55 protein-coding genes and 1 pseudogene (2 of these 56 running past the window's edge) are annotated in these 57,671 nt (G+C 68.8%); 50 read left to right on the top strand and 6 right to left on the bottom strand.

Features of this window, described 5'->3' with window-relative positions; all coding sequences use genetic code 11:
- The 3 genes from aspS to V4U86_RS15435 form a co-directional block, all read left to right on the top strand.
- A protein-coding gene (aspS, locus tag V4U86_RS15445) for an aspartate--tRNA ligase (protein ID WP_395306849.1) crosses the window boundary here: on the top strand, positions 1-694 show its 3' end. Its footprint begins 1,082 nt before the window's first position; 694 of the gene's 1,776 nt are visible here — the last part of the coding sequence; its start codon lies beyond the left edge, outside the window; it ends in the stop codon at positions 692-694.
- Between the two features lie 61 nt (positions 695-755).
- A complete protein-coding gene (locus V4U86_RS15440) occupies positions 756-1,208 on the top strand; it encodes a nitroreductase family deazaflavin-dependent oxidoreductase (RefSeq protein ID WP_395306848.1) in 453 nt (150 codons plus the stop codon).
- Between the two features lie 147 nt (positions 1,209-1,355).
- The gene (locus V4U86_RS15435; RefSeq protein WP_395306847.1) at positions 1,356-2,672 is read left to right on the top strand and encodes a hypothetical protein; all 1,317 of its coding nucleotides are present in this window, start codon (positions 1,356-1,358) and stop codon (positions 2,670-2,672) included.
- A gap of 2 nt (positions 2,673-2,674) precedes the next feature.
- On the opposite strand, the gene V4U86_RS15430 is transcribed toward V4U86_RS15435, so the two are convergent.
- The gene (locus V4U86_RS15430; RefSeq protein ID WP_395306846.1) at positions 2,675-3,859 is read right to left on the bottom strand and encodes a thiolase family protein; all 1,185 of its coding nucleotides are present in this window, start codon (positions 3,857-3,859) and stop codon (positions 2,675-2,677) included.
- Positions 3,860-3,954: 95 nt separating this feature from the next.
- Here V4U86_RS15430 and V4U86_RS15425 point away from each other — a divergent pair, with 95 nt between their 5' ends.
- From V4U86_RS15425 to V4U86_RS15320, 22 genes are all read left to right on the top strand, one after another.
- The gene (locus V4U86_RS15425; protein WP_395306845.1) at positions 3,955-4,452 is read left to right on the top strand and encodes a winged helix-turn-helix transcriptional regulator; all 498 of its coding nucleotides are present in this window, start codon (positions 3,955-3,957) and stop codon (positions 4,450-4,452) included.
- Positions 4,453-4,650: 198 nt separating this feature from the next.
- Complete coding sequence (locus V4U86_RS15420; RefSeq protein ID WP_395306844.1) at positions 4,651-5,994, top strand: hypothetical protein; 1,344 nt, start codon at positions 4,651-4,653, stop codon at positions 5,992-5,994.
- A 57-nt stretch (positions 5,995-6,051) separates the two neighbouring features.
- On the top strand, positions 6,052-9,399 hold the full coding sequence (locus V4U86_RS15415) for a DUF2126 domain-containing protein (RefSeq protein WP_395312064.1): 3,348 nt from the start codon (positions 6,052-6,054) through the stop codon (positions 9,397-9,399).
- A complete protein-coding gene (locus V4U86_RS15410; protein WP_395306843.1) occupies positions 9,399-12,053 on the top strand; it encodes a circularly permuted type 2 ATP-grasp protein in 2,655 nt (884 codons plus the stop codon). Before V4U86_RS15415 ends, V4U86_RS15410 begins: the two co-directional genes overlap by 1 nt.
- On the top strand, positions 12,050-12,937 hold the full coding sequence (locus tag V4U86_RS15405) for a transglutaminase family protein (protein WP_395306842.1): 888 nt from the start codon (positions 12,050-12,052) through the stop codon (positions 12,935-12,937). Before V4U86_RS15410 ends, V4U86_RS15405 begins: the two co-directional genes overlap by 4 nt.
- A gap of 80 nt (positions 12,938-13,017) precedes the next feature.
- On the top strand, positions 13,018-14,043 hold the full coding sequence (locus V4U86_RS15400; RefSeq protein ID WP_395306841.1) for a zinc-binding metallopeptidase family protein: 1,026 nt from the start codon (positions 13,018-13,020) through the stop codon (positions 14,041-14,043).
- A gap of 58 nt (positions 14,044-14,101) precedes the next feature.
- Positions 14,102-15,796 (top strand): metallophosphoesterase family protein, encoded by a 1,695-nt coding sequence (locus V4U86_RS15395; RefSeq protein WP_395306840.1) that lies wholly within the window; start codon positions 14,102-14,104, stop codon positions 15,794-15,796.
- Positions 15,797-15,931: 135 nt separating this feature from the next.
- Positions 15,932-16,780: a PhnD/SsuA/transferrin family substrate-binding protein gene (locus V4U86_RS15390; protein WP_395306839.1), complete on the top strand. Its 849-nt coding sequence runs from the start codon at positions 15,932-15,934 to the stop codon at positions 16,778-16,780.
- Positions 16,781-16,839: 59 nt separating this feature from the next.
- Entirely contained in the window at positions 16,840-17,583 is a 744-nt protein-coding gene (phnC, locus tag V4U86_RS15385) for a phosphonate ABC transporter ATP-binding protein (protein ID WP_395306838.1), read from the top strand.
- Positions 17,580-18,404: a phosphonate ABC transporter, permease protein PhnE gene (phnE, locus tag V4U86_RS15380; RefSeq protein WP_395306837.1), complete on the top strand. Its 825-nt coding sequence runs from the start codon at positions 17,580-17,582 to the stop codon at positions 18,402-18,404. The genes phnC and phnE overlap by 4 nt, the downstream gene beginning before the upstream one ends.
- Entirely contained in the window at positions 18,401-19,144 is a 744-nt protein-coding gene (locus V4U86_RS15375; protein WP_395306836.1) for a GntR family transcriptional regulator, read from the top strand. Before phnE ends, V4U86_RS15375 begins: the two co-directional genes overlap by 4 nt.
- Positions 19,141-19,557 carry a phosphonate C-P lyase system protein PhnG gene (locus V4U86_RS15370; protein WP_395306835.1) on the top strand — a complete coding sequence of 139 codons (417 nt, stop codon included), beginning with the start codon at positions 19,141-19,143 and terminating at the stop codon, positions 19,555-19,557. Before V4U86_RS15375 ends, V4U86_RS15370 begins: the two co-directional genes overlap by 4 nt.
- Complete coding sequence (locus V4U86_RS15365) at positions 19,554-20,117, top strand: phosphonate C-P lyase system protein PhnH (protein ID WP_395306834.1); 564 nt, start codon at positions 19,554-19,556, stop codon at positions 20,115-20,117. Before V4U86_RS15370 ends, V4U86_RS15365 begins: the two co-directional genes overlap by 4 nt.
- Entirely contained in the window at positions 20,117-21,124 is a 1,008-nt protein-coding gene (locus V4U86_RS15360) for a carbon-phosphorus lyase complex subunit PhnI (RefSeq protein WP_395306833.1), read from the top strand. The genes V4U86_RS15365 and V4U86_RS15360 overlap by 1 nt, the downstream gene beginning before the upstream one ends.
- Positions 21,121-22,005, top strand: coding sequence for an alpha-D-ribose 1-methylphosphonate 5-phosphate C-P-lyase PhnJ (locus V4U86_RS15355; RefSeq protein WP_395306832.1), 885 nt, complete (start codon positions 21,121-21,123; stop codon positions 22,003-22,005). Before V4U86_RS15360 ends, V4U86_RS15355 begins: the two co-directional genes overlap by 4 nt.
- On the top strand, positions 22,002-22,868 hold the full coding sequence (locus V4U86_RS15350; RefSeq protein WP_395306831.1) for an ATP-binding cassette domain-containing protein: 867 nt from the start codon (positions 22,002-22,004) through the stop codon (positions 22,866-22,868). The genes V4U86_RS15355 and V4U86_RS15350 overlap by 4 nt, the downstream gene beginning before the upstream one ends.
- The gene (locus V4U86_RS15345) at positions 22,865-23,524 is read left to right on the top strand and encodes an ATP-binding cassette domain-containing protein (protein ID WP_395306830.1); all 660 of its coding nucleotides are present in this window, start codon (positions 22,865-22,867) and stop codon (positions 23,522-23,524) included. The genes V4U86_RS15350 and V4U86_RS15345 overlap by 4 nt, the downstream gene beginning before the upstream one ends.
- Positions 23,509-24,696 (top strand): alpha-D-ribose 1-methylphosphonate 5-triphosphate diphosphatase, encoded by a 1,188-nt coding sequence (locus V4U86_RS15340; RefSeq protein ID WP_395306829.1) that lies wholly within the window; start codon positions 23,509-23,511, stop codon positions 24,694-24,696. The genes V4U86_RS15345 and V4U86_RS15340 overlap by 16 nt, the downstream gene beginning before the upstream one ends.
- A gap of 52 nt (positions 24,697-24,748) precedes the next feature.
- Positions 24,749-25,585, top strand: coding sequence for a DUF3097 domain-containing protein (locus V4U86_RS15335; protein WP_395306828.1), 837 nt, complete (start codon positions 24,749-24,751; stop codon positions 25,583-25,585).
- 78 nt (positions 25,586-25,663) lie between these two features.
- On the top strand, positions 25,664-26,980 hold the full coding sequence (locus V4U86_RS15330) for a replication-associated recombination protein A (RefSeq protein WP_395312063.1): 1,317 nt from the start codon (positions 25,664-25,666) through the stop codon (positions 26,978-26,980).
- An 88-nt stretch (positions 26,981-27,068) separates the two neighbouring features.
- Positions 27,069-27,443: an ArsR/SmtB family transcription factor gene (locus V4U86_RS15325; RefSeq protein WP_395306827.1), complete on the top strand. Its 375-nt coding sequence runs from the start codon at positions 27,069-27,071 to the stop codon at positions 27,441-27,443.
- Positions 27,440-27,913 carry an SRPBCC family protein gene (locus V4U86_RS15320; RefSeq protein WP_395306826.1) on the top strand — a complete coding sequence of 158 codons (474 nt, stop codon included), beginning with the start codon at positions 27,440-27,442 and terminating at the stop codon, positions 27,911-27,913. Before V4U86_RS15325 ends, V4U86_RS15320 begins: the two co-directional genes overlap by 4 nt.
- On the opposite strand, the gene V4U86_RS15315 is transcribed toward V4U86_RS15320, so the two are convergent.
- Positions 27,914-28,534, bottom strand: coding sequence for a hypothetical protein (locus V4U86_RS15315; protein ID WP_395306825.1), 621 nt, complete (start codon positions 28,532-28,534; stop codon positions 27,914-27,916).
- A gap of 92 nt (positions 28,535-28,626) precedes the next feature.
- Between V4U86_RS15315 and V4U86_RS15310 the strand changes: the two genes are divergently transcribed.
- From V4U86_RS15310 to V4U86_RS15285, 6 genes are all read left to right on the top strand, one after another.
- Complete coding sequence (locus V4U86_RS15310) at positions 28,627-29,028, top strand: secondary thiamine-phosphate synthase enzyme YjbQ (protein WP_395306824.1); 402 nt, start codon at positions 28,627-28,629, stop codon at positions 29,026-29,028.
- Between the two features lie 70 nt (positions 29,029-29,098).
- Positions 29,099-31,789 carry an alanine--tRNA ligase gene (alaS, locus tag V4U86_RS15305; RefSeq protein WP_395306823.1) on the top strand — a complete coding sequence of 897 codons (2,691 nt, stop codon included), beginning with the start codon at positions 29,099-29,101 and terminating at the stop codon, positions 31,787-31,789.
- A gap of 3 nt (positions 31,790-31,792) precedes the next feature.
- Positions 31,793-32,287 carry a Holliday junction resolvase RuvX gene (gene ruvX, locus V4U86_RS15300; protein WP_395306822.1) on the top strand — a complete coding sequence of 165 codons (495 nt, stop codon included), beginning with the start codon at positions 31,793-31,795 and terminating at the stop codon, positions 32,285-32,287.
- Entirely contained in the window at positions 32,280-33,524 is a 1,245-nt protein-coding gene (gene mltG / locus V4U86_RS15295; RefSeq protein WP_395306821.1) for an endolytic transglycosylase MltG, read from the top strand. The genes ruvX and mltG overlap by 8 nt, the downstream gene beginning before the upstream one ends.
- Positions 33,502-34,320 (top strand): shikimate dehydrogenase, encoded by an 819-nt coding sequence (locus V4U86_RS15290; protein WP_395306820.1) that lies wholly within the window; start codon positions 33,502-33,504, stop codon positions 34,318-34,320. Before mltG ends, V4U86_RS15290 begins: the two co-directional genes overlap by 23 nt.
- Positions 34,321-34,329: 9 nt before the next feature.
- Positions 34,330-34,755 carry a prepilin peptidase gene (locus V4U86_RS15285; RefSeq protein WP_395306819.1) on the top strand — a complete coding sequence of 142 codons (426 nt, stop codon included), beginning with the start codon at positions 34,330-34,332 and terminating at the stop codon, positions 34,753-34,755.
- Here the strand turns inward: V4U86_RS15285 and V4U86_RS15280 are convergent.
- Positions 34,746-35,909: a glycerate kinase gene (locus tag V4U86_RS15280; RefSeq protein ID WP_395312062.1), complete on the bottom strand. Its 1,164-nt coding sequence runs from the start codon at positions 35,907-35,909 to the stop codon at positions 34,746-34,748. The two genes, V4U86_RS15285 and V4U86_RS15280, sit on opposite strands and share 10 nt — an antisense overlap.
- Positions 35,910-36,071: 162 nt before the next feature.
- Between V4U86_RS15280 and V4U86_RS15275 the strand changes: the two genes are divergently transcribed.
- From V4U86_RS15275 to V4U86_RS15265, 3 genes are read left to right on the top strand one after another with little or no spacing between them, the layout of a single operon-like run.
- Positions 36,072-37,130: a LacI family DNA-binding transcriptional regulator gene (locus V4U86_RS15275; RefSeq protein WP_395306818.1), complete on the top strand. Its 1,059-nt coding sequence runs from the start codon at positions 36,072-36,074 to the stop codon at positions 37,128-37,130.
- Between the two features lie 23 nt (positions 37,131-37,153).
- On the top strand, positions 37,154-37,978 hold the full coding sequence (locus V4U86_RS15270; protein WP_395306817.1) for an SDR family oxidoreductase: 825 nt from the start codon (positions 37,154-37,156) through the stop codon (positions 37,976-37,978).
- A 24-nt stretch (positions 37,979-38,002) separates the two neighbouring features.
- The gene (locus tag V4U86_RS15265; RefSeq protein WP_395306816.1) at positions 38,003-38,935 is read left to right on the top strand and encodes a 3-keto-5-aminohexanoate cleavage protein; all 933 of its coding nucleotides are present in this window, start codon (positions 38,003-38,005) and stop codon (positions 38,933-38,935) included.
- A gap of 70 nt (positions 38,936-39,005) precedes the next feature.
- On the opposite strand, the gene V4U86_RS15260 is transcribed toward V4U86_RS15265, so the two are convergent.
- Both V4U86_RS15260 and V4U86_RS15255 read right to left on the bottom strand, forming a co-directional pair.
- Entirely contained in the window at positions 39,006-40,355 is a 1,350-nt protein-coding gene (locus tag V4U86_RS15260) for an MFS transporter (RefSeq protein ID WP_395306815.1), read from the bottom strand.
- Positions 40,356-40,388: 33 nt separating this feature from the next.
- Complete coding sequence (locus tag V4U86_RS15255; protein ID WP_395306814.1) at positions 40,389-41,297, bottom strand: SMP-30/gluconolactonase/LRE family protein; 909 nt, start codon at positions 41,295-41,297, stop codon at positions 40,389-40,391.
- Between the two features lie 153 nt (positions 41,298-41,450).
- Here V4U86_RS15255 and aroC point away from each other — a divergent pair, with 153 nt between their 5' ends.
- The 3 genes and pseudogenes from aroC (at position 41,451) to aroB (ending at position 44,364) form a co-directional block, all read left to right on the top strand.
- Positions 41,451-42,653, top strand: a complete 1,203-nt coding sequence (gene aroC / locus V4U86_RS15250) for a chorismate synthase (protein ID WP_395312061.1) — start codon at positions 41,451-41,453, stop codon at positions 42,651-42,653.
- Positions 42,654-42,656: 3 nt separating this feature from the next.
- A pseudogene (locus V4U86_RS15245) lies at positions 42,657-43,166 on the top strand (shikimate kinase); the annotation flags it as partial.
- Between the two features lie 118 nt (positions 43,167-43,284).
- Positions 43,285-44,364 carry a 3-dehydroquinate synthase gene (gene aroB / locus V4U86_RS15240; protein WP_395306813.1) on the top strand — a complete coding sequence of 360 codons (1,080 nt, stop codon included), beginning with the start codon at positions 43,285-43,287 and terminating at the stop codon, positions 44,362-44,364.
- Between the two features lie 4 nt (positions 44,365-44,368).
- On the opposite strand, the gene V4U86_RS15235 is transcribed toward aroB, so the two are convergent.
- A complete protein-coding gene (locus tag V4U86_RS15235; RefSeq protein WP_395306812.1) occupies positions 44,369-44,893 on the bottom strand; it encodes a B-4DMT family transporter in 525 nt (174 codons plus the stop codon).
- Positions 44,894-44,926: 33 nt separating this feature from the next.
- Between V4U86_RS15235 and V4U86_RS15230 the strand changes: the two genes are divergently transcribed.
- The 13 genes from V4U86_RS15230 to V4U86_RS15170 all read left to right on the top strand — a co-directional run.
- Entirely contained in the window at positions 44,927-46,021 is a 1,095-nt protein-coding gene (locus V4U86_RS15230) for a M24 family metallopeptidase (RefSeq protein WP_395306811.1), read from the top strand.
- Positions 46,022-46,040: 19 nt separating this feature from the next.
- Positions 46,041-46,604, top strand: a complete 564-nt coding sequence (gene efp / locus V4U86_RS15225; protein ID WP_073854603.1) for an elongation factor P — start codon at positions 46,041-46,043, stop codon at positions 46,602-46,604.
- Positions 46,605-46,689: 85 nt separating this feature from the next.
- Entirely contained in the window at positions 46,690-47,184 is a 495-nt protein-coding gene (gene nusB, locus V4U86_RS15220) for a transcription antitermination factor NusB (protein WP_395306810.1), read from the top strand.
- 82 nt (positions 47,185-47,266) lie between these two features.
- Positions 47,267-47,782, top strand: coding sequence for a hypothetical protein (locus tag V4U86_RS15215; RefSeq protein WP_395306809.1), 516 nt, complete (start codon positions 47,267-47,269; stop codon positions 47,780-47,782).
- A gap of 10 nt (positions 47,783-47,792) precedes the next feature.
- Positions 47,793-48,968, top strand: coding sequence for an ESX-1 secretion-associated protein (locus tag V4U86_RS15210; protein ID WP_395306808.1), 1,176 nt, complete (start codon positions 47,793-47,795; stop codon positions 48,966-48,968).
- Between the two features lie 23 nt (positions 48,969-48,991).
- Positions 48,992-49,492: a hypothetical protein gene (locus V4U86_RS15205; RefSeq protein ID WP_395306807.1), complete on the top strand. Its 501-nt coding sequence runs from the start codon at positions 48,992-48,994 to the stop codon at positions 49,490-49,492.
- Between the two features lie 152 nt (positions 49,493-49,644).
- Positions 49,645-51,129 carry an HNH endonuclease signature motif containing protein gene (locus V4U86_RS15200; protein ID WP_395306806.1) on the top strand — a complete coding sequence of 495 codons (1,485 nt, stop codon included), beginning with the start codon at positions 49,645-49,647 and terminating at the stop codon, positions 51,127-51,129.
- Positions 51,130-51,297: 168 nt separating this feature from the next.
- On the top strand, positions 51,298-52,035 hold the full coding sequence (locus tag V4U86_RS15195; protein WP_395306805.1) for a GntR family transcriptional regulator: 738 nt from the start codon (positions 51,298-51,300) through the stop codon (positions 52,033-52,035).
- 17 nt (positions 52,036-52,052) lie between these two features.
- On the top strand, positions 52,053-52,280 hold the full coding sequence (locus V4U86_RS15190; RefSeq protein WP_087022863.1) for a 4Fe-4S dicluster domain-containing protein: 228 nt from the start codon (positions 52,053-52,055) through the stop codon (positions 52,278-52,280).
- Between the two features lie 21 nt (positions 52,281-52,301).
- Positions 52,302-53,666: an ABC transporter substrate-binding protein gene (locus tag V4U86_RS15185; protein WP_395306804.1), complete on the top strand. Its 1,365-nt coding sequence runs from the start codon at positions 52,302-52,304 to the stop codon at positions 53,664-53,666.
- Positions 53,663-54,508 (top strand): ABC transporter permease, encoded by an 846-nt coding sequence (locus tag V4U86_RS15180; protein ID WP_395306803.1) that lies wholly within the window; start codon positions 53,663-53,665, stop codon positions 54,506-54,508. The genes V4U86_RS15185 and V4U86_RS15180 overlap by 4 nt, the downstream gene beginning before the upstream one ends.
- The gene (locus V4U86_RS15175) at positions 54,505-55,257 is read left to right on the top strand and encodes an ABC transporter ATP-binding protein (RefSeq protein WP_395306802.1); all 753 of its coding nucleotides are present in this window, start codon (positions 54,505-54,507) and stop codon (positions 55,255-55,257) included. The genes V4U86_RS15180 and V4U86_RS15175 overlap by 4 nt, the downstream gene beginning before the upstream one ends.
- A protein-coding gene (locus tag V4U86_RS15170; RefSeq protein WP_395306801.1) for a fumarate reductase/succinate dehydrogenase flavoprotein subunit crosses the window boundary here: on the top strand, positions 55,254-57,671 show its 5' portion. Its footprint extends 291 nt past the window's final position; the window shows 2,418 of its 2,709 coding nt (coding positions 1-2,418); its start codon is at positions 55,254-55,256; the stop codon falls past the right edge of the window. Before V4U86_RS15175 ends, V4U86_RS15170 begins: the two co-directional genes overlap by 4 nt.

Raw genomic sequence — 57,671 nt, 5'->3', positions numbered from 1 at the left:
CACCGACGCCGAGCGCGCGGGTCTGGCGGCGCACGTCGGCGCCAAGCCCGGGGACTGCATCTTCTTCGCCGCGGGCACCGCCAAGGCCGGGCGTGCGCTGCTCGGCGCGACCCGCATCGAGATCGCCAAGCGCCTGGACCTCATCGATCCCACCGCGTGGGCGTTCACCTGGGTGGTGGACTGGCCGATGTTCGAGTCCGCCGAGGACGCGACCGCCTCCGGCGACGTGGCGGTGGGCTCCGGCGCCTGGACCGCGATGCACCACGCGTTCACCTCGCCCAAGCCCGAGTCCGAGTCGACCTTCGACAGCGATCCGGGCAGCGCGCTGTCCAACGCCTACGACATCGTCTGCAACGGCAACGAGATCGGCGGCGGTTCGATCCGTATCCATCGCGGCGACGTGCAGGAGCGAGTTTTCGCGATGATGGGCATCGATCACGACGAGGCCCGAGACAAGTTCGGCTTCCTGCTCGACGCATTCAGTTACGGTGCGCCGCCGCACGGCGGAATCGCCTTCGGCTGGGACCGAATCACCGCGCTGCTGGCCGGCGTCGACTCGATCCGTGAGGTCATTGCGTTCCCGAAGTCCGGTGGCGGCGTCGACCCGTTGACCGATGCGCCCGCGCCGATCACCGCGCAGCAGCGCAAGGAGTCGGGAATAGACGCCAAGCCGGAGAAGCTGGAGAAGGCATGAGCGAAGCTTGCGAGCGAATCATGGGACCTGAATGCGGCAGCCGAGCCTGCGAGGCAGTCGCATGACCGAAGAACCGGACAAGGACAAGCTCATCGCTGACGCCGCGGCGCTGGACGACTTCAACCGGGCCATCGTCGAGGAGTTCCGGGCCAACGATGGCAAGGTCGGCGGTCCTTTCGAGGGCGCGACGCTGGTGCTGCTGCACACGACCGGCGCCAAGTCCGGCCAGCCGCGCCTGTCGCCGCTGGCCTACCTGGAGATCGACGGCAAGGTGCTGGTCGTCGGCTCCTACGCGGGAGCGCCGTCCAACCCGGCCTGGGTCTACAACCTGCGGGCGAACCCGAAGGCACGCGTCGAGGTCGGCACCGACAGCTACGAGGTCGTCGCCCGGGAGCTGCCCGCCGATGAGCGCGACACGACGTATCCGAAGATCGTCGCGTTGGCGCCGGTGTTCGCCGAATACCAGGCCAAGACGTCCCGGGCGATCCCGCTGTTCGAATTGACGCGCGCGTAGCAAACGCCGCTGCGTGCGGACCGGGCTTCGCCTTATGCTGTGCGCTGGCTCAGCGTTTCGTATGCTCACCCCGACTGTCTGTGTACGGGGGGAATTTCAGTGGGCACACCTGTCGCGCGCGATCCGGCGCCGAACACCGTGGACTACATGGATCACGCATCCTATGTCGCGCTGCGGGCGCTGCGCCGCGGCCCGGTGGGGCAGTCGGTATGGATCTACGAGCGGGGCGTCGATCTCGACGGCCTGCGCCGGTTCCAGCGCAATCTGGAACACACGTTGCTGGGCCGGCGCATCGAGCGCTCGCCCCTTCCGTTCGGCCGGCACCGCTGGGTGGCCTGCGCCGGGCCGGACAGCATCGCCGTCACCGCCGGTGAACGCGCCCGCTCTCAGGTGTGGGAGTGGGCCAACGAGCGGGCCAAGATCCCGGTCGACCCGGAGAACGGTCCGCCCTGGCATCTGGCCGTGCAACCGCTGACCGGCGGCGGATCGGCGGTGTCGCTGGTGTTCTCGCACACCATCGCCGACGGTGCCGCGTCCACTCTGTCGATCGTGTCCGCGGTCGAGGGGCACCGGTGGGAACTGGGGTACCCGCCGCCGGGGTCGCGGCCGTTCGGCACGGCGCTGCGCGAGGATCTGGCCGGCGCCGCCCGCGCACTGCGCACGATCCCGTCCTCGCTGCTGGGCACCGTGCGGCTGCAGCGCCAACAGGCCGCGGCCAAACCGAAGACCGACAAGGCCGACAAGCCCGCACCGGCGGCACCGTCCGGGTCGAAGGAACCGGTCACCGTGCCGATGGTGGCCGCGAGCGTGGACGTGGCGAGCTTCGACGCCAAGGTCGCCGAACTGGGCGGCACCCGCAATGCGTTCGTCGCCGCGCTGGCCGCCCGCCTCGGCCACGCCCTCGACCGGGTCGACGAAGACGGGAACGTGATGCTGACGTTCCCGGTCAGTGAACGCACCGAGGGCGATACCCGGGGCAACGCGCTGAACGTCATCACCGTGACGGTGGACCCCGAGACGGTGCTCACCGATCTGGGCGATCTGCGCAAGGCGGTCAAGGACGCCCTGGTCCAGATGCAGGCCACCCGGGACGCCATGATGGCACCGCTGCCGTTGATCCCGTTCGTACCGAAAGTCCTGATGGCCACCGTGGAGAAGGCCGTGCTGCAGGAGGGCCGGCCGATCGGGTGCTCGAACGCCGGTGACATGCCGCCCGCTCTGAGCCGGATCGACGGGACCGAAGCGGACTTCTTCATCGGGCGGATGATCGAGAACGGTGTCACCGAAGACGCCTTCGCCCGCCGGGGTGGGCATCTGGCACTCGGCGTCACCATCTCGGGCGGCACCGTCGCCATCAGCATCGCGTCCTGGAAGGTCGGCGGCCCGAACTCGGCGCCGGCCCTGGCCGAGGCCGTCGGAAAGGCCTTCGCGGACTTCGGGCTGACGCCGACGATCGAGTGGTGAGGCTATAACCGCTCGATGATGGTGGCGTTGGCCATGCCGCCGCCCTCACACATGGTCTGCAGCCCGTACCGGGCACCACGCTGGTGCAGCGCATTGACCAGGGTGGTCATGATCCGGGCCCCGCTGGCGCCCAACGGGTGCCCGATCGCGATCGCGCCCCCGTTCACGTTCACCTTCGCAAGATCGGCTCCGGTGTCAGCCGCCCAACTCAGCACCACCGGGGCGAAGGCCTCGTTGACCTCGAACAGGTCGATGTCCGACAGTTGGAGCCCCGCTTTGCGCAGCACCTTCTCGGTGGCCGGGATGACACCGGTCAGCATGTATAGCGGATCGGATCCGACCACCGTGGTGGTGTGGATGCGCGCCAGCGGCCGCAACCCCAGCCGGTTCGCGGTCTCGCCGCTGGTGATCATCACGGCGGCGCTGCCGTCGGACAACGGCGACGAGTTGCCCGGGGTGATCTCCCAGCCGATCTGCGGGAACCGTGCCGCATAGGCCTCGTTGTAGAACGCCGGCCGCAGCCCGGCCAGGGTGTCGACGGAGGTGCCCGGCCGGATGATCTCGTCGGTGCTCAGTCCGGCGATGGGGGCCAGTTCGGTGTCGAACAGGCCGTCCTTGGTGGCCGCGGCCGCCTTCTCGTGGCTGCTCGCCGAGAACTCGTCGAGTTGGGCCCGCGACAGCTTCCACTCGGCCGCGATCAGTTCGGCGCTGATGCCCTGGGGGACAAGGCCTTCGGAGTAGCGGGCGGCCATGTCGCGGCCGAACGGGTCGCTGCCGGGCAGTACCGAGGAGCCCATCGGCACCCGCGACATCGACTCGACGCCGGCGGCGATCACGATGTCGTAGGCGCCGGCCAGCACGCCCTGGGCGGCGAAGCTGATGGCCTGCTGGCTGCTGCCGCACTGGCGGTCCACCGTGGTGCCGGGGACCGATTCCGGGAACCCGGCGCCCAGCAGTGCGTTGCGGGCGATGTTCACCGCCTGGTCGCCGACCTGTGTGACGGCACCGGCGATGACGTCGTCGACCTGCACCGGGTCGACGCCGGTGCGGGCGACGAGCTCGCGGAGGCTGTGCGCCAGCAGGTCGGCGGGTAACACGTCGTGCAGGCCGCCACCGGGCTTGCCCTTGCCGACCGGGGTGCGTACGGCGCCGACGATGACCGCGTCGCGATCCGAGAATCCTGACATTTTGTCTCCTGAACCTCACCGCTGAGTATGCTCTTGTGTACCCAGATATAGCACCTGGGTATAGCTAAAACAACCCAGCTGTCGAAAGGATTCCGATGCCGGTGCTGCAGGGCCCGTTGGCCGACCGGGACGCGTGGTCGGCGATCGGTGAGTGCCCGATAGAGAAGACGATGGCCGTCGTCGGCCAGAAATCGGCGATGCTCATCATGCGCGAGGCGTACTACGGGACCACCCGGTTCGACGACTTCGCCCGGCGGGTGGGCCTGACCAAGGCGGCGACGTCGGCGCGGCTGGCCGAACTGGTCGATTCGGGTTTGCTGACCAAACGGCCGTACCGGGCGCCCGGGCAGCGGGAGCGGTCCGAATATGTGCTCACCCAGGCGGGGGTCGACTTCATGCCGGTGGTCTGGTCGATGTTCGAATGGGGGCGCAGGCACCTGCCCTACAACGGCCGCCTCAAGCTCACCCACCTGACCTGCGGGTCCGACGCGCATGTGGAAATCGTCTGTGCCGAAGGGCATTCCGTACCCCTCGACGAGCTCGGCATGCGATTGGTCGGCAGGGGCGGGGCGGCCGCGGGAGAGTCGGGGTAGCCGCCCGCGAACGGCTCATCCACGGTACGGTCAGAGCACCCGCGGGCTTTTCGCCCGAAGATATTGACTAGTCTGTTAAAATCTGCTGTCGGGTATGCTGGCCGCCGTATTTCAGTAGACCCGTAGCAAAGTCGACTGCGTGCAGGGGGGCCCGTACGCGCCGGCCGAGTCATCGCGGCACGAAAGGGCCCCCGATCTATGAGCGACGCCGCCAACAACACGCTGGCCTATATGGACCAAGGTTCCTACCTGGGGCTGCGTGCCCTGGGCCGCGGGCCGGTGATCCAATACGTGTGGATCTATGAGCGTGGTGTCGACATGGAGGGGCTGCGGCGCTTCCACCGCAACCTGTCCGGCGGGCTGCTCGGCAGACTCGTCGAACGCTCCGCCATCCCGTTCGGCCGGCACCACTGGGTGCGCTCCGGTGAATCGACCGGAATCGACATCTCCGCCGTCGAGCGTCGCCGCGACGAGATGTGGGACTTCGTCGACGAGCGCGCCAACGTGCCCGTCGATCCCGAGTTCGGGCCGCCGTGGCACATCGGGGTGCAGCCCCTCGTGGAGGGCGGCGCGGTGGTCACCCTGGTGGTGTCGCACACCGTCGCCGATGCCGGTGCCCTGATCGAATCCATCGTCGGAGCCGTCGACGGCACCAGCCGGAACCTCAACTATCCGGCCCGCGGATCGCGCACCCGTCGACAGGCGCTGCGCGAGGACGCCCGCACCACGCTGCGCGCACTCGGTGAGGTTCCCGCCGCCGTCATCGGCGCGGCCCGCATCGCGCGCGAGCAGTCCGAGGATCTGTCCGAGTCGGCGAAGGCGGCCGCACCCGCCTCGGCCGTCCGGCACCCGCAGCAACCGGTCAACCTGCCCACCGTGGCGGTGCGGGTCGACGAGGCCGAATGGGACGCCCGGGCGAAAGCTCTCGGCGGCTCCAGCAATGCCCTGCTCGCCGGGCTCGCCGCCCGCATCGGCGTCATCGTCGGCAGGGTCGACGCCGACGGCAAGGCGATGCTGTCGCTGCCGGTCAGCGAGCGGGTCGCCGACGACACCCGGGGCAACGCGCTCAACACCATCACGGTCATGGCGGACGGGCACACCGCGCCGACCGATCTGAGCCCCATCCGGGCGGACATCAAGTCGGCGCTCATCGAGTGCGCCGACAAACGGGAACAGCTGCTGGCTCCATTGCCGCTGGCGCCGTACACACCGAAATTCCTGCTGCGCCGCCTGGAGAAACTGGTTCTCAAGGTCGGCAAGCCGATCGGCTCGTCCAACTCCGGTGCACTGCCCGATCAGGTGAACCGCCCCGACGGCACACCCGCGGACCTCTTCTTCGCCACCTCCCCGGAGCCCGGACTCACCGCCGGAGACCTGGAGCGGATGGGTGGCCGCATGCTGCTGGCCGCCGGTTCCGTCGGTGGCGCCGTCTGCATCTCCGTCGCCTCCTGGGAGCCCGGCGCGCCGAATACCAAAGAGGCGCTGATGCAATCGGTCAAGGAAGCTTTCTACGATTTCGAACTCACCGCCGTGCTGGAGTAGTGCCCGCCGAGTCGTGCGCGATGCGGCCGGAAGCGACCTGTGATGGGATCGGACGCTATGGGCATCAAAGTGGCGCTGGAGCACCGCACCACCTACACCTTCGACCGGCTGGTCGACGTGCACCCGCACGTCGTACGGTTGCGTCCGGCCCCGCATTCGCGAACCCCGATCGAGGCCTACGCGCTGCACGTCGAGCCGTCCGAGCATTTCGTCAACTGGCAACAGGATGCCTTCGGTAACTTCGTGGCGCGCCTGGTGTTCCCGAACCGCGCACGCAGTGTGTCGATCACCGTCGGGCTGATCGCCGACCTGAAGGTGATCAACCCGTTCGACTTCTTCATCGAGGAATGGGCGGAGACCTTCCCGTTCAGCTACCCGGCGGCCCTGCTCGCCGATCTCGAGCCGTTCCTGCGACCGGTCGACGAGGACGGCCCCGGATCCGGCCCGGGCCCGCTGGTCACCGAATGGGTGCGCGACTTCCACATCGCCGAGGGCACCCCCACCATCGACTTCCTGGTCAAGCTCAACGCCGCGGTACGGGCCGATGTCGGGTACAGCGTGCGGATGGAACCCGGTGTGCAGACACCGGATTACACGCTGCGCACCGGTGTCGGGTCATGCCGGGACTCGGCCTGGCTGCTCGTCTCCATCCTGCGCCGGCTCGGGCTGGCCGCCCGATTCGTCTCCGGCTATCTGGTCCAGCTGACCTCCGACATCCCCGCGCTCGACGGTCCGTCCGGCCCGGCGGCTGATTTCACCGACCTGCACGCCTGGACCGAGGTGTACATCCCTGGTGCCGGCTGGATCGGGATGGACCCGACGTCGGCGCTGTTCGCCGGGGAAGGGCACATCCCGTTGTCGGCCACGCCGCACCCGACCTCCGCGGCGCCCATCACCGGCGCCACCGGCCCCTGCGAGTCCACGCTGGACTTCAGCAACATCGTCACCCGCATCCACGAGGACCCGCGGGTCACGCTGCCCTACACCGGCCAGGCATGGACGGCGATCACCGCGCTCGGCGAGCAGATCGACCAGCGGCTCGCGGCGGCCGATGTGCGCCTGACGGTGGGCGGGGAACCCACCTTCGTCTCGATCGACAACCAGACCGATCCGGAATGGACCACCGCGGCCGACGGTCCGCACAAACGCGAGCGCGCCTCCGCGCTGGCCGAGCGACTCCGCGCGCGGTGGGCGCCGACCGGCCTGGTGCAGCGCAGTCAGGGCAAGTGGTATCCGGGAGAACCGTTGCCGCGCTGGCAGATCGGGCTGCACTGGCGTACCGACGGCAAACCGCTGTGGAACGATCCGGCGCTGCTGGCCGATCCGTGGGCGGAAACCGGGCCCGCCGCCGTACCCGCCGGCGCGGGAGCCGACCTGCTCGCCGCGATCGCCGACGGGATGGGACTGCCCCGCACCCAGGTGCGCCCGGCCTACGAGGACCCGCTGGCCCGGCTGGCCGCCGCGGTGCGACGCCCGGCCGGGGAACCGGTCGACCCGGACGACGACCTGGCCGAGGATGATCCGGTCCGGCGCGCCCGCCTGCTCGACCGGCTGGACGCCTCCGTCGCCGAACCGGCGGCCCACGTACTGCCGCTGCACCGGCGTGCGGACGACAGCGGCTGGGCCAGTGCGGACTGGAGGATGCGGCGCGGCCGAATCGTGTTGTTGCCCGGTGATTCCCCGGCGGGCCTGCGGCTCCCGCTGGATTCGATCAGCTGGACCCCACCCCGCCCGGAGGTCGAGGCCGACCCGACCGCACCCCGGGCCGAGTTGGGGCCCGGGCCGGCCGAGGCCGAGCAGGCCGTGGTCGAGAAGGGGGAGGCCACACCCACCACGGCGCTGGTGGCCGAGGTGCGCGCCGGGCTGCTCCACGTGTACCTGCCACCCACCACCGATCTGGAGCACTTCGTCGACCTGGTGTCACGTCTCGAACGGGCTGCCGCCGCGATCGAGGTGCCGGTGGTCATCGAGGGCTACGGGCCCCCGCGCGATGCCCGTATCACCTCGATGAGCGTCACCCCCGATCCCGGTGTCATCGAGGTGAACGTCGCGCCCACAGCGAGTTTCGGTGAGCAGAAGGCTCAACTGGAGGCGCTCTACGAGGAGGCGCGGCTGGCCCGGCTGTCCACCGAGTCGTTCGACGTGGACGGCACGCACAGCGGTACCGGCGGCGGCAACCACATCACCCTGGGCGGTGTGACACCGGCGGATTCGCCGCTGCTGCGGCGCCCGGATCTCCTGGTGTCCATGTTGACCTACTGGCAGCGTCACCCGGCGCTGTCCTATCTGTTCGCCGGCCGGTTCATCGGCACCACGTCGCAGGCGCCGCGGGTGGACGAGGGCCGTGCGGAGTCGTTGTACGAGTTGGAGATCGCGTTCGCCGAGATCGCGCGGCTGTCGGAGGAGGACGCCCCACCCGCAGGTCTGGATGGTCGCTCCGCAAGCGTCGCTCCGTGGGTCACCGACCGGGCCCTGCGCCACCTGCTCACCGACATCACCGGCAACACCCACCGCGCCGAGTTCTGCATCGACAAGCTCTACAGCCCGGACAGTCCCACCGGCCGGCTCGGCCTGCTGGAACTGCGCGGATTCGAGATGCCTCCGCATCATCAGATGGCGATGGTGCAGTCACTGCTGGTGCGCGCGCTGATCTGCTGGTTCTGGGACCGTCCGCTGCGTGCCCCGTTGATACGGCACGGCGCCAACCTGCACGGCCGATACCTGCTGCCGCACTTCCTGATTCAGGACATCGCCGATGTGGCCGCGGATCTGCGGGCGCACGGGATACCGTTCGAGACCAGCTGGCTGGATCCGTTCACCGAGTTCCGGTTCCCACGCATCGGCACCGCCGTGTTCGACGGTGTCGAGATCGAACTGCGCGGGGCCATCGAGCCATGGAATGTGCTCGGGGAGGAATCCACCGGCAGCGGCACCGCGCGGTACGTCGATTCCTCGGTGGAAAGGGTCCAGGTGCGCCTCGTGGGCGCTGACCGTCAGCGCCACGTCGTCACCGTCAACGGACACCCGATCCCGTTGCTGGCCACCGACAAGGAGGACGTCCAGGTCGGCGGAGTCCGGTACCGGGCCTGGCAGCCGCCGAGCGCGCTGCACCCCACGATCACGGTCGACGGGCCGCTGCGGTTCGAACTCATCGACACCTCGACCGGTGTGTCGCGCGGAGGGTGCACATATCACGTGGCCCATCCCGGCGGCCGGTCCTACGACACCCCGCCGGTCAATGCGGTCGAGGCCGAGTCGCGTCGTGGCCGCCGGTTCGAGGCCACCGGATTCACCCCGGGACGTGTGGATATGTCCGATCTCCGGGAGAAGCAGGCGCGGCAGTACACCGATACCGGTGCGCCGGGCATCCTGGACCTACGCCGGGTGCGTACCGTTCTGCGTTGATGGTCCTTCGTACGCACTCCACACCTGAGCCCGGCACCGGGACCTCGGGCGCTGCGGCGCGCACGTCCGACGTGCTCACCGCATACCGGGCCCGGCGTGCCCAGCAACCACTGTTCGACGTCCGCGGCACGCTCGACTCCGGATACGACGAGTTCATCGATGCCGCCGGGGACATCCGGCCGGGATGGCAGGAACTTGCCGAGTGCATCGCCGAACGGGGCCGCGGCGGACTGGACCGACTGCGCACCACGGTGCGCGACCTGGTCGACGATGGCGGCATCACCTACGTGCGGGTCGACCAGAACTCACCGAGTGACGATGCGGTGGCCGAACCCTGGCGCCTCGACGCGCTGCCGCTGCTGATCTCGACCACCGACTGGGACACCCTGGAAGCCGGGTTGGTGCAGCGGTCCCGGCTGCTGGACGCGGTGCTGACCGATCTCTACGGGGAACGCAGGTCGATCACCAGCGGCGTGTTGCCCCCGCAGCTGCTGTTCGCCCACCCGGCCTATGTGCGGGCCGCACACGGTATCCAGGTGCCCGGCCGGCACCAGCTGTTCCTGCACGGCTGCGATGTGAGCAGGAACGCCGCCGGGGCCTTCGTCGTCAATGCGGACTGGACGCAGGCACCGTCGGGCGCCGGCTATGCGCTGGCCGGCCGCCGGGTCATCGCGCACGCCGCCTCCGACATGTACGAGCGGATCGCTCCGCGCCCGGCATCCCCGTGGGCGCAGGCGTTGCGGCTGGCGCTCATCGACGCCGCACCCGAGTCCGCGGCCGAACCGATGGTGGTGGTGCTCAGCCCGGGCACCCAGTCCGAGACCGCCTTCGACCAGGCCTATCTGGCGAACGTCCTCGGCTTCCCACTGGTGGAGAGCGCCGATCTGGTGGTGCGTGACGGCAGGCTGTGGATGCGCTCGCTGGGCACCCTCAAGCGCGTCGACGTGGTGCTGCGCCGGGTGGACGCCGGTTACGTCGACCCACTGGATCTGCGGCCGGACTCCCGGCTCGGGGTGGTCGGCCTGGTCGAGGTGATGCGCCGCGGTGCGGTCACCGTGGTGAACACCCTGGGCAGCGGAATCCTGGAAAGTCCTGGGCTGCTGCACTTCCTGCCCCAACTCGCGCAGATGCTGGTGGGTGAGACCCCGATGCTCGCCTCCCCGCAGACCTATTGGGGCGGCGTCGACGTGGAACGCTCGCACCTGCTGTCGCACCTGTCCGCGCTGCTGATCAAACCGACCACCGGTGGCGACACCATCGTCGGGCCCGCGTTGACGGCGGCCCAACGCGACGAACTGGCCGCCCGGATCGCGGCCGAACCGTGGCGCTGGATCGGCCAGGAGCCTCCGCAATTCTCCTCGGCGCCCACGGATTACCATCCCGGCGGGGTCTCGGCCGCGGAGGTCGGGATGCGCCTGTTCACCGTCGCGCAGCGCGGCGGGTACGCACCGATGAGCGGCGGTCTGGGCTTCCTGCCGGCGCCTGGCATCAGCGCCTACACCATGGATACCGTTGCGGCCAAGGATGTCTGGGTCCGTACCCCGGACCGGGCCAGGGCGGTGCCCAGCCCGGCGGTGGACCTGCCGGTCATGACGCCGAGCCCGACCCGGTCGGTCACCTCGCCGCGGGTGCTGTCGGATCTGTTCTGGCTGGGCCGGTACGCCGAACGCGCCGAGCAGACGGCGCGGCTGCTCACCGTCACCCGTGAGCGGTACCACGAATACCGCTATCGCCAGCACACGGCGGAGAGCCAGTGCGTGCCGGTGCTGCTCGGCGCCCTCGGAGCCCTCACCGGAACCGACACCGCCGCAGCCGATGACGATCATGAGGCGATCGCGGTGGCGCCCAGCACGTTGTGGTCGCTGACCGCCGACCGGCGCCGCCCCGGGTCGCTGGCCCAGTCGGTCGAACGGTTGGGGCAGGCGGCCCGGGGTGTGCGCGACCAGATGTCCAACGACACCTGGATGGTGCTGGCCGCGGTGGAGCGCGCGGTGTCGCTGAACAAGGCCGGCTCACCCCCCGATACGCATGCGGCCGCGGACGCCTACCTGTTGACCGCGCACACCCAGACCCTGGCCGGCATGCTGGCGCTGTCGGGGATGGCCGCCGAGTCGATGGTGCAGGACATCGGCTGGACCATGATGGACATCGGCAAGCGCATCGAACGCGGGCTCGGCCTGACCGCGTTGCTGCGCGCCACGCTGGCCGCCGTGCGGCCGCCGGCCGCCGAACAGGCCGTCATCGATTCGATGCTGGTGGCCTGTGAATCGTCGGTGATCTACCGGCGCCGGACGCTGGGCAGGATCAGCGTGTCGGCGGTGGCCGACCTGGTGCTCTTCGACAGTGAGAACCCGAGATCGCTGGTGTTCCAGTTCGACCGGTTGCGCGCCGGGCTCAAACGGCTGCCCTCCGCCTCGGGCACCTCCCGGCCGGAACGGCTGGCCGACGAGATCGCCGCGACACTGCGCCGGGCCGACCCCGATGACCTGGAGACCGTCGCGGCCGACGGCACCCGGGCCGAACTCGTGGACCTGCTCGACGGTCTGCACACGGAGTTGCGCGAGCTGTCGAACCGGATCGTCGCAGCGCATCTCTCACTGCCGACCGGCATCCAGCCGCTGTGGGGTCCGGATGAGCGGAGGCAACTGCCGTGACCCTGCCCGGAACACGAAGCTACGAGATCACCCACCGCACCACCTACCGGTATTCCGACGATGTCACCAGTTCCTACGGCCGGGGGTTTTTGACCCCGCGGGACACCGGCGGACAGCGCTGCCTGTCCCACGAACTGGTCATCGAGCCGGACACCGCGGACAGCACCACCAGCGGTGACGTGTTCGGAAACCTCAGCTCCTACTTCCATGTCACCGAACCGCACCGGGTGCTGTCGGTGACCAGCCACTCCATCGTCGAGGTGGATCCGCCCGCACCGGACCTGTACAGCGGCGGCTCGGCCCGCGCCCCCTGGGAGATCGCCCGGCCGGTCGGCCCGGACGGCGCGCTGGCCTGCGAGTTCACCCTGGACCTGGTGTCCGCGGAGATCACCGACGAGGTACGTGCCTATGCCGCACCGAGTTTCACCCCGGGCCGGCCGCTGATCGAGGTGCTGCGTGATCTGAACTCCCGCATCTACACCGATTTCACCTACCGCTCCGGGTCGACGACGGTGTCCACCCGGGTGGCCGAGGTACTGGCCGCCCGTGAGGGTGTCTGCCAGGACTTCGCCCGGCTGGCGATCGCCTGCCTGCGGGCCAACGGCCTGGCGGCCAGCTATGTGTCGGGTTATCTGGCCACCGATCCGCCCCCGGGCCGGGAGCGGATGGTCGGGGTGGATGCCACCCACGCCTGGGCCTCGGTGTGGACCCCGCAGAATCAGTGGCTGGGCCTGGACCCGACCAACGACCAGATGGTCGACGAACGCTATGTGGTGGTCGGTTTCGGACGGGATTACGCCGACGTCCCGCCGCTGCGCGGCATCATCTATACCGAATCGGAGCGTAGCGTGATCGAAGTCTCGGTCGATGTGGCGCCGCGTTGAGGTAGTACCGGTTTACGGGCGGGCTCGACGGGGCACGTTCTAGCGGGCGCGGACCGGCCGCGCTCCGGGGAGGGGCGGGCATGCGGGATTTCAATTGCCCCAATTGCGGCCAGCGATTGGCGTTCGAGAATTCGAAGTGCCTGTCGTGCGGAGCCAGATTGGGGTTCTCGCTCGACGATATGGCGTTGTTGGTGATCGCCCCGGAAGAGGAGAGCGAGCACGCCGGCGCGGTCGACGAGAGCAAGTACCGCCTGTGTGCGAATCTGCATCTGGCAGAGTGCAACTGGTTGGTGGAGAAGGGGCCGGTCGTCAAACTGTGCCAGTCCTGCGCGCTGACCCGGACCCGCCCCAACGATGCGGACGTCCGAGCACTCGCGGCGTTCGCCACCGCGGAGCGGGCCAAACGCCGGATGATCGCCGAACTGCACGAGCTCAAGTTGCCGATCGTCGGCCGCGATGAGGACCCGGAGTTCGGGTTGGCCTTCGACCTGCTCAGCAGCGAGCAGGAGAAGGTGTTCACCGGGCACGCCAACGGTGTCATCACCCTCGATCTCGCCGAGGGTGACGATGTGCACCGCGAGCAGCTGCGGGTGGCCATGGACGAGCCCTACCGCACGCTGCTCGGGCATTTCCGGCACGAGATCGGGCACTACTACTTCTACCGGCTGGTCAGCGGGTCGCCGGCCTACCTGCAGCAGTTCAACGACCTGTTCGGGGACCCGGACCTCGACTATCAGGCGGCGCTGGACCGGCACTACAGCGAGGGTGCACCGGCGGGGTGGGAGCGCACCTTCGTATCGTCCTATGCCACCATGCATCCGGCCGAGGACTGGGCCGAGACCTTCGCTCACTATCTGCACATTCGCGACACCCTGGACACCGCGGCAGCCTTCGGCTTCGCCCCTGCGGGCGCCACCTTCGACCGGCCGGTACTGGGGCCCAGCGGATTCGACACCATCATCGATCTGTGGCTGCCGCTGGCCTGGTCGCTGAACATGGTCAACCGGTCGATGGGGCATCCCGACCTGTATCCGTTCGTGCTGCCCGCGGCGGTGCTGGAGAAGATGCGTTTCGTGCACACCGTGATCGAAGAGGTCACCAGCTGAACCCGGGGAGTAACCCGGCGTTGTCCCGCCGGCTACTTCGGTGCCACACAGTGGCGCCGTGCTGCTCACCGATCCGTTCCTCCAGCGACCTCACCAGGACACCATCCAGGTGGCCTGGTTCACCGAATTCCGCGGCGACCGTCATCTGGTCCTGACCGGCGATCCGGTCGAGGTGTTGTCGGAGGCCGATGTGCGGCGCACCGTGGCGGCGTACGGGTCACCCGGCGTCACGGTGGTGGACGCCGGGACCGTTCAGCTGTCCCGGGTGGCCGAGGACGCCGATTCACGGCTGCCCGGGGATCGTCGACCGGTGTCGGGCATCGTTGCCCGTGACGTCTACCGCCACCATGGCGAGGTGGCGGCACCCGCCGGCCGCACGCCATACCGGGTGGTCAGCATCCGGGGAGACGAACTCACGGTGTCTGACACGTTCACGTTGCCCGGGGCACTCGGACCGGAAGAGTCCGCGGTCATCATGCTGACCTCCGATCACCAGCTCACGGTGAACACGCCCGCGAACCTGGAGTTCGCCGCCCGGACCATCACCGAGCACCTCGGCCGCCCCGATGCGGTCTTCCTGGCCGGTGACATGGTCAACATCCCCGATCGGGCCTCGGAATGGTTCGACGATGCCCGGGGAGCGGCGTTCTTCCCGGCGATGCAGGGGCGCGGGACGGGGACCGGTTCGGACGGCAGGGTGTACCGCGGCGGTCAGATCCTGCAGCATGCGGTGCTCTACGCGGCCGTCGGCAATCATGAGGTCCAGGGCCGGCGCGACGGGCACGCCGCACTGGCATCGTCGTTCGAGAACGCGGTCCCACGTGCGGTGGCCGAGGCCGTCTACGCCGGTGACCCGGCCGGGAAAGCCCAATGGGTCGAAGACAACTCGTTCTCGATCGCCACCTTTCAGGAGATCTTCGCGTTGCCCGGGCCGGATCCCTTCTACGCGGTCACGGTCGGCGGAGTGCGGCTCATCGTCCTGTTCGCCACCCGAGTTTGGCGGGGCTGGAACGCCGACCCGGAACCGGCCGCGCGGGTGAAGTCCCGCTACCAGGAGTCCCATGGGAACCCCGACCCGCTGAGCCGGGGATACGGTGCGTTCCTCTTCGAGGACCTTGGCGCGGGCTCTCCGCAGTACGAATGGCTCCGGCGTGAGTTGCGTTCAGCGGAATCCACCGCCGCCCGGTACCGGGTGGTGATGCTGCACGAGGGGCCGCACGGTCTCGGGGAGAACGTGGTGCCGCGCTTCGCGCACCCGGTTCCCACCGCCGAACACAACGCTGCCGGTGAGCCGGCCGGAATCCGCTACGACTACCCGGCCTCGGCAGACATCCTGTGCCGGGACGTGGTACCGCTGATGGAGGAAGCCGGCGTCAACCTGGTGTACAGCGGACACAGTCACCTGTGGAACCGGTTCGTATCCGCGGCCGGCGTCAACTACCTCGAGGCATCCAACACGGGGAACAGCTTCGGGGCGTTTCATCGGCTGACAGGTCGCAGCAGACCGGTTCCACCGCTGCCCTGGTCGGCCGATAGTGCTGTGCCGCAGGGTGACCCGGGAGGGCTCCAGCCCGTCGTGCCGACCGTTGCGCCGAGGCGGGACGGCGCCGGGAGACCTTTGCCCTATATCGCCGACGGCAACCTCGTCGTCTTTCAGGCCTTGCACACCGGTACCGGAACGCTCACCAGTTGGTATGTCGACATGTCCGACACCGGATCCGGCGCAGTGCGTTTCGACGAGTTCACCCTCTAGCGCAGCCACCCGTCGAGCGTCGTTCACCCGCAGTTCGCAATGGCTGTCTAGACATGTAGACACCAACCGCCATGAGGCCGAGAGATGGGAAATCCGATGTCCGGACGCAAGATTGTCACGGGTGCAGTCGCGTTATTGTCCGCCGCCGTGCTGGCCGGCTGCAGTGACCAGTCATCCGACGAGAGCAAGGCCGGCACGATCCGGTTGGCGGTTACCGACCTGCAGGGGCTGGAGGAGTTGCAGCGGGAGTACGGGGCCTTCGAGACCGCGTTCGAAGAGAATTCCGGACTGAACGTGGAGTTCTTCGCGGTCACCGACCGCACCGCGGCCGCCGCTGCGCTGGCCGCCGACCGGCTCGATGTCGTCTTCACCGGCCCGGCCGAGTACGTGGTGATCCACGAACGCACCGGCGCAGAGCCTATCGTGGCCATCGAACGCGACGGTTACCGGTCCTGTATCTACGCCACCGCCGACAGCGGTGTCACCGGGCTCGACCAGTTACGCGGCGAGAAGATCGCGATGTCCGACATCGGTTCCACCAGTGGCCATCTCGGGCCCTCTCAGATGCTCAAGGATGCCGGCGTCGATCCCGCAACCGAGGTCGAGGTGCTCACCGTGGGCGATGCCGTGCACGAGGCACTCAAGCGCGGCGACGTCGCTGCGGTAGGGATCGGCTGCCACGACTACGAGGAGTTCATGGCCGCCGACGACCCGGCAGCCTATCGATTGCTGGAAGAGGGTGCCATCCTGCCGCCGGACCTGCTGGTCGGCCGGGAAGGCCTGGATCCCGACACCGTCGGCACCATTCAGACCACCTTCCGGGAGCACTTCGACCTGCTGCTCGCCGCGATGCTGGAGGGCAAGGACAACGCCAAGTTCGCCAACGCCAAGCTGGTCGACGTCACCGATCGAGACTACGACCGGGTCCGTTCGATGTACGAGGCCGTCGGTGTCAACGACTTCTCCCAGTTCCTGGGCCAGTGATGGCAACCCCCACCCGGCTCGCCCGACCGGGCCGGCCGATAGCCGGAACCCCCGCGGCAGTGTCGGTTGACGAACTACGGGTGCAATACGCGCGCAACGGATCCCGTGCGCTGGACGGGGTGACGTTGCACATCCGCCCCGGCGAGAAGGTGGCACTCATCGGTACGAATGGGGCAGGCAAGTCGACGCTGTTGCGCTGCCTGGTCCGGCTGGTCGAACCAACGTCGGGCACCGTGACGATCAACGGCACCGAGGTGACCTCCGCCTCCCGGCGTAACCTGCGCCGGATCCGGCGCGACGTGGGATTCGTATTCCAGCGGTTTCATCTGATCCCTCGGTTGACGGTGTTCCACAACGTCGTTCACGGCGCCATGGGCCGGCACGGAACGCGATGCGCCTGGCCGCTCACCAGCCCGGCCACCGTGCGCAGCGAGGCGATGGCCAATCTGGACCGAGTCGGTCTGGCGGCATTCGCCACCAGGCGGGTGGACACCCTCTCGGGCGGGCAACAGCAACGCGTGGCCATTGCCAGGATGATGATGCAACGCCCGTCGGTGATCTTCGCCGACGAGCCGGTGGCCAGCCTGGACCCGGTCTCGGCCACCACCGTGATGGACCTGATGTGCTCGATAGCCGCCGAACGTGATGTCACCGTCGTGATGGCACTGCATCAGCTCGACCTGGCACTGCGCTACGCCGATCGCGTGATCGGATTGCGGGACGGGGCAGTGGCTTTCGACCAGGCGTCCACCGACTGCGATGCGGCGCAACTGACGACCGTCTTCGCCGGTGGGGTGTCGTGAAGTCCACGATGGGCACCGAGCTCGCGGGTTCGCCGCCCCGGTTGCGCCGCCCCAGCTGGATCACCCTGGTCGTCGTGCTGGTGGTGGGCTCGCTGTTGGCGCACGGTTGGACCCAGGGTGCGGCGGTACACCCGGACTCGTTGGCCGAGGGCGTGTTCCGACTGGGCGACTTCCTGTCCGAGGCCGTGCCCCCGGATACCCACCGGCTCGGCCCCATCCTCAAAGCCCTGTTGGTCACCGTCGAGATGGCCCTGCTGGGCACCATCATCGGGGTGCTCCTCAGCCTGCCGCTGGCCGTGCTGGCTGCGCGAAACATCACTCCGCACCGGATCCTCTACACGTTGAGCCGCGCCGTCATCACCGTCAGCCGGACCATTCCCGATCTGGTGTGGGGCCTGATCTTCGTGATTGCGGTGGGGCTGGGGCCCGAAGCCGGTGTACTCGCCATCGCGGTCGACGTGATGGGGTTCTGCGGCCGGTTCTTCGCCGAGAGCATCGAGGACATCGACCCCGGACGGATCGAAGGGCTGCGGGCGCTTGGAGCATCCCGATCGGGAGTCCTCGTCGGTGGTGTGTTCCCCGCGTGCACACCGTCGTTCGTGACCACGTCGATGTTCGCGCTGGAATCCTCGGCCCGGTCCTCGGTGGTCCTCGGGTTGGTCGGCGCCGGGGGAATCGGCATCGAACTGGCCACCTCGATGACATTGCTGCGCTACGACGAGGCGGCGACCATCATCCTGGCCATCCTGGTGGTGGTGGTGCTCTTCGAGCGGGTGTCATCGGCGATACGGCGCCGGGTACTGGGCGGTGCGCAGCGATGAGCCGGACGACCGTGAGTGGCCACACCATCAACCGGTATGCGGGCCGGCCGCTGTACCGCCAGCTCAGCGATCTGCTCGCGAGCCGGCTGACCGAACAGGCCAAGCCCGGCGACAAACTGCCGAGCGAGGCCGAACTCTCCCAGGAGTTCGAGGTCAACCGGCTCACCGTACGCCGGGCGCTCGATGAACTCAGCCAGCGCGGACTGATCGACACCGTGCGCGGCAAGGGATCCTTCGTGGCCACACCGAAGATGCGTTACGACATGTCGGCCGGCCGCGATGCCAGCCTCACCCGCACCATGCGCGAACTCGGACACCGGGTCGCGGTCACGGTGCTGTCCACCGAAACCGTCGACAGCTCGCAGAATTCCGCCGAGCTGGATACCCGCGGTCCACTCTTTGTCTGTAGGACCCTGCGCTTCGTCGACGACGAACCGTGGACGGTGTCGGTGACCACCATTCCGCTGGAACGTTTCGGGGACCTGCCTCGGCAGTGGGCGGGGGACACCTCACTGTTCGACCACCTGCTGAACAACCACGGGGTCCGCATGCATCGCGCGTCGCGCACGTTCGCCGCCGGCCTGGCAGATCCGGCCGAGGCCGAGCATCTCCGACTGCGGGTGGGGGCGGCGATCCTAGAGATGCGTGGCCTCAACGTCGATCAAGACGGCCGCCCCGTCGCGGCGGTGGCACACCGGTTCCGCGGTGACCATGTGCAGTTCACGGTGGACCTGACATGAGCGCCGAAGCCCGACTGGAGGCGCTGGCCGCCGCCGCCGCAGATGCGGTGGAACGGCTCGCCGACCAGATCCTGGCAACCGGTGCGGCGGTGCAGGTGCTGGCCGGGCCGGAAGCGGTCAGCGCGCCCGTCCGGGTGCCGGTACCCGGCGCCGAGGACACCACGACGGTGCTGGGACATGTGGCGCTCACCCGCTGCACCGTCGAAGTCGGCGGGGTGCGTGGCGACGGCGTGCGGGCCGGCTACGACCCGGCCGGTGCGGTGGCGGCGGCCATCTGTGATGCCGAATCGGAACGGTGCGGCAGCCTGGCCGCACGGGTGGACGACTTGTGCCGGGTGAGCGTACGTGCGCAGGCGGAACGCGCCCGCGAACGCGCCGCGGTGGTGCACACGACGCGAATGGACCAATCATGAAATGGGATACGGTGCACGACAGTCGGGCCGCGTTCCTGGCCTGCATGCAGGCATTCTGCGCACCGGGCACACCGATCGAGTCGCCTGCCGTCCAGGGGCTGTCCGATCACCCGGAACTGGCGCGCGCGGGTGCTGTGCTGCTCGCCCTGCTCGACCGCGGGCTGACGCTCGGCGCCGGTGGCGGCGAGGCCGCGCTCCGGTTGGCCGGCATCGTGTCGGAGTCGACCGGCGCCGACCCGGCGGGGGCGGACATCGCAGACTGGGTGCTGGTGCACGGTCCGGCCGCGACCGCGATCACGCAGGCTCGCCGCGGTACCCGGCGGACCCCGGAGACGGGTGCGACGGTGGTCGTCGCCACCTCGGCCGAAGCCCGACCGATAACACTTTCGGGCCCGGGATTGCGGCAGCGGACAACGGTTTACCTTCCGCTCGACGCGCTGGCGCTACACGCCTTCGCCGCCGCCAACGCGGCACAGCCGACCGGCGTGGACGTGTTGATCGCCACCCCGGAGTGCTTGATCGGGATGCCCCGCAGCGTCACTGTCCACGGGGTGGGCTGATGTACGCCAGCATGCACGAGAGCGACGCCCTGGAGGCAGCCCGCACGATCGCCCGTCCGGTGCGGCGCGGCACCGATGTCAGCACCGCCCTCCTGGAGGAACAGATCTGTGCCGAAGCAGGACTGTGGGAACCCGCGGCCGCGCGACGAGCACTGGATCAGGCACTCGGGGACCCGGCGCACGCGGTATCGATCTTGCGGGTCTGGGCGGCGACCCAGCCGCACGTAGAGGCATTGCCGGTGCGACCGCAGGACGCCGTGCTGACCCGGCGGTTGTCCTCGGCCTACCCCCAGGTGCCCGGCGGCCAGTGGCTCGGGTTCGCCCCGGAACTGATTCCACGGCAACTTGTTTGGGATGAACAGCCGGAAACCGGCGGCCGGGCCGACACCGCGCACGCAGCGCCGGCCGAGCCGGCGCCCAGGCGCTCGGAGGTTCCCCGGGTGCGCGACCTGATCCGTGGCGTGCCCACGGCAACCCCGCCGGCCGACGGTGCCGGCGACGACCCGGCCGCTGCAGTGCTGGTGGCACCACACAGCCGGGCGAACAGGCTGGCCATCCTCGCCCGCGGCGAGACGGGCGCGCTCGTCTCGCTGGCTGCGCTGATTCTGGGCCGCCGGCAGGAGGCCGTTCTGGTAGAGCTCAGCGTCGCGATGGCCTCGGTTCGAATCCCGCACCCGCGCAGCGGTATTCCGATCGAGGTTGCCGAGGTGCCGATCACCGAGGTGGAGGTGGTGCTCGACGCCGAGGTCGACGGGCGGCCGGGTCTCGCCTTGGGCTGGGGTGCGACGCTGGGCACCGTAGAACGGCGCGCGGTGGCGCTGGCGTTGCTGGATGCCGCCATGCTGGCCGACGGCGACCTGGCTGAACCACTGACCCTCGACGAACAGACGGTCATCGCGGCCACCGACGGGCCCGCCACCAACGGCTTCGTCGAGCACCTCAGACTGCCGCACTACGCCGGATTCACCGCATACCTCTCTCAAGCCGCAGGCAAGGAGCAGCCATGACGCCCGACACGCCGGTCACGGTGGCCGCGCTGGCCGCCGCACACGGTCAGCGGGAGGCCTATGCCTATCTGGACGAGGACACCAAACGCAATGTGCGACGGGCGATTCTGAAAGCGCTGGCGATACCCGGCTGGCAGGTGCCGTTCGCCTCGCGGGAGATGCCGGTGGCCCGTGGCTGGGGCAGTGGGGGCCTGCAGGTGACCCTGTCACTGGTCGGCCCCGCCGACACCGTCAAGGTGATCGACCAGGGTGACGACATGTCGGTCAACGCCGTCGGCATGCGCAAGCTGATCAGCGCCTCGGCCCGGTGCGCGCAGACCACGGACACCGCGGCAGCGACCATCATCCAGAGCCGACACCGCATCCCGGAGGCCGAGCTGCGCCCTGACCAGACGCTGGTTCTGCAGGTCCCGCATCCGGAGCCGCTGCGTCGGGTGGTGCCCGACGAGCTGACCGCGCTGGACTGCCACGCCCAACGCGATTACACCCCGGCCTGGCTGGATCTCTACGACGCGCAGGCCCGGCTCGGCGGGCCGCGCACCGGGGCCGACCACCCGGTGCTGGTCGACGGTACCCGGCTGATGAGTCCCAGTCCGATACCGCGCCATGACGTACTGCGCCTGGATCGCCGTCCGCATCCGATCCTGATGGGCGCGGGTCGGCGAGCCCGGCTGACCGCACTGCCGCCCTATACCTCGGTGCAACCGTTGTCCTTCGACGACGTCCCGCTCGAGGCCGAGGTGGCCGCGCAGCCGTGCGCCCGCTGCGGCAGCACCGCTTCCTATCGGGTACCCACCGATGGTCCCGCCGCGACGCTGGTCTGGTGTTGCAGCGACGTCGACGCGTGCGCCGGCCGGGCCGAGCCGGAGAAGGGCCGATGACCGCCGACTTCCTGACCGCTCCGTCGGCAGGGTTGTACCCGCCGCCGCCGGTGCTTACCGTCTCCGGGTTGTCACACCGGTTCGGCCCGGGCTGCCCCAACTGCGTGCAGCTGACCGGGGAGGACGCCGGCACCAACCGTTGTCCCGAATGCGGAACCGTTGTCGCCGTGCACGATGCGTCCTTCGAAGTCGGCCCACACGAGGTGCTCGGCGTGGTCGGCGAGTCCGGGTCCGGCAAGACGACCATGATGCGGTGTCTGCACCTGGATCTGGAGCCCGAGGCCGGCTCGATGGTGATCGACGGGCACGGAGAACTGTTCGGGTCCGAGCGGCCCGCGGAGGTGAAGCGGTCCACCGTGGTGATGGTGCACCAGAACGCGCTGGCCGCCGGTCTGTACCCGCGGCTGGGCGCGGCGTCCAACGTGGCCGAACGGCTGCTCGGCGGCGGGCAACGTAACTTCGGTGACATCCATTGCCGGGCAGGCGAATTACTGAGGGAACTGGGGATCCGCCCGGAGCGGCACAACGATCCGCTGCGGACCTTCTCCGGTGGGATGCAACAGCGGGTGCAACTGGCCCGCGCGCTGGTCGACCCGCCCCGATTGCTGTTGCTGGACGAACCGACAACCGGGCTCGACCCGTCGGTGCAGGCCGACCTGCTCGAGGTGCTGGCTCGCGTCACCGGCTCCCTGGCGTCGGCGACCGTCGTCGTGTCCCATGACCTGGCCGCGGTGCGGATACTGGCCTCGCGGGTGGTGGTCCTGCACCACGGCCGGATCGTCGAACACGGCATCACCGAGCAGGTGCTCGAAGATCCGCGCCATCCCTACACGCAACTCCTTGTGTCCTCGAGGTTGACATGACTCCCGCCATCAGCGTGACCGGCCTGTCCAAGCGGTTCGGCGGCGGACCGTCCGTTCTGCACCGAACCGAGATGAGGGCCGCCGGCGGGCATCTGACCCTCGTCGTCGGGTCGCCCGGTTCCGGGCGTACCACGCTGGCCCGCTGTCTCAGTGGCGTGTACCGGCCGGACGACGGGAGCATCAGTCTGGGCCTGGGTAGCCGTGGCAGCGTCGACCTCACCGCGGTCGGCCCCCGCACGCTGGCCTGGTTGCGGGCCCGTCAGCTGGCGGCCTTCGACGGCGCGCTGGCCGCGGCGCCCACCTTGACCGCCGGGGCTGCCGTGGCCCGGGCCGCGTCGAGCACCCACGGCGCAGCGGTGGCCGGGCTCGGCCGGCTGGGCGCGGAATCCCTGGCCCACATCCCGCTGGGGCGGTTACGTGATTCCCAGCGGCACACCGTCGCGTTGGCGGCCACCCTGCTGGCCGACCGGCCGTTCGTGGTGCTCGACGAACCCGAAAGGTATGCGTCGGCACCGGAATTGGCCTGCTGGCTGCAACAACTGGCCACGGGAGGCGCCGCGGTTGTGGCGACCGGCGCCGCGGACAGCTCACTCAGGTCGATCGCATCCGCGGTCGGTGACTTGCGAGAAGGAGTAATCACATGGCAGACAACGTGATCGAAGGCGTCACCGTCATTCCCGGCGGTGGTCGCGACGCCATCCCGGATGCGGTGGTGACCATCGACGCCCACGGCGTTGTCGAAGGCATCGAAGCGCATGCTGCCGCGGCCGGCGACCGCTATCTGGTGCCCGCCGGGGTTGATCTGCACCTGGACAATCTTCAACAGCGCAGGCGCCCGCGAGCGACCGTGGCGCTGGACCATGCCGCGGTGATCTCGGTGCTCGACGCGGAGTGCGCGGCAGCCGGTTTGGGCACGGTGTGCGTCGCAGCACGCTGTGAGGACTCGCCGCGCAAGGGAATCGCGATCGACGATGCCGCGGTGCTGGCCGCGGTGCTGGAGGACCTTGCACCACTGCTGAGTTGCGATTGGCGGCTGCACGCCCGGGTGGAGCTCACCGACGACGGCGCGGTGGACGCGCTGCGGGATGTCCTGGCGGAGTCCTCGCGGGTGGCGCTCATCTCGATGATGGAGACGTCGGTGGACCGTAGCCGGTTCTCCTCGATGGCCGAAACGCAGGCGTTCTACGCCCAGGACTGGGGGGTGTCGGAGGCGGAGGTGGCTGCCATGTTCACCGTCGACGACGAGCAGTTGCGCCGGACCGCCGAGCGCCGCGCCGAGGTGGCGGGCCTGGCGCACGGCCACGGCGTCGTGCTGGCCACCCATGACGACCGCACCGAGGCTCACATCGAGGAGGCCTTCGCGCTGGGGGCGACGGTCGCCGAGTTCCCGCTCACCCTGGCCGCGGCCCAGCGTGCCCACGCACTGGGGATGAAGGTGGTGCTGGGGGCACCGAACGCGTTGCGCGGCCGGTCGACCTCCGCGGGCAATGTGCTGGCCGCCGACGCCATCGCGGCCGGCGCGTGTGACGTGCTCTGTTCGGACTATCTCCCTTCGGCGCTGCACTCCGCGCCTCATGTGCTGGCCCGCGATCACGGTGTGCCGCTGGGCGTGGGCGTCGACCTGGTGTCGACCAATCCGGCAGCGGTGCTGGGCTTGGCACCGGTGACCATCGAGGTGGGTCGGCCGCTGACGGCTTCGCTGCGCCGGGTCCGGCAGTTCGCGCCCGGATCGGCAGAACAGATTGCGCACGTGGGGACCGCACTGTGGCGTGACGGACAGTTGGTCTTCACCCGGGAATCGGTTAACAACACGGTCTCGGTGCCGTGACCCGGGCATGTCGTATCCGCCGACGGGACGTGCCGGTTTCTAGTATCGGCGGGTGACTGATCGCTACGGCTCCGACATCCTGTCCCGTAATCCGCACACCCCGAAGGGCGTTCGCTCCGTCGAGCATCCCGCCGACAAGGGGCTGGTGGTCGAGGACCCGACGAGCGGTTTCGTCGGCGCCGTGGTGCGCATCGGGAACGGCCGGGTCGAGCTGGAGGACCGCAACCGCCGGGTGCGGTCCTTCCCGCTGGGGCCGGGGTTCCTGGTGGAGGGCAAACCGGTGATCCTGACCGTGCCGAAGGCGGCGCCCAAGGCGCCTGTGCGCACCGCCTCGGGGTCGGTGGCGGTGCCCGGCGCCAAGGCCCGCGTCGCACTGGCCAGCCGCATCTACGTCGAGGGCCGCCACGACGCCGAACTCGTCGAACAGGTCTGGGGTGCGGATCTGCGGATCGAGGGTGTCGTCGTCGAATACCTGGGCGGCGTGGACGATCTGAGTGCGATCGTCGCCGACTTCCAGCCCGGGCCCGGCCGCCGGCTCGGGGTGCTGGTCGACCATCTGGTGGCCGGATCCAAGGAGTCCCGGATCGCCGAGGCGGTGCGACGCGGCCCCGGCGGGGAGCACACCCTGGTGGTCGGGCACCCGTTCGTCGACATATGGCAGGCGGTCAAGCCCGCCCGGCTGGGGATGACGGAATGGCCGGTGATCCCGCGCAACGTCGAGTGGAAGCACGGGATCTGCGAGGCGCTGGGCTGGCCGCATGCCAGCCAGGCCGATATCGCAGGCGCGTGGCAGCGGATCCGCGGCCGGGTGCGGGACTGGACCGACCTGGAGCCTGCGCTGATCGGGCGGGTCGAGGAACTGATCGACTTCGTGACGGCCCCGGCCTGATCGAACACGGCCCCGGCCTGATCGAACACGGCCCCGGCAAGCAACTAGCGTTGAGGTGTGGCAGACAGCCTATTCGATATGCCGGGTGAGCAAGCTCCCGGTGACCCGTTACCCGCGGCAGCCAGTCCGCTGGCCGTCCGGATGCGCCCGGCGACCCTCGACGACGTGGTCGGGCAGCAGCATCTGCTCAAGCCCGGCTCGCCGCTGCGCCGTCTCGTGGAAGGGTCCGGCGCGGCCAGCGTCATCCTCTACGGCCCGCCGGGCACCGGGAAGACCACGCTCGCGTCGCTGATCTCGGGGGCGACCGGCCGGCGCTTCGAGGCGCTGTCCGCGCTGAGCGCCGGGGTCAAGGAAGTGCGGGCCGTCATCGAGGAGGCGCGGCACGCCGCCATCCGTGGCCAGCAGACGGTGTTGTTCATCGACGAGGTGCACCGGTTCTCCAAGACCCAGCAGGACGCCCTGCTCGCGGCGGTGGAGAACCGGGTGGTGTTGCTGGTTGCGGCCACCACCGAGAATCCGTCCTTCTCGGTGGTCGCGCCGCTGCTCAGCCGGTCACTGATCCTGCAGCTGCAACCGCTGGGGCCCGACGAGGTACGCGTCGTCCTGCAGCGTGCGGCCACCGATGTGCGCGGCCTGGGCGGCAAGGTGCACATCGCCGAGGACGCGCTCGATCTGTTGGTGAAACTGTCCGCCGGCGATGCCCGCCGCGCCCTCACCGCGCTCGAAGTGGCCGCCGAGACGGCCGGGGGCGCGGGTGGCACCGTCACCGTCGAGGTGGTGGAGCAGTCCCTGGATCAGGCGGCGGTCCGTTACGACCGGGACGGTGACCAGCACTACGACGTGGTGAGCGCGTTCATCAAGTCGGTGCGCGGGTCGGACGTGGACGCCGCGCTGCACTACCTGGCCCGGATGCTGTCGGCGGGGGAGGACCCGCGATTCATCGCGCGCCGGCTGATGATCCTGGCCAGCGAGGACATCGGGATGGCGGATCCGATGGCGCTCCCGACCGCGGTCGCCGCCGCGCAGACCGTGCAGCTGATCGGCATGCCGGAGGCTCAGCTGACGTTGGCGCACGCGACCGTGCACCTGGCGACGGCGCCGAAGTCGAACGCCGTGACCACCGGGCTGGGCGCGGCCATGGCAGACATCCGGGCGGGCAAGGCCGGGCTGGTACCCCCGCATCTGCGCGACGGGCATTACGCGGGCGCCCAGAAGCTGGGCAATGCGGTGGGCTACAAGTACGCCCACGACGCGCCGGGTGGCGTTGCGTCCCAACAGTATCCACCCGACGAGCTGGTCGGGGTGGATTATTACCACCCGACCGGGTACGGCGCCGAGCGGGAGATCTCGACGCGCCTGCAGAAGTTGCGGGCCATCATCCGCAGGGGGCGTTAGCCCGCTCGCGGGTCAGGTCTTGACCTCGGAGGCGCCGGCGGCTACCGTCGTAATCAACCAATTGGTTGCACAACTGAAAGATTGATCAATGGGCATGCTCGAGGACGACCTGGACCGGGCGTTCCTGGCGCTGGCGGATCCGGTCCGCCGGGCCATGGTGGCGCGACTGGCCCGCGGACCGGCGACCGTCAACGAGCTGGCCGAACCGTTCGACATCACCAAGCAGGCGGTGTCCAAACACATCCAGGTGCTGGAGCGGGCCGGACTGGTCACCCGGAGCAGGCAGGCCCAGCGGCGCCCGGTACACCTCGATGCCGCAGCACTGGAGCGGCTCACCGAATGGATCGACCGGTACCGCCTGGATGCCGAACGCAATTACCGCCGGCTCGACGGCCTGCTGGCGGCACTCGCCGAAGACACGCTCACCGACAGCCGCACCGACAGAAAGGGAAACGCACCATGACCAACGCACTGGACCTGACCGCACCCGTGGACACCCTGGCGATGGAGTTCCGCCGCGAATTCGACGCCCCGGTGGCCGCGCTCTTCCGGGCGCACGCCGAACCGGAACTGGTCAAGCAGTGGCTCGGCTCGCACGGTCTGCGCATGGACATCACCGAGTGGGAGTTCAGAAGCCATGGCGGATACCGGTATTCACACTCCGATGAGAACGGCAGCTACGGCTTCAACGGCACTTTCCACACCGTGCGGGACAACGAGTTCATCCTGCAGACCTTCGAATTCGAGGGTGCGCCGGACATGGTCAATATCGAGTACCTGTGGTTCGAGGACCTCGGGGACGGGCGCTCACGGCTGCGCGGCCGCTCCATCTGCCCGAGCACCGAGGCTCGCGATGCCCTGCTGTCCTCCGGTATGGAGGGCGGCATGACCGACAGCTACGACAAGCTGGACGCGCTGCTGGCCGCCGGCTGATCAGACCAGCTCGGGCACCCGCAGGTGGGCGATGACGAGTTCGAATTCTCCCTCGTCCACCTCGGAGGCCCCGGCGGCCCGCATCGAGTCGGCCTTCAATGCGGTCACCCGGTCCCGGTTGCTCTCCAGCGCGTCCCGGTTGCCGAACGATGCGCAGGCCACCCCACGCCCGGTCTCGCGGTCCACCAGCAGGCTCGCACTGCAGAATCCGGGCAGGTGCTCCATCTGCGGCAGCACCGACTCGCGGAAGTACTCGATGCCGGCGTCCATCAGATCCGGCGGCAGCGTCACCCAGGTCGCCCGGACACAGGCGCCCGGGTCCGAGCTGTGCTCGCGGTGCAGGGCCGCGATCTCCCAGTGCTCCGCGGTCGCTTTCCCGCCGAACATCTCCGCGGCGCGATCCCGCAGTTTCGTCGCCGCCTCGGCGCTGTCGCGCATGGCCTCCTCGGACTCCCAGGACGAGGTGGTGATGCACCGGCCCGAGTCTCGGTCCACCATTGTCGACAGCCCGATCCAACCCGGCATCTCCTGGAGTGCCGGCATGACCACATCGCGAATGTGAGTGACGGCCGAGTCGATGGATTCGGGACGCGCCATCACTGTGGTAGAACGTGCGAACACGATCCACCCCCTTTACAAACGGGGCAGCGCCCCGGCGGCGCCACCGGTCGACATCAACTCTCCTCCGTCGGCGGCCTCGTAGGCTGGAAACGGTGAACACCGAAGTACTCGATCTGGACACCTCGCGCCGTCGGATCGTCGACCTGACCGCGTCGGTGCGGGACTTTTGCGCGCGGAAGGGGGACGGACTGTGCAATGTGTTCGTCCCGCACGCCACCGCGGGCGTCGCCGTCATCGAGACCGGGGCGGGTTCCGACGAGGACCTGCTCGACGCGCTGGAGCGTCTGCTGCCGCGTGACGGCAGGTACCGGCACGCGCACGGTTCACCCGGTCACGGCGCCGACCACGTGCTGCCCGGTCTGGTGTCCCCGTCGGTCAGCGTGCCGGTCGGCGACGGGGAGCCGCTGCTGGGCACCTGGCAGAGCATCGTGCTGGTGGATCTCAACCGGGACAACCCGCGCCGCTCGGTGCGGTTGAGCTTCCTGTCGGGCTGACGGTTCGGGCTGGTCGGCGACCGGTACTGTGGTGCGGTCGAAGTTCGCAGGTTAACCGAAGGAACAGCACGTGCAGACACACGAGATCAGGAAACGCTTCCTCGATCATTTCGTGAAAGCGGGACATACCGAGGTGCCCAGCGCCTCGGTGATTCTCGACGATCCCAACCTGCTGTTCGTGAATGCCGGCATGGTGCAGTTCGTGCCGTACTTCCTCGGCGCCCGGACCGCGCCGTACAACACCGCGACCAGCGTGCAGAAGTGCATCCGCACTCCTGACATCGATGAGGTGGGCATCACCACCCGGCACAACACCTTCTTCCAGATGGCCGGCAACTTCAGCTTCGGCGACTACTTCAAGAAGGGCGCCATCGAACTGGCGTGGACGCTGCTGACCAACCCGGTCTCCGAGGGCGGCTACGGGTTCGACCCGGAGCGGCTCTGGGCGACGGTCTACCTCGACGACGACGAGGCCATCGAGCTGTGGCAGGAGGTCGCCGGGTTGCCGCTGGAGCGCATCCAGCGCCGCGGCATGGCCGACAACTACTGGTCGATGGGTATCCCCGGCCCCTGCGGGCCGTGTTCGGAGATCTATTACGACCGCGGTCCCGAGTACGGCATCGACGGCGGCCCGGAGGCCAACGAGGACCGCTACATCGAGATCTGGAATCTCGTGTTCATGCAGAACGAACGCGGTGAAGGCACCTCGAAGGACAACTTCGAGATCCTCGGACCGCTGCCGCGCAAGAACATCGACACCGGGATGGGTGTCGAGCGCATCGCCTGTCTGCTCCAGGGTGTGGACAACGTCTACGAGACCGACCTGGTACGTCCCGTCATCGACCTGGTCGCCGGGATCGCCCCGCGCGGGTACGGGCAGGGCAACCACACCGACGATGTGCGCTACCGCATCATCGGCGACCACAGCCGCACCGCGGCCATCATCATCGGCGACGGTGTCACACCCGGCAACGAAGGCCGCGGCTACGTTCTGCGGCGGCTGCTGCGCCGCATCATCCGGGCCGCCCGGCTGCTCGGCGTGGAGCGCCCGATCATGGCCGACCTGATGGCGACCGTGCGCGACGAGATGGGCCCCTCCTACCCGGAGCTGGTGACCGACTTCGACCGGATCAACCGGATCGCGGTGGCCGAGGAGACGGCGTTCATCCGGACCCTGGCATCGGGATCCAAGCTGTTCGACGATGCTGCCGAGGCGACCCGGGCCGCCGGGAAGTCCACGCTGTCGGGCACCGACGCGTTCACCCTGCACGACACCTACGGGTTCCCGATCGACCTGACCCTGGAGATGGCAGCCGAAGCCGGTCTGACCGTCGACGAGGAGGGCTTCCGCGGCCTGATGGCCGAGCAGCGCCAGCGTGCCAAGGCCGACGCGGCCGCCCGCAAACAGGCGCACGCCGACCTGTCCGCCTACCGCGAACTCGTCGACAGCGGGCCCACCGAGTTCACCGGCTTCGACGAATTGAGTTCGCAGGCACGCATTCTCGGCATCTTCGTCGACGGTAAGCGAGTCCCGGTGGTGTCCCACGAGGCGGCCGCGGGCCAGCAGGTCGAACTGATCCTGGACCGCACGCCGTTCTACGCCGAGTCCGGCGGTCAGATCGCCGACGAGGGCACCATCAGCGGCACCGGCTCGTCCGAGACGGCCAAGGCTGCCGTCACCGACGTGCAGAAGATCGCGAAAACCCTGTGGGCGCATCGTGTCTCGGTGGAGTCCGGTGAGTTCGTCGAAGGTGACACGGTCACCGCCGAGGTCGACCCGAGGTGGCGCCACGGCGCGACCCAGGGGCACTCCGGCACGCACATGGTGCACGCCGCGCTGCGGGAGGTGCTCGGCCCCAACGCCGTGCAGGCCGGCTCGCTCAACCGTCCCGGCTACCTGCGGTTCGACTTCAATTTCCAGGGCGCCTTGTCCGACGCCCAGCGTGTCCAGGTCGAGGAAGTCGCCAACGAGGCGGTGCAGGCCGACTATCAGGTGAACACCTTCCATACCGGGCTGGAGAAGGCCAAGGCCATGGGCGCCATGGCGATGTTCGGGGAGAACTACCCCGACGAGGTCCGCGTCGTCGAGATCGGCGGACCGTTCTCCCTGGAACTGTGCGGCGGCACCCATGTGCGCAGCTCCGCCCAGATCGGGCCGGTCACCGTCCTCGGCGAATCCTCGGTCGGCTCGGGGGTGCGCCGTGTCGAAGCCTTCGTCGGGCTGGAATCGTTCCGGCACCTGTCCAAGGAACGCGCGCTGATGGCCGGTCTGGCCTCGTCGTTGAAGGTGCCGTCCGAAGAGGTCCCGGCCCGGGTGGCCAACCTGGTGGAGCGACTCAAGGCCGCGGAAAAGGAACTCGATCGGGTCCGGCTGGCAAATGCGCGCGCCGCGGCAGCAAATGCGGCTGCGGGCGCGGAACTTGTCGGTAAGGTGCGTCTGGTGGCTCAGCGCATGGCCGGCGGAATCTCCGGCGCGGATCTGCGTAGCCTCGTCGGCGACATCAAGGGCAAGCTGGGATCGGATCCGGCGGTCGTCGCGCTGATCAGCGAGGGCGAGGACGACGCGGTGCCGTTCGTGGTGGCGGTGAACGGGAGTGCCCAGGATCTCGGTTTGAACGCCAACGACCTGGTGAAGACGTTGGGGGCGGCCGTCAACGGCCGCGGGGGTGGCAAGGCCGATCTGGCCCAGGGTTCCGGTAAGGGGGCGGCGGGCATCGACGCGGCATTGGCCGCGCTGCACGCAGAGATCGCCCGGAGCTAGCCGGTGGTCGACGATGCCGATCGCCGGCCGGACCGGCCCGGCCCCGATGATCCGGGGCGGGGACGCAGGCTCGGTATCGACGTCGGAACCGTCCGGATCGGGGTCGCCGCCAGCGATCCCGACGGGATTCTGGCAACCCCGCTGGAGACCGTGCAGCGGGACAAGACGGGACGCCACCTGCGCAAGCTGGTGAGGCTCGTCGAGGAGAACGAAGCGGTCGAGGTCGTCGTCGGCCTGCCGCGCACGTTGGCGAACCGTTCGGGTACGTCAGCGCAGGACGCCGTCGAACTGGCCGATGCTCTGGCGGCCCGGATCGCGCCGACACCGGTGCGGCTGGCCGACGAACGGCTGACCACGGTGACCGCCCAGCGGTCGTTGCGGGAAGCGGGGGTACGCGCCAAGAACCAGCGGGCCATGGTCGATCAGGTTGCGGCAGTGGGGATTCTGCAGAACTGGTTGGACCAGCGCCGGTCCGCATTAAGGGATGTTGATGAGTGATCACTGGAATCCCGAACGCAGCGAGCCGCTGGCGGTCGGGCCCCCACGCCGTCGACTGAGCCGTGCCGCGCGGGCGCAGGAGCGTCGGAACGCGCGCCGCCGGCGGGTGTTCTCGATCGCGGGGGTGGTGACGTTGGTCGTGGTGGTGATCGGAGCGGTGTTCGTCGGCTCCAAGCTGTGGCACGGCCTGTTCGGTGGCACGAGCGACTTCGCCGGTGACGGCGTCGCCGACGTCGTCATCGAGGTGCACAACGGCGACTCCACCACCGCGATCGGGCAGACGCTGGCCGAGCAGAACGTGGTGTCCTCGTCCAAGGCTTTCGTGGAGGCTGCGGCCAGCAACGAGGCCATCGCCGCGATCCAGCCCGGCTTCTACAAGCTGCGCACCGAGATCCCGGCGTCGAGCGCGGTGGACAAACTGGTCGACCCGGACAGCCGCGTCGGCCAGATGGTCATCCCGGAGGGCCGCCAGCTCGACGACGTCGCCGACGTCAAGACCAACGCGGTGACCAAGGGCATCCTGTCGCTGATCTCGGAGGCCTCCTGCGTCGATCTCGACGGGGACCGGGCCTGTGTGTCGGCCGACGATCTGAAGGCGGCCGCCGGGAACGCGGACCTGTCGGCACTGGCGGTGCCGGCGTGGGCCAGCGCGGCGGTGACCGCGATGGGTGGCGACCACCGGCGGCTGGAAGGCCTGATCGCGCCGGGCAGCTGGAACGTCAACCCGTCCGGTTCGGCCGAGGAGATCCTGAGCTCGCTGATCGGCGCCAGCACCGCGCTCTATGAAGCCAACGGGCTGCTCGCGGCGGCCGAGACGGCCGAGCTGACGCCCTACGAGATCCTGGTCGTCGCATCGCTGGTGCAGCGCGAGTCGATGCCGCAGGACTTCTCGAAGGTGGCCCGGGTGATCTTCAACCGGCTCGCGGTGGGCCAGAAACTCGAGTTCGACTCGACGGTGAACTATTCGCTGGACCGCACCGAGGTGGCCACCACCGATGCGGACCGCGCCCGCGTCACGCCGTGGAACACCTATGCCTCACTGGGACTGCCGAAGACACCGATCTGCTCGCCGGGCAAGCCCGCGCTGACCGCAGCGGAGAACCCGGAGCCGGGGGACTGGCTGTACTTCGTCACGATCGACCTGCAGGGCACCACGCTGTTCACCCGCGATTACGAGCAGCACCTTGCGAGCATCGAACTGGCCCGGAAAAACGGTGTCCTCGACAGCGCGCGATGACCGGTCGGTCCGGCGCGCCGCGGTGCTGGGATCGCCGATCTCGCACTCCCGTTCGCCGGACATCCACCTGGCCGCGTACCGGGCGCTGGGCCTGACGGCGTGGACCTATGACCGCATCGAGTGCAGCGCCGAGGAACTGCCCGGACTGGTCGCCGGTCTGGGACCGGAGTGGGTGGGCCTCTCGGTCACCAAGCCCGGTAAGTTCGCCGCACTGGCGGTCGCCACCGAACGCACCGACCGGGCCACCCTGGTCGGATCGGCCAACACGCTGGTGCGTACCGAGAACGGTTGGCGTGCCGACAACACCGATATCGACGGCGTGATCGGCGCCCTGGCCCCCGAGGTCAACGCGCCCGCCCGGGGTGCGGTGCTCGGCTCCGGCGGTACCGCGCCGGCGGCGGTCGTCGCGCTGGCCGCACTCGGGGTGCAGGACCTCACGGTGCTCGCACGCAGCAAGGACAAGGCCGCGCCGTTGCTCCAGATGAGCGGCGCCCTCGGCATGCAGATCCGGTGGGCCGAACTCGGCGCACCGGTGCGGGGTCTGGAGGTGGCGGTCAACACGCTGCCGGCCGACGTCGCCGGCGGGTACGCCGCCACCATCGCCGCGGTGCCGGTGCTGCTCGACGCGATCTACGACCCGTGGCCCACCCCGTTGGCCGCCGCGGTGCGCACCGCCGGGGGGCGGGTCGTCAGCGGATTGCAGATGCTGCTGCACCAGGCGGTCGCCCAGGTCGAGCAGTTCACCGGGCTGCCGGCCCCCGAAGAGGTGATGAGAGCGGCGCTGCGGCGGTCCTAGCCTGGAACCGTGGGCGTGCTGGCGGTCGGTCTGTGGCTGGCCGCGCTGACCGGTTACGACATCACCCGCCGCCGGCTGCCGAACGTGCTGACGTTGCCGGGCGCGGTGCTGATCCTGATGTGGGCGGCAGCCTCCGGCCGCGGTGCCCCCGCCCTGTGCGGGGCCGCGGCGCTGTCCGGGGCGTACCTGCTGATCCATCTCGCCTCGCCCGCGGATCTGGGTGCCGGCGATGTGAAGCTGGCCCTGGGCCTGGGCGCGCTCACCGGGGCCTTCGGGATCGACGTGTGGACGCTGGCGGCACTGGGCGCACCGCTGCTGACCGCGGTGTGGGCCCTGACCACCCGGGTGTGCGGGCGGCGCGACCCGGTGCCGCACGGGCCCGCGATGTGCGCAGCCAGCGCGGCGGCCGTCGCCCTGGTGGTGGTTCAGCCGTGACGGGGCGCAGGCGCCAACCGGTCGGACGCGATGGTCGCCCCGATCCGGTGCAGCAGGGCGCGGGCGTTGAGCATGCTGGATGTCTCGTCGGGCTCCAGCGCGGCCAGGGTGTAGACGCCCTCGAGTCCGGCCGCCTGCGCCTCGGCCGCGCCCACCGTGCACCGCCCGGCGACAGCCAGCACCGGAATGCCTTGTGCGCGTGCTGCTCTGGCCACTCCGATCGGACCCTTGCCGTGCAGTGACTGCCCGTCCAGGGATCCCTCGCCGACGAGCACCAGCGCGGCACCCTCGACCACCTCGGGGAAGCCGCCGACGTCCAGCAGCAGGTCGATCCCAGAGGTGAGCCTGGCACCCAGGACCGCGGCCATGGCGAAGGCCAACCCGCCGGCGGCGCCGACGCCCGGATGCTCGCGCAGATCCCGGGCGGTGTGCCGGGCGATGATGTCGGCCCACCGGCTCAGGGCGGCGTCCAGGATCCGGGTGGTGGCCGGGTCCGCGCCCTTCTGCGGACCGTAGACGAAGGCCGCACCGGACGGACCGGTGAGCGGGTTGTCGACATCGCAGGCGACGACGAGATCGACGCCGCGCAATCGCGGGTCGAGCCGGTCGAGGTCCACCGTGTGCGCGTGGGCCAGGTCGTCCGCGCTCGGATAGAGCGGGTCCCCGTGCACATCGAGCAGGCGGGCACCCAGGCCGACCAGCAGGCCCGCCCCGCCGTCGGTGGTGGCACTGCCACCGACGCCGAGCACGATCCGCCGGGCGCCCCGGTCGAGGGCGTCACGCAGCAGGGCGCCGACGCCGAGGGTGCAGGCCGTGCGTGCCGTGGTGGGGGTTGGCCCCCCGGCGCCGAGCAGCGCCAGTCCGTTGGCCGCCGCCGCCTCGATGACGGCGGTGCCGCCGCGCAGCGCGTAGGTGGCGGTCACCGGACGCTGCAGCGGTCCGGGGACGGTGCAGCGCACCGGGCTGAAGCCGCGGCCGATCATCATGTCCACCGTGCCCTCGCCGCCGTCGGCGATGGGGAACTCGACGATCCGGCGCCGCGACCCCTGACGCAGCCCGGCGGCCAGCGCCGCGCAGGCTTCCGCCGCGGTCGCCGAACCCTTGAACTTGTCCGGAGCCACCACCACGTGGCCGCCAAAGTCGTTGTCTTGCATGGGCTTCACCAGCCGACCGTAGAAGTATTGCGTGACGGTAAGCAACGTTAAGCCGTGCTGACCGTGCCCGCCGGGCCGCGGTAACGTGGACGTGTACTTAACGTTGCTTAACGCTGCGCGGCCGGGCTGTAATGGGGACCACAGCGGTCGAGAGGAGGGGCCATGAACGACAGCGTGACATCGACCGCCCCGGCCAAGACAGTCTCGGCGGCCGCGGTCGCGCGGGCTTGCGGAGTCTCGAAGGCGACCGTCAGCTATGTGATGAACGGTCAGGGCGGGGTGTCGGCGGAGACCCGCAGGCGGGTCATCAAGACCGCCAGTGAACTCGGCTACCGGCCCGCCGCCGGCCCCCGCCGCGATCCGCTGCTGACCCGTGTCGTGGGCCTCATCCTGCCCAACATCGGCAACCCGATGTACACCGGCTGGGCCGAACGCATCATTTCCATCACCCGGGAGCAGGGCTTCGACGTCTTCGTCGCCACCACCGACGACGATCCCGACACGCTGGCCCAGGTGGCGGGCACGCTGGCCGCGCGCAATGTCGACGGCGTGATCATCGCCGCGCTGATGCGCGAGGACCTTCGCGCGTTGCGGGTGTTGCGGCAGAAACGGATACCGTTCGTCTGCCTGTCGCGCAGCGCCGACCAGTTGCACGGTGATTTCGTCGGCATCGACTTCGACGCGGCAGCCACGCTGCTGATGGACCATGTGCTCTCGCACGGCTACCGCGACATCGCCACGGTGATCGGTCCGCGGTTCTCCACCGCGTCGTTGATCCGCGAAGAGGCCTTCGTGCGCACTGCGGCCGCCGCCGGGATCGCCGTCCAGGGTGCCCGCAAGATCAGCACCCGTCTGGACAGCGCCGGGGGCCGGGCCGCCGCCAAATCCCTGCTGAGCAGCGCCAAACCACCGCGCGCCGTGGTGTGTGGGTCGGACGAGATCGCCATCGGCGTCATGGAACACGCGATGTCCATCGGACTGCGGATCCCCGAAGATCTCGCCGTGGTCGGCGGTGACGGGTTGCCGCACAGCCGGTCCGCGCTGATCAACCTCACCACGGTGATCCAACCGATCAACGTGATGGCGGAGCGGTCCTTCGAGTTGCTGCTCGACCAGATCACCCAACCCCGCAGCACGTATCACCACGTGATCTGCGAACACCGTCTGCATATCGGCCGGACCTGCGGGTGTCCGCCGGTCCGGCAGGACAGCGCCGAGTAACACCACCCATCACCGCATGACGCATGGCCGACCCGGCCATGGGTCTATTCACCCTGCGCAGAAGGAGAATGAACGTGCACGATCTCGATTTCACCGGACGGCGGGTGCTGGTCACCGCCGGTGCCGCCGGTATCGGCCTGGCCATCGCCACCGCCATGAAGGACCGCGGTGCCGACGTCTTCGTCACCGACGTCAACCCGGCGGCTGTGCAGACCGCACAGGGTCTGGGCCTGCACGCCGCGGTCAGCGATGTGTCCTCCGAAGACGATGTGGCACAGCTGATGGCCCGGGTGGGCGAGCAGTTCGGCGGGCTGGACGTGCTGGTCAACAACGCCGGCGTGGCCGGGCCGACCGGTCCGGTCGAGACGCTGGACACCGACGCCTGGAAGTTCACCTTCGAGGTCAACGTGCACGGACAATTCCTGTGCGTCAAACATGCTTTGCCGCTGCTGAAGTCGTCCCCGGACGCATCGATCATCAACATGTCCTCGGCCGCCGGCCGGCTGGGCATGGCCGGGCGCAGCCCGTACTCGGCCTCGAAGTGGGCGGTCGTCGGGTTCACCAAATCGCTGGCGATCGAGCTGGGGGAGAGCGGCATCCGGGTCAACGCCATCTGCCCGGGTGCGGTGGACGGTCCCCGGATCGACGCCGTCATCGAGGCCAAGGCGGCCATGCTCGGCAAGTCGGTCGCCGAGGTCGCCGCCCTCTATCGAGGTCAGTCCTCGCTGGGGCGTCTGGCCACCGCCGACGACATCGCCGGCATGGCGGTGTTTCTGGCCAGCGGGCTGGCCCGCACCGTCAACGGTCAAGCGATGGCCGTCGACGGCAACACCGAAAAGCTCTACTGAGCGAACCCAAGGAGAACCGAGAATATGTCCCGCGCAAGGAAAGTCATCATCACCAGCGCCGTCACCGGCGCGATCCACACACCGAGCATGTCGCCGCATCTGCCGGTGACCGCCGAGGAGATCGCCGACGCCGCGATCGGCGCCGCCAGGGCGGGCGCGGCCATCGTGCACATGCACGCACGCTCACCCGAGGACGGACGGCCGTCCCAGGATCCCAAGGACTTCGAGCCCATCCTGGCCAAACTGAAGGCCAACACCGATGCGGTCATCAACATCACCACCGGCGGCTCACCGCACATGACGGTGCAGGAACGGATGCGGCCGGTGGCCACCTTCGCCCCCGAACTCGCCTCGCTGAACATGGGGTCGATGAACTTCGGCCTGTACCCGATGCTGGAGCGCTTCACCGAGTTCCAGCACCCGTGGGAGCGTGAAGGTCTGGAGAAGTCGCGCGACCTGGTCTTCAAGAACACGTTCGCCGACATCGAGACCATCCTGGAGATCGGCAACAAGAACGACACCCGGTTCGAGTTCGAGTGCTACGACATCTCGCACCTGAACAACCTCGCCCATTTCCACGCCCGCGGACTCGCGCGCGGGCCGCTGTTCGTCCAGTCGGTGTTCGGGCTGCTCGGCGGAATCGGCGGGCACCCCGAGGATCTCATGCACATGCGACGCACCGCGGACCGGCTGCTCGGGGACGACTACGAATGGTCCATCCTGGGCGCGGGCCGCAACCAGATGCCGCTGGCCACGATCGGGGCGGCGATGGGATCGCACGTGCGGGTCGGGCTGGAGGACTCGCTGTGGATCGGCCCGGGGCAGTTGGCCGCCTCGAATGCCGAGCAGGTCAGCCGGATCCGCACCATCCTGGAGGCGCTCAACTTCGCGGTCGCCACGCCCGACGAGGCCCGGGAGATGCTCAACCTCAAGGGCGCCGACAAGGTCGGTTTCTGAGCTCGTTTTCTGGGCCCCCACGAGAAAATCCCCCAGCCCGACCGGGCTGGGGGATTTCTCGTTGTCCGGCCTACTTTCCGGCCGACACCGCCTCCGGTGCGGTCTGCGCCGGCTTCTCCGGCAGGGTGAAGAACTGCAGCAGCACGCCGAGCAGCGCGCAGGCGGCCATGGCGAAGAAGCAGACGATGTAGCCGCTCGCTTCGGTCCACCCGCCGCTCATCGAGATCAGCCGGCCCATGAACAGCGGGGCGATACCGCCGCCGATGAACATGGCGGTGGTGATGATGCCGTTGGCGGTGGAAATCGCGCCCTCGGGCGCGGCGTCCGAGGCGGCCGCGTAGTAGATCGGCCACACCGCGTTGGCGACCACGCCGAACACCAGCTGCACGACGACCACCAGCACCGACGAGGTCGCGACGTAGAACGCGGCCACACTGACCGCCATCCAGATGCCGCAGATCACAATGGTTTTCTTCCGCCCGACGACATCGGACAGGCTCGGCCACAGGATCTGGCCCAGCACACCTGTCAACGCGAATACCACGCTGAGACCGGCGGATTCGGCAAGCGAGAGCCCGACCACGTTGTAGAGGTAGGCCGGTAGCACCATGTTGATGCCCATGTAGACGATCTGGGTCAGCAGTGTCGTCAGCGCGGTCATCGAGATGGTGCGGTTGCGCAGGCAGGCCTTCACCAGGCCCCGCCCGCCGCCGGCCCGCAGCGCCGGGTCATCGCGGTCGGGCGGGGTGAGTCCCTGGGCGGCGATGTCGTCGTAGAGTTCGTCGATCTTCTGCGCGGTGGAGTACCTACCCCAGAACAGCATCAGCGGGACGGCGACGATCAGACCGAGGAACAGCGCGTAGGACCAGTTCGCCGGCCCGAAGGCGGCGATCACCGCGGCGGCGATCAGGCCGCTGAGCAGCGAGCCGATCGGGTAGCCGGTGTGGTGGGCGCCGAGCGCGAAGCCGCGCCGTTCCTTGGGCCACCACTCGGCGGTGTTGCTGACGCCGACCGGTTCACCCCAGCCCGCGCCCAGGTTCACCCCGATGCGCAGCGCCACGAAGGCGACCAGGTTGGAGCTGACGGCCTTGAACCCGGAGATGAAGGACAGCGCCGTATAACCGATCACGAGGGGCACCTGGAAGCGTGCGCGTTTCCAGCCGCCGCCGTAGCGGTCACTCAGGCTCGATCCCGGGATCGCCAGCACGGCAAGGGAAATCATGATGAGCGAGACGAGGGCGCCCCAGGTGTCCGGGCTCAGGTCGAAGGTCTCGGAGATGGTCGGCCCCAGCCGCAGGATGATCTCGCGGTCATAGGCGTTGAGCACCCAGATCAGCCAGCACACGCCGAGCGAGATCCAGGAGTACTTGTGGGTTTTGCGCAGCGAACCGCGCCGGGATTTCACCCGGGATTCAGCCATGGTGGTCGTCCTTAGATGTGAGGTAGTCGAGGGTTAGGCGCCGAAGCGGAGTTCGGGGATGCCGCGGACGCCGAGGCCGCGGATGGCGAACAACGAGCCCCGCAACTGGCCGTCGCCGGGGAAGCGGGGCAGCGGCGGCTTCGCCATCGACGTGACGTAAAGGATGTCGAGGTCCGGTCCACCGAACATGACGCTGGTCGGTTTGCGCACCGGGAAGTCGATGACCCGGTCCACCGAGCCGTCCGGGGCGTAGCGAATGATCTTGCCGCCGTACACCAGTGCCTGCCACAGGTACCCGTCCGCGTCTACGGTCGCGCCATCGGCGGCCCCACCGGTGCTGGTGTCGACGGTGGCGAAGGTCCGCCGGTCGGCCACCGCGCCGGTGGCCTGGTCGTAGTCGTAGGCCCAGATCTCGCCGGTCCAGGTGTCGGCGAAGTAGAGGATGGACCCGTCGGGACTGAAGCAGGGCCCGTTGGACACCGTGATGCCTTCGTCGAGAATGGTCAGGGTGCCGTCGGGGGAGTAGCTGTAGAGCTTGCCGCTGGCCGACTCCTCCATGGTGTCCATCGACCCGAAGACGAAACGGCCGGCCCGGTCGACGGTTCCGTCGTTGAGGCGGTTGTGCGGAAGGTCGGCCTCGATCTGCACGAGCAGGGTGAGTTCACCGCTGCCGAAGTCCAGTCGCCACAGGCCGTCCTGTAGGGCCACGACGGCCCCGGCGCCGTCCTGGGTGAGCGCCATCGAACCGATCTTCTGGCCAACCTCCCACGCGCGGATCTGCTCGCCGTGGGCGGTCGACCGGAAGATCCGGCCGTCGGCACTGTCGATCCAGTACAGCGACTGCTGGGCGACATCCCAGAGCGGGCCCTCGCCGAGGGTGGTCTTGAGATCCACCAGCACATCGATGCTGTGCAGCGGGTTGTCTCGGGTGCTGTCCGCCATGGGACTCCATTCTCTATGTCCTTGCGCGTCGTCTCGGAACGCTAGGAGCCCGCCAGGACGTTCAGCAACGTTAAGTTGTGATCTCGGTCATGCCGTGGACGGACATCAGCACGGATTTCCTCGGGCAAAACCCGACGTGGGAGAATGGCACCCGTGTTGCGATGGACTACTGCAGGTGAATCCCACGGCCGCGCCCTGGTGGCGATGCTCGAAGGCATGGTCGCGGGTGTGTCGGTGACGTCCGACGACATCGCGGACCAGTTGCAGCGCCGCCGGCTCGGCTACGGCCGCGGCGCCCGGATGAAGTTCGAGAAGGACCAGGTCACCGTTCTGGCCGGGGTGCGCCACGGACGCACGCTGGGTGGCCCGATCGCCGTCGAGATCGGCAACACCGAATGGCCCAAGTGGGAATCGGTGATGTCCGCCGACCCGGTCGCTCCCGAACAACTCGACGCCGACGCCGCGCGAAACGCCCCGCTGACCCGTCCGCGTCCCGGGCACGCCGACTACGCCGGCATGGTCAAGTACGGCTTCGACGACGCCCGCCCGGTGCTGGAACGCGCCAGCGCCCGTGAGACCGCCGCACGCACCGCGGCCGGCACCATCGCCCGGGCCTTCCTGCGGCAGGCCCTGGGTGTCGAGGTGATCTCGCACGTGGTGTCCATCGGGGCGTCCAAGCCCTACGACGGCCCGTCGCCGCTGCCGCAGGACCTGGCCAAGATCGACGAGAGTCCGGTCCGCGCCTTCGACGAACAATTCGGCCAGTTGATGATCGACGAGATCGAGGCCGCCAAGAAGGACGGCGACACCCTCGGTGGCGTCGTCGAGGTCGTGGTCAGTGGGCTGCCCATCGGACTGGGCTCGTTCATCAGCGGTGACGACCGCCTGGACAGCCAGCTCGCGGCCGCGGTGATGGGCATCCAGGCCATCAAGGGTGTCGAGATCGGTGACGGGTTCGAGACCGCGCGCCGGCGCGGCAGCGTCGCGCATGACGAAATGTACCCCGGACCCGACGGTGTCGTGCGTTCCACCAACCGGGCCGGCGGGCTGGAAGGCGGCATGACCAACGGGCAGCCGCTGCGGGTGCGCGCGGCGATGAAGCCGATCTCCACCGTGCCGCGCGCGCTGGCCACCGTCGACATGGCCACCGGCGACGAGGCCGTCGCGATCCACCAGCGCTCCGACGTGTGCGCGGTGCCGGCCGCCGGCGTCGTGGTCGAGAACATGGTGGCCCTGGTGCTGGCCCGGGCCGTGCTGAAGAAGTTCGGCGGCGACTCGCTGGCCGAGACCAAGGCGAACGTCGAGAATTACCTGCGCGCGGTGTCCAGCAGAGAACCCTCCCAGGCATCGGGATAGCCGATGGCACCCAAAGCAGTTCTGGTCGGCATGCCGGGTTCCGGCAAGTCGACCATCGGCCGCCGCCTGGCCAAGGCGCTGGGGGTGCCGCTGCTGGACACCGACCTCAAGATCGTCGAGACGACCGGTCGCAACATCGAGGACATCTTCACCGACGGGGAGCCGGAATTCCGCCGGATCGAAGCCGAGGTGGTGCGCGCCGCACTGGACGAGCACGAGGGCGTGGTCTCCCTCGGTGGCGGTGCGGTCACCACACCCGAGGTGCGTGAGGCACTCAGGGGACACACCGTGATCTATCTGGAAATCAGTGCCGCAGAAGGTGTTCGGCGAACCGCGGGCAGCGCTCGACCGTTGCTCGCCGGTGACGATCCGGGCGCCAGGTACCGGGCACTGATGGAGCAGCGGGTACCGCTGTTCCGCGAGGTGGCGACCATGCGGGTGAACACCAACCGGCGCAATCCCGGTGCGGTGGTGCGCCACATCGTCACCCGGCTGTCCGGATGCGGCCCGGCCCGAACGCGCCGGCGCCGCCGCGCAGCCTGGCGGCGCGGCCCGACAGTCTTGAATCCCGCACCCACCACCGAGGCCCCGCCGACTCCGGCGGCGCTGGCCCGACGAGCAGAGGCACGCAATGAGTGAACCCGTAACTGTTGAGGTCCTGGTCGATCGCCCGTACCCGGTGATCATCGGCACCGGGCTGCTGGAAGATCTCGGCCGCACCCTGACCGGGCGGCACAAGGTCGCGGTGCTGCACCAGCCGACGCTGGCCCAGACCGCCGAAGTCATCCGGGACCACCTGGCCGGCCTCGGTATCGACGCGCATCGCATCGAGATCCCGGACGCCGAGGCGGGCAAGGAACTCCCGGTTGTCGGATTCATCTGGGAAGTGCTGGGCCGCATCGGAATCGGCCGCAAGGACGCCATCGTCAGCCTCGGCGGCGGGGCGGCGACCGATGTCGCCGGATTCGCGGCCGCGACGTGGTTGCGCGGCGTCGACGTAGTGCACGTGCCGACCACACTGCTGGGCATGGTCGATGCCGCAGTCGGCGGCAAGACCGGGATCAACACCGACGCCGGTAAGAACCTGGTCGGTGCGTTCCATCAGCCGCTGGCGGTGCTCGTCGATCTGGGGACCCTGGCCTCGCTCCCGCGCAACGAGATCATCGCCGGGATGGCCGAGATCGTGAAGGCCGGATTCATCGCCGACCCGGTGATCCTCGACCTCATCGAGGCCGATCCGGAGGCCGCGCTGGACCCGGCCGGTACCGTGCTGCCCGAGTTGATCCGCCGCGCCATCGCGGTGAAGGCCGAAGTGGTGGCCGCCGACGAAAAGGAATCGGCGCTGCGCGAGATCCTCAACTACGGCCACACGCTGGCCCATGCCATCGAGCGCCGGGAACGCTACAAGTGGCGCCACGGTGCCGCGGTCTCGGTGGGCCTGGTGTTCGCCGCCGAGTTGGGACGCCTCGCGGGCCGGCTCGACGATGACACTGCCGACCGGCACGCCCGGGTGTTGACCTCGCTGGGCCTACCGGTGAGCTATGACGCCGATGCGCTGCCGCAGTTGCTCGAATACATGGCCGGCGACAAGAAGAACCGGTCCGGCGTGCTGCGCTTCGTGGTGCTCGACGGCCTGGCCAAGCCCGGCCGCCTGGAAGGCCCGGACCCGACGCTGCTCGCCGCGGCCTACTCGGTGGTGGGTTCGCGCTAGCGAGCTATTTGGACGTTTCGGCAGTCTCGTCCACGCCGGGCTGCACCGCGGCGAAGACGTCGGTGTCGGCCCGCTCCTCATCACCCTCGCGGCGACGGACGAACGGCGGGGCCTTGCGGTCGACAGACCAACGGCCGATGGTCACCGCCACCACGCCGGCCAGGAAGATCAGCAGCGCGGTGAACGCCGCGAACGAGGTGAGCTCGCTGAGCAGGTTGCCGGTGTAGAGCACCGGGTAGAACAGCCCGATGAACCAGCACACCAGGTCGCCGAGCAGACCCGCGATCAGGCCGGCCACCATCCACACCATCGCCAGATCCTGGCGGCGATCCGGATCGGATTGCGCCCGGGCGTCGGCGCGGCCGTCGAAGTAGGCCCACAGGATCGCCGGGATCGCCAGGAAGAGACCCAGCACAGGGCTGATCCATCCGGCCTGCGTCGGGAAGGCATCTACCAGCGCTCCCTGGATCAACCGGAGGACGACTACGACCGCCGCGAACACGAGTCCGCGCAGCAACCACTTGCTCATGAGGGGACAGCGTAGCGAGTAGCGTCAGCGGCTGTGACGATTTCTCAGCGCCGGGACCGGCTGCGGCGCCGGCTGGCTGCCGCCGAACTGGACGCGATGTTGGTAACCGACCTGGTCAACGTCCGTTATCTGTCCGGATTCACCGGGTCGAATGCGGCCCTGCTGGTGCGGGTCGACCACGACACGCCGGTATTGGCAACCGATGGTCGATATGTAACGCAGGCGGCGGCGCAGGCCCCGGATGCCGAACTGGCCATCGAGCGGGCGTGTGCACCGCATCTGGCCGGCGTCGCGGCGGCCTGCGGGGTGCGCAAGCTCGGCTTCGAGAGCCACGTCGTCACCGTCGACGGGTTCGCCCAGCTGCAGCGCGTCACCGACGGCGTTGAGCTCGTGCGTGCCGCCGGGATGGTGGAACGCCTGCGTGAGGTCAAGGACGCGGGGGAGATCGCGATCCTGCGGCTGGCCTGCGAGGCCGCCGATGCGGCCCTGCACGAGCTGCTGGACCGCGGCGGTCTGCGGCCCGGCCGGACCGAGAAGGAGGTGCGTCGGGACCTCGAATCGCTGATGCTCGACCACGGTGCCGACGGGGTGTCCTTCGAGACGATCGTGGCCACCGGCGCCAATTCGGCGATCCCGCACCATCGGCCCACCGACGCGGTCCTGGCCGACGGTGACCTCGTGAAGATCGACTTCGGGGCGCTGGTCGCGGGCTATCACTCCGATATGACCCGCACCTTCGTGCTGGGCCGGGCGGCGCAATGGCAGTTGGACGTGTATCAGCTGGTGGCGGACGCGCAGCGGGCCGGCCGGGAAGCACTCGCCGCGGGCGTCGCTCTCAAGGATGTGGACGCGGCGTCGCGACAGGTGATCGCCGATGCGGGGTTTGCCGAGAACTTCGGGCACGGGCTGGGGCACGGGGTCGGACTACAGATCCACGAAGCGCCGGGAATCAGCGCGTCAGCCGCCGGTACACTGCTTGCTGGCGCTGCGGTCACCGTGGAGCCCGGCGTGTATCTGCCCGGTAGGGGTGGTGTCCGGATCGAGGACACCCTGGTTGTCGGCAGCGAGAGCGCACCCATACCCGAGTTACTCACCCGGTTCCCCAAGGAACTGGCTGTGATCACCTGATCTAGGAGCTGTACTAACCGTGGCATCAACCGCCGACTTCAAGAATGGACTCGTTCTGCAGATCGATGGCCAGTTGTGGCAGATCATCGAGTTCCAGCACGTCAAGCCCGGCAAGGGCCCGGCCTTCGTACGCACCAAGCTGAAGAACGTGGTGTCCGGCAAGGTTGTCGACAAGACCTACAACGCCGGTGTGAAGGTGGAGACCGCCACCGTCGACCGCCGTGATGCCACCTACCTGTACCGCGACGGCAGTGATTTCGTCTTCATGGACTCCGAGGACTTCGAGCAGAATCCGCTGCCCGAGGCTCTGGTGGGCCGGCTGGCCGGGTTCCTGCTGGAGAACATGCCCGTGCAGATCGCTTTCCACGACGGCGTGCCGCTGTACCTGGAGCTGCCCGTCACCGTGGAACTCGTGGTCGCCCACACCGAGCCCGGCCTGCAGGGCGACCGGTCCAACGCCGGCACCAAGCCCGCGACCCTGGAGACCGGTGCCGAGATCCAGGTGCCGCTGTTCATCAACACCGGCGACAAGCTGAAGGTCGATTCGCGCGACGGCAACTACCTCGGACGGGTGAATGGCTAGGACGGGCGAGCGGAGCGACGGGGATGTCTAGCCAGGGCGAGCGGAGCGACGGGGATGTCTAGCCAGGGCGAGCGGAGCGACGGGGATGTCTGACCGTCGCGGCGACCGCGGTCGGCACCAGGCCCGCAAGCGGGCCGTCGACCTGCTGTTCGAGGCCGAGGCGCGCGGGATCACCGCTGCCGAGGCGGCGGACGGACGGAACAAGCTCTCCCACACCCAGGCCGATATCAACCCGCTGAACCCGTACACCGTCACGGTGGCGCACGGGGTCACCGAGCAGGCCGCGCACGTCGACGACCTGATCTCCTCGCATCTGCAGGGCTGGACGCTGGAGCGGCTGCCCGCGGTGGACCGGGCGATCCTGCGGGTCGCGGTCTGGGAACTCCTGCACGCCGAGGACGTGCCCGAGCCGGTTGCGGTGGACGAGGCCGTCGAGCTGGCCAAGGAATTGTCCACCGATGAGTCGCCGGCCTTCGTCAACGGTGTGCTGGGCCAGGTCATGTTGGTGACCCCGCAGATCCGCGCCGCGGCGGCGGCGCTGCGCCCGGCAGACGGCGGTGCGGCGGGCAGCGGGCAGTAGCGGGCGGCTGCTGCGGTCAGGACCCTGGCCGGAATTGGTGCGTCACCGGTCCGGTCCGGTGGCTGACAATGGACCGGTGGCGGTGACGATCTCAGAGGTAGAGGCCAGCCGTCCCGACGATCTGGTGGCAGCCGCCGGTGAGGTCGCCTCGGCAGCGGCTGACCTCGAGAGCTGGATCGACCGCGAACGCCTGCAGTTGACCCGGTTGGCCTCGGACTGGCGGGGCAGTGCGTCCGACACCGCGCGGGAGCACGCCACCGAGATGTTCGGAGACCAGGAGATCTACGCCGACAGGCTCAAGCTTCTGCACGCCGCGATGTCTTCGGGTGGTGCGCAACTCGGCGGGATCCGCCGGCGGGTGATGGCTCTGGTGTCGAGTCCGGAAGCGAGCCTGTTCGACATCTCCGACGATGGCCGCGTCTCCCTGGGATGGCGACTGAAGGTTCTGGTCGCGACCAATCCGGCATTGGCGATGATGTGGGGCATGCGACGGTTGGCGCTGCAGACGGCGATCCAGACGGGGCTGGCCGAATTCGACGCCGAGGACAAGGCGACGGCCGACAAGATGGACCGGATCAACAAGGGCCTGCTGAAATGAGCCTCGGGAGATGAGTGGGGCGACTCTCGACGTCGATGAAAACACGTTGCGGGAGACTGCATCGGTCCTCGACGACGCCGGCCACGGCGTCAGTGGCAACCGCGCCGGACCGGCTGTCAACGGCGCCGCCGGTGCGATGCCGTCGTTGGCCGTCGGGGCAGCTTGTGCGACAGTCGGATTCGCGCTCACCGAACAGTCGAAGTTGTTGGGCAGTGATGTGACTGTGTACGCGCAGAAGTTGAGGGTGGCCGCCGACCGCTACGAGCGCGGCGACTGCGAGGCGGCCGAACGGATCGACTTCACCGGCACGGTCGAACTGCCCGATGCGGGTGAGCATCCGCCGGTCGGTGACTACGAGAAGGCCTTGCGCGATGCCGGGCTGCTCACCGGGCCGGTGGTGCCGGGCAGCAAATACGCCCAGTGGCTGGAGAATGCGTCCGAGCACGGGGTGGATCCGCAGACCATCGTCGAGATCGCCCGCGTGCACAACATCACCGGGCAGTCGTTCGACGTGCTCAACGGGCTGCAGGAGGTCAAGGACAAGGATGGCAAGTCGTTCTTCATCCTGCCGCCCGGCACCAGCAAGGAAGATGCGAAGAAGGCCGTCGTGATGACCTACATCCTCAACGCCGGCACCGACTACGCCGCCGCCGAGGCCGGCGCCGACGGGGTGCGGGGCACCGCCGACGACGTTGCCAACGATTTCGCGGAAACGCCGTACTCGGCCTCCGAGGTGCAGCGCATCATCGACCGGCAGAACGCGAACTCCTGGAGCTACGACCAGATTTTCGACAAGGGTGGCGGGGGTTCGCTGGCGACGACTCCCAACGGCATGCTGATGGGGCTGGGAGGGCCTGTGATGGACACGATCGGGGTCCAGGGTGGGACGACGTATGGCGATCTGTTCGTGGTCAACATCGACGGCACAGACGATCCGGCCCGTCAGTTGACGAAGATCATCGAATCGGGGTCCAGTTGGGGCCAGCGCGCCGACGGTTCCACCTTCATGGGCAGGCTGGACCTCGATCGCTTGTTGCATCACGAGGAGCGCCATTCCGCACAGTGGGCGGAGAAGGGGTTGGGAACGATGGCACGGGATTACGGGCTCGGTGCGATCATCGAACGGCAGACCGGGGTGAATCCGCTGGAAAGTGCTGCCGGCTCATCGGATGGGGGTTATTCGTGAGGTCGTGTGCTGCAGTCCTGGCAATGCTGTTGGTGGCGGCCGGATCTGCCGGGTGCCGGACCGATCCGACGTCGACCGATGCACAGTTCGCACCTCCGATGTTGCCGTCGTTCGGTGCGCGCGTCACCGACGGCAAGCTGGAGATCTGGATGCCGCCGGGTTGTCGCGATGTGCGCAGGGTAGAGGTCGGGTTCGGGCTCGGCCCGAAACTTGTTCTGACCGATGCGTCCGGTACGGCGACGATGGACCGGTTCACCGTCGGCGGTCCGTATCCGGGTCTGACGGTAACGGAGGCACCGCCACCTGACTTCGATTGGCGTGCAGAGGAATATCTGTTTCTCAACGTGGAGTCCACGCCTGGGGGATACCCCGGAACCTCAGTCGTAGCGGACATCGTCGACGGATCGGACAGTCATCCGGCCGACACCTTCTACTTCTACGGTGTCGGTTGGCTCGATCCCGATGGGGTGGCGCAGCGGGAGGGCAAGGACTTCGCGGGGGTGTGTAGGCCGCAGGAAGGGTGACCCGGGGCCGGCGCTCGCCGGATCGGTATGAAAGTGCCCACCTCGCAGCGACATTCGCGCGACTTCTTTGTCTCAGAAGTTTCTTTGGCCCCTTTTGTCTCTGGTGTCACATTCTGCCGTTTTCTGTCGGTGGTCGAACGTATGTTCTGGTCATGAAGATGGATGTGGTGGGGAGTCGGGAGACGGTGCAGCACGCACTGTCCGACCGTGCCGCGTCGGTCAAGGCTTTGTTGGACGCGGACTTCACGGTGTTCGACACCGCGGAGTTGTTGGCCATCCAGTCCGAGCGTGAGCTGCGGGCCCGCGCCGAGGCGGTGATCGACTACCGCATCCAGGCCGCGCTGATGGACCGGGCCACCCCGCATGAGATCGGCGGGAAATCCTGGATCGATGTGCTGGCCACCCGGATGCGGATCAGCCGCACCGAGGCTGCCCGCCGCGTGCGCGACGCCGAGGTGCTCGGGCCGCGGCACGCCATGAACGGCGACGTGCTCGCCCCGGTGCTGCCGGCATGCGCGACCGCGCTGGCCGAGGGCAGCATCGCCGGCGAGCACATCGCGGTCGTGCGCGCGACCTTGAAGTCCGCCTCGGGGCGGATGAGTGGTAGCGAGCTGGCGCAGTTGGAGGCCAGCCTGGTCGCCGCGGGCAAGACCACCAGCCCGGAAACGTTGAAAGAGGCCGCCACCCGGGTGCTGTACAAACTCAACCAGGACGGTGACGGCCCGGATATGGCCCGGCACCGGCGCGGGATGACCCTGGGCGCGCAGGACGCCGACGGGCTGGTCCGCATCACCGGCTGGGTCGATGCGGAGTTGGCGGCCTATCTGGGCACCGCGCTGGAGGTGTGGGGCCGGCCCGGAGTCAACAACCCCGACGATCGCGAGCCCAAGCTCAACCCGGACCCCAACCCGCTCGACGACGAAGCAGAACAGGACGGCGAAAAAGGTTCCGCGGATGCCCAGGGCGGCGAAGACCCGCGCCCCGCCGATTTCGGTGCCCTGGCCGATCTGGCCACCGGCGATACCCGCACCCGCGCCCAGCGCCACCACGACGCCCTCAAAGCGATCCTGCGCGATGCCCTGATGGCCAAAAACCTCGGCCAACACAACGGCATCCCGGTCACCGTGGTCGTCTCCACCACCCTGGCGGAGTTGGAGGCCGGGGCCGGGATCGCGGTCACCGGCACCGGCACCCTCATGCCCATGCCCGACCTCATCCGCCTCGCCGAACAGGCGTATCACTACCTGGTGGTCTACCGACAACACACCGCCGAACCCCTCTACCTCGGTCGCACCCGACGCCTGGCCAGCAAGGCCCAACGCCTACTGCTCTACAACCGCGACCGCGGCTGCACCCGCCCCGGCTGCACCCAAGCCGCCTGCCGTTGCCAGGCCCACCACGCCCAGCCCAGCTGGAACAACGGCGGGCTCACCGACGCCCCCACCCTCGCGTTGGGCTGCGGACCGGACAACCGGCTCGCCGAAATGGGCTGGACCACCCGCATCGACCCCGACACCGGCCGCACCCACTGGTACCCACCCCCACTCATGGACACCGGCCAAGACACCCTCAACCACCACTTCCACCCCGAAGAACTCCTCGGCCCGGACCGCAACGCGGGTGCTGGGAACTTTTGATTCACCACGATTGAAATGCCGGTATGCGCCGGACTGGTGGCGCAATACCATAAAGCCCCGGCCTTTTGGCTGGTCCCTCGGCCGCAGCGGCGGCGTAATCCCGCGACTGCCGACAGTCCCGTGAAAGAGTCGCCCGGCGTGGTCCCGAACCGGTTTTACGGTGATCGGGTGCCTGGAACCGAGCCGACCCCGTTGCGCAGACCACGCGCGGACCAGGCCCGTCAGGTCGCCGATCTGCTGCGGCATCAGATCCATGCCGGCGGCTATCCGGACGGACTCCCCAGCGAGGCCGATCTGATCGAGGAGTTCTCGGTCTCCCGGAACACCATCCGGGAAGCACTTGCCGTCCTCAAGGCTGAGGGGCTGATCGACCGCGGTACCCGGGTGGGCACGCACGTCGCGGTGCGCAAGTACGACCACGGGCTGGACGCCCTGGTCGGACTCAAGGAGACCTTCAAGGACTACGGCGAGGTCCGCAACGAGGTCCGGGCGGTTCTGCGGATGGCGGCACCACCCGCGGTGGCGCGCAAGCTCGAACTCGGTTCGGGCACGCAGGTGGTCTACATCGAGCGGTTGCGCTATCTCGGTGACCTGCCGCTGTCGCTGGACCTGACTTACCTGGCACCCGACATCGGTGAGCAGGTGATCGCCCACCCGCTGGAAACCAACGACGTGTTCACCCTCATCGAGCAGGTCAGCGGTCAGCGGCTGGGCTCGGCGGCCATCGCACTCGAGGCGATCGCGGCCGATCCGCACTCCGCCGACACTCTGCAGGTACCCGACGGTGCCGCCTTGCTGATGCTGGAGCGGCTGACCAGCCTCGGCGACGGGCGTCCCGTCGACCTGGAGTACATCCGCATGCGTGGTGATCGAATCACCATGCGCGGCAATCTATCCCGAAACTGACCTATTCAGGAGCTGATATGGCACTGGTGAACAACCGCGTTGACGTCCCGGTGACCATCGACGAGTCGCTGTGTATCGAAGGCTGCACATTGTGCGTGGAGATCTGCCCGCTGGATTCGTTGGCCATCAACCCGGAGAACGGCAAAGCGTTCATGCATGTCGACGAGTGTTGGTACTGCGGCCCCTGCGCCGCCCGGTGTCCCACCGGAGCCGTCACCGTCAATATGCCCTACCTGATCCGCTGACCCTCTCGAAGGACTCCTGCCGTGAAGAAACCACTTGTTGCGCTGCTCGCTGCCCTGACCGCGTCCGTCACCGCCTGCTCCCTGGACGCCGCCGGTGGATCCGGTGACGTCGTCGACGTCGTCGTCGGGTATCAGTCCAAGACCATCAATACCGTCACCGCCGGAACATTGCTGCGCGCCAAGGGATTCCTGGAGCAGCGATTGGCCGACATCGGGGCCGAGAACGGCACCGAGTACAAGGTGACCTGGCAGGACTACGACACCGGCGCACCGATCACCGCGCAGATGGTCGCCGAGAAGATCGACATCGGCTCGATGGGGGATTACCCCATGCTGATCAACGGCTCCAAGACCCAGGCCAACGAGCGGGCCCGCACCGATCTGGTCTCGGTCACCGGGTATCACCCCAAGGGAGCGCTGAACATGGTGGTCGTCACTCCCGATTCGCCGGCCCAGACCCTCCCCGACCTCGCCGGCCAGAAGGTATCGGCCAGTGTCGGTTCCGCCGGGCACGGCACCCTGGTGCGCGCCCTGTCGGACGCCGGTATCGATCCCAAGACCGGAGTCGAGGTGGTCAACCAGCAACCCCAGGTCGGTGCCTCGGCGCTGGAATCAGGTCAGGTGCAGGCACTCTCGCAGTTCGTGGCCTGGCCCGGCCTGCTGGTCTTCCAGGACAAGGCGCGGCTGCTCTACGACGGCGCCGAACTCGATTACCCGACCCTGCACGGTGTGGTGGTCCGCGAGGACTACGCCGACCAGCACCCCGAGGTGCTCGACGCCTTCCTGCAGTCGCAGCTCGACGCCACCGAATTCCTCAACACCGAGCCGCTGGAGGCATCCCGCATCGTCGCCGAGGGCAGCGGCCTGCCCCAGGAAGTGGTCTATCTCTACAACGGCCCGGGCGGCACCTCCTTCGACACCACCCTCAAGCCGTCGCTGATCGAAGCCCTCGAAGGAGACGTGCCCTACCTCAAATCGATCGGCGACTTCGCCGACCTCGATGTCCGTAAGTTCATCAACGACGAGCCGCTGCGCAAGGCGTTCACCGAACGCGGACTCGACTACGACCAGGCGCTCAGTGCGACCAGTAAGCCGGCCGCCGGTGAACTCTGGCTGCAAGGCTCCGACACCACCGAATCCGCGGAGAACCCGGCCGCCCTGCTGCGTGCGGTCCGTGACGCCGAGGCGCGCGGGCAGACGGTGCGAGCCGCGTATGTCGCCGACACCGAGCTGGGCACCCGATGGTTCGCCGACAAGGCGGTCTGGGTCGAGGACGGGCCGAACTACCTGCCCTTCGGCACCCCCGCCGGGGCCGGGCGCTACATCGCCACCCACCCGGGGGCCGAGGTCGTCGGGTACCGGGAAGCGCTGGTGGGTGTCCAATGACCGCCCTGCTCGACTCACCGCAGACCACCGCCGAGCAGGTCCGTCCCGACCGGCAGCCCGCCGGAGTCTGGCGGCACAGGTTGATCCGGGTGGCCTCGGTGCTCGCCGCGATCGGGCTGTGGGAGTTGTTGACCGCCAACGGCGTCCGGCTGTGGCTGCGCTTCGACACGCTGCCCACCGTCACCGAGATCGCCGCGGCCCTCGCCACCCGGGTCGGCACCGGTGAGTACTGGCTGGACCTGGGCCAGTCACTGATCCGCATCCTGACCGGATTCGGTCTGGCAGCGCTGATCGGCGTGGTCACCGGCATCATGCTGGGCCGCTCCCGGTTGTTCGCCGACGTGTTCGGCCCACTCACCGAGCTGGTCCGTCCCATCCCGGCGATCGCGGTGGTTCCCGTCGCCATCCTGCTCTTCCCCTCCGACGAGGCGGGCATCGTCTCCATCACCTTCCTGGCCGCCTACTTCCCGATCATGGTGAGTACCCGGCATGCGGTACGGGCACTGCCCACCATCTGGGAGGACTCGGTGCGCACCCTGGGTGGCGGACGCCTCGACGTGCTGCGCCAGGTGGTGCTGCCCGGCATCCTGCCGGGCCTGTTCGGCGGGCTGTCCGTCGGCATGGGGGTGGCTTGGATCTGTGTGATCTCGGCCGAGATGATCTCCGGCCGCCTGGGCGTGGGCTACCGCACCTGGCAGGCGTACACGGTGCTGGACTACCCGGGGGTGTTCGTCGGCATCATCACCATCGGAGTGCTCGGGTTCAGCACCGCCGCAGCGATCGAGCTGATCGGGCGGCGGGCCACCAGGTGGCTGCCCCGCGGTGAGGAGACGGCCCGATGACGGTGGCGCTGAACGCCGGTATGAAGCTCGAGCTCGACGACATCACACTGTCCTATAACGGACCTGCGGTGGTGCAACACCTGAATCTGACGGTGCAGCCGGGGGAGATCCTGGTGCTGACCGGGCCGTCCGGCTGCGGGAAGTCGACCGTGCTGCGCGCGCTGGCCGGGCTGCTCGCGCCGGACGTCGGCCGGGTGCTTGCCGACGGGGACCCGGTCACCACCACCTCCCGCGACCGCGGCATGGTGTTCCAGGACAGTGCATTGCTGCCGTGGCGCACCGTGCGTTCCAATATCGAACTGGCACTGCAGCTTCGAGGTGAGCCACGGGCCGGACGCCGGGCCCGTGCCGAACGCTGGATCGACGAGGTGAACCTCACCGGCTACGCCGACTATCTGCCCAAGAGCCTGTCCGGCGGGATGCGCCAGCGGGTGCAACTGGCCCGCGGGCTCGCCGGCGCACCCCGGGCGGTGATGATGGACGAGCCGTTCGGCGCGTTGGACGCCCAGACCCGGGCCGCCATGCAACGCCTGCTGATCGAGACCTGGCGGGCGCACCCCACCACGATCGTGTTCGTCACCCACGACGTCGACGAGGCCCTGGCCCTCGGTGACCGGGTGGCGGTGCTGGGAGGTTCCCAGCCGTCCCTGCGTGCGCTGGTCGAGGTGCCTGCGCCCCGCACCGAGACGACCCATCCCGACCGCGCCGCGCTCCGCGCCGAAATCCTTGCAGCATTGGACAACTCATGACAACCATTCCCGAACTCGCCGACACCGCCCGCCTGGAATGCGATGTGCTGGTGATCGGCGGGGGAACCGCCGGCACCATGGCCGCCCTGACCGCCGCCGAGAACGGTGCCCGGGTGTTGCTGCTGGAGAAGGCACACGTCCGGCATTCCGGCGCCCTGGCGATGGGCATGGACGGCGTGAACAATGCCGTCATCCCCGGCAAGGCCGAACCAGAGGATTACGTCGCCGAGATCACCCGGGCCAACGACGGAATCGTCAACCAGCGCACCATCTACCAGACCGCCACCCGCGGATTCGCCATGGTGCAGCGGCTGGAACGCTACGGGGTCAAGTTCGAGAAGGACGAGCACGGCGAGTACGCGGTGCGCCGGGTGCACCGGTCCGGCTCCTACGTGCTGCCGATGCCCGAGGGCAAGGACGTCAAGAAGGCGCTCTACCGGGTGATGCGGCAGCGTTCCATGCGCGAGAAGATCCAGATCGAGAACCGCCTGATGCCGGTCCGGGTGCTCACCCAAGACGGCCGTGCCGTCGGAGCCGCCGCGCTGAACACCCGCACCGGGGAGTTCGTCGCGGTCGCGGCCAAGGCCGTCATCCTGGCCACCGGGCCGTGCGGACGGCTCGGGCTGCCCGCGTCGGGCTACCTGTACGGAACCTACGAGAATCCCACCAACGCCGGTGACGGCTACTCGATGGCGTACCACGCCGGCGCGGAACTCTCCGGGATCGAATGCTTCCAGATCAATCCGCTGATCAAGGACTACAACGGCCCGGCCTGCGCATACGTGGCCAATCCGTTCGGCGGCTACCAGGTCAACGCGCACGGCGAACGTTTCGTGGACTCCGACTACTGGTCGGGGCAGATGATGTCGGAGGTGCACAGCGAGATCGAATCCGCGCGCGGACCCATCTACCTGAAGGTGTCCCATCTGCCGGATGAGACGCTGACCGCGCTGGAGAACATCCTGCACACCACCGAGCGGCCCACCCGCGGCACGTTCCACGCCAACCGCGGGCACGACTACCGCACCCACGACATCGAGATGCACATCTCCGAAATTGGTTTGTGCAGTGGGCATTCGGCTTCCGGGGTGTGGGTCGACGAACACGCCCGCACCACGGTGCCCGGGCTGTATGCGGCCGGGGATCTGGCCTGCGTCCCGCACAACTACATGATCGGCGCGTTCGTCTACGGTGACCTGGCCGGCGAGCACGCCGCCGGATCGCTGGCCGACACCCCGGCGCCGGGGGATCTGCCCGCCGATCAGCTGGCCGAGGCGCACGAGCTCATCTACCGGCCGCTGCGCCACCCCGACGGGCCGCCGCAACCGCAGGTGGAATACAAACTGCGCCGCTTCGTCAACGACTATGTGGCGCCGCCCAAGACGGCCGCCAAGCTGTCCATCGCGGTGCAGACCTTCGACCGGATGCGTGAGGAGGTCGACGGTATCGGTGCCCGCACCCCGCACGAGCTGATGCGGGCGGTCGAGGTCAGCTTCATCCGGGACTGCGCCGAGATGGCCGCCCGTTCCTCGTTGACCCGCACCGAATCCCGGTGGGGTCTCTACCACGAACGCGCCGATGTGCCGCTGCGCGATGACAGCGAGTGGGGTTTCCACCTGAACCTGCGCAAGGGCGCCGACGGCAGCATGCAGTTCCTCAAGCGGCCCGTCGCGCCGTACATCGTGCCGGTGCCGGGCCTGGATCACGTGCCGTCGGAGGCACCGGTCGTGGACGTCGAGCAGCCAGAGTTGTTCGGCGGTAAGGCACCGGCCACCGTCGTCTCCCGGGTGACCGAACCGCCCACCCAGCCGCCGTCCCCGCGGATCGCCGCCGTGCTGGCGCTGGCCGAGCCCACCCTCGAACAGCTCACCGGATACCTCGCCGACACCGATCCCGGGGTGCGGCGCACCGCGGTGGCCACCCTGGTGGAGAACCTGCCAGAAGGGTATTCACCGGCACTGTTGGCCGCCCTTGGCGACGATGACCGTGAAGTGCGGCTCCAGGCGGCCGACTCGGTCCGCGAACTCGTCGAGGTGCTGCCCGACCCGGATGGCATTGCGGTGCATCTCGATTCGGCGGACCCGGTGGTGCGCGCGGCGACGGTGTACGTGCTGAGTTCGCGGCGCGCCGGTGCTGCGGCCGACTACCGTCGCGCGGTGACCGACCATGACCAGCGGGTCCGCATCGAGGCGGTGCGCGCGCTGGTATCGGTCGACGACGTGGGCGGGGTGGCGGCGGCCGCCGAGGACGAGAGCCGCGAGGTGCGCATCGCGGTCGCCAATGCGCTGGCCACCCTCGGTGGACGGTCGAGCGCAGCGAGGGGGATGGATGTCGGCGGCGAGTCGGTGCGCACGCTGCTCACCGACCGGGACCCGCTGGTGCGGGCCGCCGCATTGGCCGCACTGGGCGTCCTG

It is taken from the genome of Mycobacterium sp. AMU20-3851 (genome assembly GCF_043974665.1).
Taxonomy (GTDB): domain Bacteria; phylum Actinomycetota; class Actinomycetes; order Mycobacteriales; family Mycobacteriaceae; genus Mycobacterium.
Note: the sequence above shows the minus strand (reverse complement) of the source record. Positions and strands in the feature narration are given on the sequence as shown.

Coding starts and splice junctions, on each gene's coding strand:
- aroB (WP_395306813.1), top strand. CDS start 43,285: ATGAGTGAACCCGTAACTGTTGAGGTCCTGGTCGATCGCCCGTACCCG.
- V4U86_RS15340 (WP_395306829.1), top strand. CDS start 23,509: ATGGCAGACAACGTGATCGAAGGCGTCACCGTCATTCCCGGCGGTGGT.
- nusB (WP_395306810.1), top strand. CDS start 46,690: ATGTCTGACCGTCGCGGCGACCGCGGTCGGCACCAGGCCCGCAAGCGG.
- V4U86_RS15320 (WP_395306826.1), top strand. CDS start 27,440: ATGACCAACGCACTGGACCTGACCGCACCCGTGGACACCCTGGCGATG.
- V4U86_RS15175 (WP_395306802.1), top strand. CDS start 54,505: ATGACGGTGGCGCTGAACGCCGGTATGAAGCTCGAGCTCGACGACATC.
- V4U86_RS15280 (WP_395312062.1), bottom strand. CDS start 35,909: ATGCAAGACAACGACTTTGGCGGCCACGTGGTGGTGGCTCCGGACAAG.
- V4U86_RS15415 (WP_395312064.1), top strand. CDS start 6,052: ATGGGCATCAAAGTGGCGCTGGAGCACCGCACCACCTACACCTTCGAC.
- V4U86_RS15425 (WP_395306845.1), top strand. CDS start 3,955: ATGCCGGTGCTGCAGGGCCCGTTGGCCGACCGGGACGCGTGGTCGGCG.
- V4U86_RS15265 (WP_395306816.1), top strand. CDS start 38,003: ATGTCCCGCGCAAGGAAAGTCATCATCACCAGCGCCGTCACCGGCGCG.
- V4U86_RS15410 (WP_395306843.1), top strand. CDS start 9,399: ATGGTCCTTCGTACGCACTCCACACCTGAGCCCGGCACCGGGACCTCG.
- V4U86_RS15440 (WP_395306848.1), top strand. CDS start 756: ATGACCGAAGAACCGGACAAGGACAAGCTCATCGCTGACGCCGCGGCG.
- V4U86_RS15210 (WP_395306808.1), top strand. CDS start 47,793: ATGAGTGGGGCGACTCTCGACGTCGATGAAAACACGTTGCGGGAGACT.
- V4U86_RS15420 (WP_395306844.1), top strand. CDS start 4,651: ATGAGCGACGCCGCCAACAACACGCTGGCCTATATGGACCAAGGTTCC.
- V4U86_RS15370 (WP_395306835.1), top strand. CDS start 19,141: ATGAGCGCCGAAGCCCGACTGGAGGCGCTGGCCGCCGCCGCCGCAGAT.
- mltG (WP_395306821.1), top strand. CDS start 32,280: ATGAGTGATCACTGGAATCCCGAACGCAGCGAGCCGCTGGCGGTCGGG.
- V4U86_RS15325 (WP_395306827.1), top strand. CDS start 27,069: ATGGGCATGCTCGAGGACGACCTGGACCGGGCGTTCCTGGCGCTGGCG.
- V4U86_RS15205 (WP_395306807.1), top strand. CDS start 48,992: ATGCTGTTGGTGGCGGCCGGATCTGCCGGGTGCCGGACCGATCCGACG.
- V4U86_RS15235 (WP_395306812.1), bottom strand. CDS start 44,893: ATGAGCAAGTGGTTGCTGCGCGGACTCGTGTTCGCGGCGGTCGTAGTC.
- V4U86_RS15400 (WP_395306841.1), top strand. CDS start 13,018: ATGCGGGATTTCAATTGCCCCAATTGCGGCCAGCGATTGGCGTTCGAG.
- V4U86_RS15360 (WP_395306833.1), top strand. CDS start 20,117: ATGTACGCCAGCATGCACGAGAGCGACGCCCTGGAGGCAGCCCGCACG.
- V4U86_RS15430 (WP_395306846.1), bottom strand. CDS start 3,859: ATGTCAGGATTCTCGGATCGCGACGCGGTCATCGTCGGCGCCGTACGC.
- V4U86_RS15330 (WP_395312063.1), top strand. CDS start 25,664: ATGCCGGGTGAGCAAGCTCCCGGTGACCCGTTACCCGCGGCAGCCAGT.
- V4U86_RS15255 (WP_395306814.1), bottom strand. CDS start 41,297: ATGGCGGACAGCACCCGAGACAACCCGCTGCACAGCATCGATGTGCTG.
- V4U86_RS15355 (WP_395306832.1), top strand. CDS start 21,121: ATGACGCCCGACACGCCGGTCACGGTGGCCGCGCTGGCCGCCGCACAC.
- V4U86_RS15275 (WP_395306818.1), top strand. CDS start 36,072: ATGAACGACAGCGTGACATCGACCGCCCCGGCCAAGACAGTCTCGGCG.
- V4U86_RS15345 (WP_395306830.1), top strand. CDS start 22,865: ATGACTCCCGCCATCAGCGTGACCGGCCTGTCCAAGCGGTTCGGCGGC.
- V4U86_RS15200 (WP_395306806.1), top strand. CDS start 49,645: ATGAAGATGGATGTGGTGGGGAGTCGGGAGACGGTGCAGCACGCACTG.
- V4U86_RS15375 (WP_395306836.1), top strand. CDS start 18,401: ATGAGCCGGACGACCGTGAGTGGCCACACCATCAACCGGTATGCGGGC.
- V4U86_RS15350 (WP_395306831.1), top strand. CDS start 22,002: ATGACCGCCGACTTCCTGACCGCTCCGTCGGCAGGGTTGTACCCGCCG.
- V4U86_RS15180 (WP_395306803.1), top strand. CDS start 53,663: ATGACCGCCCTGCTCGACTCACCGCAGACCACCGCCGAGCAGGTCCGT.
- V4U86_RS15270 (WP_395306817.1), top strand. CDS start 37,154: ATGGCCGACCCGGCCATGGGTCTATTCACCCTGCGCAGAAGGAGAATG.
- V4U86_RS15190 (WP_087022863.1), top strand. CDS start 52,053: ATGGCACTGGTGAACAACCGCGTTGACGTCCCGGTGACCATCGACGAG.
- V4U86_RS15365 (WP_395306834.1), top strand. CDS start 19,554: ATGAAATGGGATACGGTGCACGACAGTCGGGCCGCGTTCCTGGCCTGC.
- V4U86_RS15260 (WP_395306815.1), bottom strand. CDS start 40,355: ATGGCTGAATCCCGGGTGAAATCCCGGCGCGGTTCGCTGCGCAAAACC.
- V4U86_RS15435 (WP_395306847.1), top strand. CDS start 1,356: ATGGATCACGCATCCTATGTCGCGCTGCGGGCGCTGCGCCGCGGCCCG.